The sequence below is a fragment of the Ruegeria sp. G10 genome (assembly GCF_056533645.1).
The window spans coordinates 169585-225350 of sequence record NZ_JBQFOQ010000007.1 but is presented as its reverse complement, the minus strand read 5'-3'; the positions used below and the strand labels follow the sequence as shown (position 1 = coordinate 225350).

57 protein-coding genes (2 of these 57 only partly in view) are annotated in these 55766 nt (G+C 59.9%); 31 read left to right on the top strand and 26 right to left on the bottom strand.

The window, feature by feature from the left end; translation table 11 throughout:
* The 7 genes from ACR0KM_RS13870 to ACR0KM_RS13840 all read right to left on the bottom strand — a co-directional run.
* Positions 1 to 1152: the 5' portion of an aerobic carbon-monoxide dehydrogenase large subunit gene (locus ACR0KM_RS13870; protein ID WP_480858965.1), read on the bottom strand. It extends 1266 nt beyond the left edge of the window; 1152 of the gene's 2418 nt are visible here — the first part of the coding sequence; it begins with the start codon at positions 1150 to 1152; the stop codon falls past the left edge of the window.
* Positions 1149 to 1643, bottom strand: a complete 495-nt coding sequence (locus ACR0KM_RS13865; RefSeq protein WP_480823712.1) for a (2Fe-2S)-binding protein — start codon at positions 1641 to 1643, stop codon at positions 1149 to 1151. The genes ACR0KM_RS13870 and ACR0KM_RS13865 overlap by 4 nt, the downstream gene beginning before the upstream one ends.
* Positions 1644 to 1655: 12 nt before the next feature.
* Complete coding sequence (locus ACR0KM_RS13860; protein WP_480858967.1) at positions 1656 to 2489, bottom strand: FAD binding domain-containing protein; 834 nt, start codon at positions 2487 to 2489, stop codon at positions 1656 to 1658.
* Positions 2490 to 2628: 139 nt separating this feature from the next.
* On the bottom strand, positions 2629 to 3711 hold the full coding sequence (locus ACR0KM_RS13855; protein WP_480858969.1) for an MHYT domain-containing protein: 1083 nt from the start codon (positions 3709 to 3711) through the stop codon (positions 2629 to 2631).
* A gap of 77 nt (positions 3712 to 3788) precedes the next feature.
* Positions 3789 to 4787, bottom strand: coding sequence for an ABC transporter substrate-binding protein (locus tag ACR0KM_RS13850; protein ID WP_480858971.1), 999 nt, complete (start codon positions 4785 to 4787; stop codon positions 3789 to 3791).
* Positions 4766 to 6133, bottom strand: a complete 1368-nt coding sequence (locus ACR0KM_RS13845) for a sensor histidine kinase (RefSeq protein ID WP_480858972.1) — start codon at positions 6131 to 6133, stop codon at positions 4766 to 4768. The genes ACR0KM_RS13850 and ACR0KM_RS13845 overlap by 22 nt, the downstream gene beginning before the upstream one ends.
* Positions 6123 to 6791 (bottom strand): response regulator transcription factor, encoded by a 669-nt coding sequence (locus ACR0KM_RS13840; RefSeq protein WP_480823722.1) that lies wholly within the window; start codon positions 6789 to 6791, stop codon positions 6123 to 6125. The genes ACR0KM_RS13845 and ACR0KM_RS13840 overlap by 11 nt, the downstream gene beginning before the upstream one ends.
* A 109-nt stretch (positions 6792 to 6900) precedes the next feature.
* Here ACR0KM_RS13840 and ACR0KM_RS13835 point away from each other — a divergent pair, with 109 nt between their 5' ends.
* The 5 genes from ACR0KM_RS13835 to ACR0KM_RS13815 all read left to right on the top strand — a co-directional run bounded on the left by ACR0KM_RS13835 (position 6901) and on the right by ACR0KM_RS13815 (position 11891).
* Positions 6901 to 7884: a Bug family tripartite tricarboxylate transporter substrate binding protein gene (locus tag ACR0KM_RS13835; RefSeq protein ID WP_480823724.1), complete on the top strand. Its 984-nt coding sequence runs from the start codon at positions 6901 to 6903 to the stop codon at positions 7882 to 7884.
* A 67-nt stretch (positions 7885 to 7951) separates the two neighbouring features.
* The gene (locus ACR0KM_RS13830; RefSeq protein WP_480823726.1) at positions 7952 to 8434 is read left to right on the top strand and encodes a tripartite tricarboxylate transporter TctB family protein; all 483 of its coding nucleotides are present in this window, start codon (positions 7952 to 7954) and stop codon (positions 8432 to 8434) included.
* 1 nt (position 8435) lies between these two features.
* A complete protein-coding gene (locus ACR0KM_RS13825) occupies positions 8436 to 9947 on the top strand; it encodes a tripartite tricarboxylate transporter permease (protein ID WP_480858974.1) in 1512 nt (503 codons plus the stop codon).
* Positions 9937 to 11124, top strand: a complete 1188-nt coding sequence (locus ACR0KM_RS13820) for a CaiB/BaiF CoA transferase family protein (RefSeq protein ID WP_480858976.1) — start codon at positions 9937 to 9939, stop codon at positions 11122 to 11124. The genes ACR0KM_RS13825 and ACR0KM_RS13820 overlap by 11 nt, the downstream gene beginning before the upstream one ends.
* The gene (locus ACR0KM_RS13815) at positions 11121 to 11891 is read left to right on the top strand and encodes a citryl-CoA lyase (RefSeq protein WP_480858978.1); all 771 of its coding nucleotides are present in this window, start codon (positions 11121 to 11123) and stop codon (positions 11889 to 11891) included. The genes ACR0KM_RS13820 and ACR0KM_RS13815 overlap by 4 nt, the downstream gene beginning before the upstream one ends.
* Before the next feature lie 4 nt (positions 11892 to 11895).
* Here ACR0KM_RS13815 and ACR0KM_RS13810 read toward each other — a convergent pair whose 3' ends face one another.
* The 3 genes from ACR0KM_RS13810 to ACR0KM_RS13800 are packed head-to-tail and all read right to left on the bottom strand — an operon-like array spanning position 11896 to position 15423.
* Positions 11896 to 13383 carry a heme biosynthesis HemY N-terminal domain-containing protein gene (locus ACR0KM_RS13810; protein ID WP_480858980.1) on the bottom strand — a complete coding sequence of 496 codons (1488 nt, stop codon included), beginning with the start codon at positions 13381 to 13383 and terminating at the stop codon, positions 11896 to 11898.
* A 10-nt stretch (positions 13384 to 13393) separates the two neighbouring features.
* Positions 13394 to 14656: a COG4223 family protein gene (locus ACR0KM_RS13805; protein ID WP_480865509.1), complete on the bottom strand. Its 1263-nt coding sequence runs from the start codon at positions 14654 to 14656 to the stop codon at positions 13394 to 13396.
* A gap of 53 nt (positions 14657 to 14709) precedes the next feature.
* Positions 14710 to 15423 (bottom strand): uroporphyrinogen-III synthase, encoded by a 714-nt coding sequence (locus ACR0KM_RS13800; protein WP_480823738.1) that lies wholly within the window; start codon positions 15421 to 15423, stop codon positions 14710 to 14712.
* Between the two features lie 97 nt (positions 15424 to 15520).
* On the opposite strand from ACR0KM_RS13800, the gene tsaD reads away from it, so the two are divergent.
* Genes tsaD through ACR0KM_RS13780 form a run of 4 tightly spaced genes read left to right on the top strand, consistent with a single transcriptional unit; the run spans position 15521 to position 18270 of the window.
* Entirely contained in the window at positions 15521 to 16618 is a 1098-nt protein-coding gene (gene tsaD, locus ACR0KM_RS13795; protein WP_480823740.1) for a tRNA (adenosine(37)-N6)-threonylcarbamoyltransferase complex transferase subunit TsaD, read from the top strand.
* A complete protein-coding gene (locus ACR0KM_RS13790; protein WP_480858984.1) occupies positions 16615 to 17577 on the top strand; it encodes an NAD(P)H-dependent glycerol-3-phosphate dehydrogenase in 963 nt (320 codons plus the stop codon). The genes tsaD and ACR0KM_RS13790 overlap by 4 nt, the downstream gene beginning before the upstream one ends.
* A gap of 1 nt (position 17578) precedes the next feature.
* On the top strand, positions 17579 to 17848 hold the full coding sequence (locus tag ACR0KM_RS13785) for a YciI family protein (RefSeq protein WP_480823744.1): 270 nt from the start codon (positions 17579 to 17581) through the stop codon (positions 17846 to 17848).
* Positions 17848 to 18270 carry an EVE domain-containing protein gene (locus ACR0KM_RS13780; RefSeq protein WP_480859266.1) on the top strand — a complete coding sequence of 141 codons (423 nt, stop codon included), beginning with the start codon at positions 17848 to 17850 and terminating at the stop codon, positions 18268 to 18270. The genes ACR0KM_RS13785 and ACR0KM_RS13780 overlap by 1 nt, the downstream gene beginning before the upstream one ends.
* Before the next feature lie 233 nt (positions 18271 to 18503).
* Here the strand turns inward: ACR0KM_RS13780 and ACR0KM_RS13775 are convergent, their stop codons facing one another.
* Positions 18504 to 18845: a DUF2853 family protein gene (locus ACR0KM_RS13775; protein WP_480823746.1), complete on the bottom strand. Its 342-nt coding sequence runs from the start codon at positions 18843 to 18845 to the stop codon at positions 18504 to 18506.
* A 126-nt stretch (positions 18846 to 18971) separates the two neighbouring features.
* Entirely contained in the window at positions 18972 to 19868 is an 897-nt protein-coding gene (locus tag ACR0KM_RS13770) for a LysR family transcriptional regulator (protein WP_480858987.1), read from the bottom strand.
* A gap of 92 nt (positions 19869 to 19960) precedes the next feature.
* On the opposite strand from ACR0KM_RS13770, the gene ACR0KM_RS13765 reads away from it, so the two are divergent.
* Complete coding sequence (locus tag ACR0KM_RS13765) at positions 19961 to 21037, top strand: L-dopachrome tautomerase-related protein (protein WP_480858989.1); 1077 nt, start codon at positions 19961 to 19963, stop codon at positions 21035 to 21037.
* Between the two features lie 37 nt (positions 21038 to 21074).
* Here the strand turns inward: ACR0KM_RS13765 and ACR0KM_RS13760 are convergent, their stop codons facing one another.
* From ACR0KM_RS13760 to ACR0KM_RS13750, 3 genes are all read right to left on the bottom strand, one after another.
* Entirely contained in the window at positions 21075 to 21821 is a 747-nt protein-coding gene (locus ACR0KM_RS13760; protein WP_480823752.1) for an extensin-like domain-containing protein, read from the bottom strand.
* A gap of 13 nt (positions 21822 to 21834) precedes the next feature.
* A complete protein-coding gene (gene ahcY, locus ACR0KM_RS13755; RefSeq protein WP_480858991.1) occupies positions 21835 to 23223 on the bottom strand; it encodes an adenosylhomocysteinase in 1389 nt (462 codons plus the stop codon).
* A gap of 102 nt (positions 23224 to 23325) precedes the next feature.
* Positions 23326 to 23643, bottom strand: a complete 318-nt coding sequence (locus ACR0KM_RS13750) for a hypothetical protein (protein WP_480823756.1) — start codon at positions 23641 to 23643, stop codon at positions 23326 to 23328.
* 206 nt (positions 23644 to 23849) lie between these two features.
* Here ACR0KM_RS13750 and ACR0KM_RS13745 point away from each other — a divergent pair, with 206 nt between their 5' ends.
* Positions 23850 to 24443 (top strand): HD domain-containing protein, encoded by a 594-nt coding sequence (locus ACR0KM_RS13745; RefSeq protein WP_480858992.1) that lies wholly within the window; start codon positions 23850 to 23852, stop codon positions 24441 to 24443.
* A gap of 104 nt (positions 24444 to 24547) precedes the next feature.
* On the top strand, positions 24548 to 24913 hold the full coding sequence (locus tag ACR0KM_RS13740; RefSeq protein ID WP_480858994.1) for a cupin domain-containing protein: 366 nt from the start codon (positions 24548 to 24550) through the stop codon (positions 24911 to 24913).
* A gap of 135 nt (positions 24914 to 25048) precedes the next feature.
* On the opposite strand, the gene ACR0KM_RS13735 is transcribed toward ACR0KM_RS13740, so the two are convergent.
* Positions 25049 to 25603 (bottom strand): ActR/PrrA/RegA family redox response regulator transcription factor, encoded by a 555-nt coding sequence (locus ACR0KM_RS13735; RefSeq protein WP_050604676.1) that lies wholly within the window; start codon positions 25601 to 25603, stop codon positions 25049 to 25051.
* An 86-nt stretch (positions 25604 to 25689) separates the two neighbouring features.
* Positions 25690 to 26307, bottom strand: a complete 618-nt coding sequence (locus tag ACR0KM_RS13730) for an SCO family protein (RefSeq protein ID WP_480823762.1) — start codon at positions 26305 to 26307, stop codon at positions 25690 to 25692.
* 89 nt (positions 26308 to 26396) lie between these two features.
* Between ACR0KM_RS13730 and regB the strand changes: the two genes are divergently transcribed.
* The 8 genes from regB (at position 26397) to trxA (ending at position 38215) form a co-directional block, all read left to right on the top strand.
* Positions 26397 to 27788: a sensor histidine kinase RegB gene (gene regB / locus ACR0KM_RS13725; protein WP_480823764.1), complete on the top strand. Its 1392-nt coding sequence runs from the start codon at positions 26397 to 26399 to the stop codon at positions 27786 to 27788.
* Between the two features lie 65 nt (positions 27789 to 27853).
* Positions 27854 to 29362: a PAS-domain containing protein gene (locus ACR0KM_RS13720; protein ID WP_480858996.1), complete on the top strand. Its 1509-nt coding sequence runs from the start codon at positions 27854 to 27856 to the stop codon at positions 29360 to 29362.
* Positions 29363 to 29403: 41 nt separating this feature from the next.
* On the top strand, positions 29404 to 29874 hold the full coding sequence (gene tsaE, locus ACR0KM_RS13715; protein WP_480858998.1) for a tRNA (adenosine(37)-N6)-threonylcarbamoyltransferase complex ATPase subunit type 1 TsaE: 471 nt from the start codon (positions 29404 to 29406) through the stop codon (positions 29872 to 29874).
* A complete protein-coding gene (locus ACR0KM_RS13710) occupies positions 29871 to 30875 on the top strand; it encodes an aminoglycoside phosphotransferase family protein (RefSeq protein WP_480859000.1) in 1005 nt (334 codons plus the stop codon). The genes tsaE and ACR0KM_RS13710 overlap by 4 nt, the downstream gene beginning before the upstream one ends.
* Positions 30872 to 31558 carry a nucleotidyltransferase family protein gene (locus tag ACR0KM_RS13705; RefSeq protein WP_480859001.1) on the top strand — a complete coding sequence of 229 codons (687 nt, stop codon included), beginning with the start codon at positions 30872 to 30874 and terminating at the stop codon, positions 31556 to 31558. Before ACR0KM_RS13710 ends, ACR0KM_RS13705 begins: the two co-directional genes overlap by 4 nt.
* Positions 31551 to 34478 (top strand): double-strand break repair protein AddB, encoded by a 2928-nt coding sequence (gene addB / locus ACR0KM_RS13700; RefSeq protein WP_480859003.1) that lies wholly within the window; start codon positions 31551 to 31553, stop codon positions 34476 to 34478. Before ACR0KM_RS13705 ends, addB begins: the two co-directional genes overlap by 8 nt.
* Positions 34475 to 37834 (top strand): double-strand break repair helicase AddA, encoded by a 3360-nt coding sequence (gene addA, locus ACR0KM_RS13695; protein WP_480859005.1) that lies wholly within the window; start codon positions 34475 to 34477, stop codon positions 37832 to 37834. Before addB ends, addA begins: the two co-directional genes overlap by 4 nt.
* 60 nt (positions 37835 to 37894) lie before the next feature.
* Entirely contained in the window at positions 37895 to 38215 is a 321-nt protein-coding gene (gene trxA, locus ACR0KM_RS13690; protein ID WP_170410773.1) for a thioredoxin, read from the top strand.
* Between the two features lie 129 nt (positions 38216 to 38344).
* On the opposite strand, the gene ACR0KM_RS13685 is transcribed toward trxA, so the two are convergent.
* Complete coding sequence (locus ACR0KM_RS13685) at positions 38345 to 38542, bottom strand: DUF1127 domain-containing protein (RefSeq protein ID WP_480823780.1); 198 nt, start codon at positions 38540 to 38542, stop codon at positions 38345 to 38347.
* 196 nt (positions 38543 to 38738) lie between these two features.
* Between ACR0KM_RS13685 and hslV the strand changes: the two genes are divergently transcribed.
* Entirely contained in the window at positions 38739 to 39290 is a 552-nt protein-coding gene (gene hslV, locus ACR0KM_RS13680) for an ATP-dependent protease subunit HslV (protein ID WP_480859007.1), read from the top strand.
* Between the two features lie 95 nt (positions 39291 to 39385).
* Here the strand turns inward: hslV and ACR0KM_RS13675 are convergent, their stop codons facing one another.
* Positions 39386 to 40627: an MFS transporter gene (locus ACR0KM_RS13675; RefSeq protein WP_480859009.1), complete on the bottom strand. Its 1242-nt coding sequence runs from the start codon at positions 40625 to 40627 to the stop codon at positions 39386 to 39388.
* 172 nt (positions 40628 to 40799) lie between these two features.
* Here ACR0KM_RS13675 and hslU point away from each other — a divergent pair, with 172 nt between their 5' ends.
* Both hslU and ACR0KM_RS13665 read left to right on the top strand, forming a co-directional pair.
* Positions 40800 to 42107, top strand: coding sequence for an ATP-dependent protease ATPase subunit HslU (gene hslU, locus ACR0KM_RS13670; protein ID WP_480859011.1), 1308 nt, complete (start codon positions 40800 to 40802; stop codon positions 42105 to 42107).
* A 99-nt stretch (positions 42108 to 42206) separates the two neighbouring features.
* Complete coding sequence (locus tag ACR0KM_RS13665) at positions 42207 to 43304, top strand: alpha/beta hydrolase (protein WP_480859013.1); 1098 nt, start codon at positions 42207 to 42209, stop codon at positions 43302 to 43304.
* 4 nt (positions 43305 to 43308) lie between these two features.
* Here ACR0KM_RS13665 and ACR0KM_RS13660 read toward each other — a convergent pair whose 3' ends face one another.
* Genes ACR0KM_RS13660 through ACR0KM_RS13650 form a run of 3 tightly spaced genes read right to left on the bottom strand, consistent with a single transcriptional unit; the run spans position 43309 to position 45586 of the window.
* Complete coding sequence (locus ACR0KM_RS13660; protein ID WP_480859015.1) at positions 43309 to 43896, bottom strand: Smr/MutS family protein; 588 nt, start codon at positions 43894 to 43896, stop codon at positions 43309 to 43311.
* Positions 43896 to 44930, bottom strand: coding sequence for a murein transglycosylase A (gene mltA, locus ACR0KM_RS13655; RefSeq protein WP_480859016.1), 1035 nt, complete (start codon positions 44928 to 44930; stop codon positions 43896 to 43898). The genes ACR0KM_RS13660 and mltA overlap by 1 nt, the downstream gene beginning before the upstream one ends.
* Positions 44927 to 45586, bottom strand: a complete 660-nt coding sequence (locus ACR0KM_RS13650; protein WP_480823793.1) for a Tim44/TimA family putative adaptor protein — start codon at positions 45584 to 45586, stop codon at positions 44927 to 44929. Before ACR0KM_RS13650 ends, mltA begins: the two co-directional genes overlap by 4 nt.
* A gap of 108 nt (positions 45587 to 45694) precedes the next feature.
* On the opposite strand from ACR0KM_RS13650, the gene ACR0KM_RS13645 reads away from it, so the two are divergent.
* Positions 45695 to 46195, top strand: a complete 501-nt coding sequence (locus tag ACR0KM_RS13645) for an FxsA family protein (protein WP_480859018.1) — start codon at positions 45695 to 45697, stop codon at positions 46193 to 46195.
* Between the two features lie 54 nt (positions 46196 to 46249).
* A complete protein-coding gene (gene secB / locus ACR0KM_RS13640) occupies positions 46250 to 46753 on the top strand; it encodes a protein-export chaperone SecB (protein ID WP_480823797.1) in 504 nt (167 codons plus the stop codon).
* A 27-nt stretch (positions 46754 to 46780) separates the two neighbouring features.
* Here secB and dnaQ read toward each other — a convergent pair whose 3' ends face one another.
* The 4 genes from dnaQ to ACR0KM_RS13620 are packed head-to-tail and all read right to left on the bottom strand — an operon-like array spanning position 46781 to position 49515.
* Positions 46781 to 47503 (bottom strand): DNA polymerase III subunit epsilon, encoded by a 723-nt coding sequence (gene dnaQ, locus ACR0KM_RS13635; protein ID WP_480823799.1) that lies wholly within the window; start codon positions 47501 to 47503, stop codon positions 46781 to 46783.
* A complete protein-coding gene (gene coaE, locus ACR0KM_RS13630; RefSeq protein ID WP_480859019.1) occupies positions 47496 to 48089 on the bottom strand; it encodes a dephospho-CoA kinase in 594 nt (197 codons plus the stop codon). Before coaE ends, dnaQ begins: the two co-directional genes overlap by 8 nt.
* Positions 48086 to 48919: a shikimate dehydrogenase gene (locus ACR0KM_RS13625; RefSeq protein WP_480823803.1), complete on the bottom strand. Its 834-nt coding sequence runs from the start codon at positions 48917 to 48919 to the stop codon at positions 48086 to 48088. Before ACR0KM_RS13625 ends, coaE begins: the two co-directional genes overlap by 4 nt.
* Positions 48916 to 49515, bottom strand: a complete 600-nt coding sequence (locus tag ACR0KM_RS13620; protein ID WP_480859022.1) for a Maf family protein — start codon at positions 49513 to 49515, stop codon at positions 48916 to 48918. The genes ACR0KM_RS13625 and ACR0KM_RS13620 overlap by 4 nt, the downstream gene beginning before the upstream one ends.
* A 406-nt stretch (positions 49516 to 49921) precedes the next feature.
* On the opposite strand from ACR0KM_RS13620, the gene ACR0KM_RS13615 reads away from it, so the two are divergent.
* The 6 genes from ACR0KM_RS13615 to ACR0KM_RS13590 all read left to right on the top strand — a co-directional run.
* Positions 49922 to 50371, top strand: coding sequence for a CopD family protein (locus tag ACR0KM_RS13615; RefSeq protein WP_480859025.1), 450 nt, complete (start codon positions 49922 to 49924; stop codon positions 50369 to 50371).
* 123 nt (positions 50372 to 50494) lie between these two features.
* A complete protein-coding gene (rho, locus tag ACR0KM_RS13610) occupies positions 50495 to 51766 on the top strand; it encodes a transcription termination factor Rho (protein WP_170656900.1) in 1272 nt (423 codons plus the stop codon).
* A 31-nt stretch (positions 51767 to 51797) separates the two neighbouring features.
* Positions 51798 to 53084 carry a tRNA uridine-5-carboxymethylaminomethyl(34) synthesis GTPase MnmE gene (gene mnmE / locus ACR0KM_RS13605; RefSeq protein ID WP_480859027.1) on the top strand — a complete coding sequence of 429 codons (1287 nt, stop codon included), beginning with the start codon at positions 51798 to 51800 and terminating at the stop codon, positions 53082 to 53084.
* A 12-nt stretch (positions 53085 to 53096) separates the two neighbouring features.
* Complete coding sequence (mnmG, locus tag ACR0KM_RS13600) at positions 53097 to 54965, top strand: tRNA uridine-5-carboxymethylaminomethyl(34) synthesis enzyme MnmG (RefSeq protein WP_480859029.1); 1869 nt, start codon at positions 53097 to 53099, stop codon at positions 54963 to 54965.
* The gene (gene rsmG / locus ACR0KM_RS13595) at positions 54962 to 55585 is read left to right on the top strand and encodes a 16S rRNA (guanine(527)-N(7))-methyltransferase RsmG (protein WP_480859031.1); all 624 of its coding nucleotides are present in this window, start codon (positions 54962 to 54964) and stop codon (positions 55583 to 55585) included. The genes mnmG and rsmG overlap by 4 nt, the downstream gene beginning before the upstream one ends.
* Positions 55578 to 55766, top strand: the 5' end (the start) of a protein-coding gene (locus ACR0KM_RS13590) for a ParA family protein (RefSeq protein WP_480823816.1). Its footprint extends 615 nt past the window's final position; the window shows 189 of its 804 coding nt (coding positions 1-189); it begins with the start codon at positions 55578 to 55580; its stop codon lies beyond the right edge, outside the window. The genes rsmG and ACR0KM_RS13590 overlap by 8 nt, the downstream gene beginning before the upstream one ends.

The following is a 55766-nucleotide window of genomic DNA, read 5'->3' as shown; positions in this document are numbered from 1 at the left end:
ACAGCGATAGGCCACCCCGCCCGGAGCCTTGTTGGTATAGGCGCCATCTACGGCCAGATAGGCAGTGGGAATGTCATACGACCCCGTACAGATGTTCATGAACCCCGCCGGGAATTTGGTCGGATCGGCACAGGCGTCAAAGCCGCCATGATCTGCCGTAGTGTGACACCACAGACCAGTGATCTTGCCGTCTTTGGTGGCCGCGATCTTGCCCTGCATCCAGTAGTCGCGGGCAAAGGCGGTGGACATCAGGTTCTCCATCCGGTCCTCGATCCATTTCACCGGCTTGCCGGTGACAATCGAGGCCACGACCGAGCAAACATAGCCCGCATAGGCCCCAACCTTGTTGCCAAAACCGCCACCGATATCGGGGCTAACAACCCGAATGTTGTGCTCGGCGATGCCAGAGATCAGCGACACAACCGTCCGGATCGCATGCGGGGCCTGAAACGTGCCGTAGAGCGTCAGCTTTCCGGTCACCTTGTCCATGCTAGCCACCGAGCCGCAGGTCTCGAGCGGGCACGGATGGGTGCGGTGGTAATAGACCATCTCTTCGGCGACCACGTCAGCTTCTGCCAGAATGGCCTCGGTCGCGTCCTTGTCGCCCTGTTCCCAGGTGAAAATGTGGTTGTGATGCTTACGCGGCCCGTGCGCACCTTCGGTCTGGCCCTCAAGGTCTTCACGCAGGACCACATCGGATTTCAACGCCTCGAACGGATCGGTCAGAACAGGTAGTTCTTCGTATTCGACATCGATCAACTCGACGGCATCGGCTGCGATATAGCGGTCTTCGGCGACGACAAACGCGACCTCTTGGCCCTGGAACAGCACTTTGCCGTCGGCCAGAACCATCTGCTTGTCACCGGCCAGCGTTGGCATCCAATGCAGGCCCAGCGGGGCCAGATCCTCGGCTGTCAGAACAGCGATCACGCCGGGCATCGCCAAGGCGGCCTCTTTGTTCACGCTGACGACGCGGGCATGTGCGTAGGGGGAGCGCACGAAGTCGCCGAACAGCATGCCGTCCAGCTTGATGTCGTCGACATAATTGCCCTTGCCTTGGGTAAAGCGCACATCCTCGACGCGTTTGCGCGAGCTGCCCATGCCTTTGAGGTTGGCGGCGCGTTCTTCGGGGGTCAGTGTCTGGTCGTTCATTCCGCGGCCTCCTTCTGAGCGTTCAGCATGTCAGCCGAGGCCGAGATTGCCTTGACGATGTTCTGGTAGCCGGTGCAGCGGCACAGGTTCCCGGCCATGCCGAAACGAATTTCTTCCTCGGTTGGGTTCGGGTTTTCCTGCAGCAAACGATGCGCACGAGTGATCATGCCCGGTGTGCAGAAGCCGCATTGCAGCCCGTGATGTTCGCGGAACATTTCCTGCAGAACACCAAGGCTGCCATCCTCATTGGTGAGACCTTCGACCGTGGTGATATCGGCCCCATTCACCTGCGCCACGAAGGTGGTGCAGGATTTGACGGATTTACCATCAATATCCACGGTGCAGGCGCCGCAATGGCTGGTTTCACAGCCAATATGAGGGCCGGTGATTTTCAGGTCTTCCCGAAGGAAGTGGATCAGCAACGTGCGCGGCTCGGCCAGACCTTCGACCTCCTTGCCGTTCACGGTGAGTTTGACGTGCATTTTTGACATTGTTTCCTCCCCTCAACGCGCGCGGCTTTGGGCGCGGTCGATGGCGCGGCGCAGCATCACGGCGGCCACGTGTTTCTTGAATTCGACAGGCCCACGGTTGTCGGCGACGGGCTCGATGGCGTCCAACATCGCTGCAACGCAGCCATCCACATCGCCAGCGGCCAGCGCAGCACTGGCCCCTTCGGACCACACAGGCGTATCGGCCAGATTAGTCATCGCGACCGAGGCGGTGCCGTTGCCCACCATCACGGCAGCGGCGGCGGTGGCATAATCGCCGATCTTGCGTTTTTGCTTTTCATAGGCCTGCCCAACGCCCGCACCCGGCACAGGGATCGAAATCCGGGTCAGGATTTCTTCGTCCTCGCGGGCGGTGAAATACGCAGCCTCGTAAAACTCACGAGCGGACACGCTGCGGTTGCCATCGGGACCAGACAGGTCAAATGTTGCGTTGAGGCATTGCATCAGCCCCGGCATGTCGTTGCCCGGGTCTCCATTGGCCACGTTGCCGCCAACCGTGCCGACATAGCGCACCTGCGGATCTGCGATCTGCAACGCCGCCTCGCGGATCAGCGGAATGGCCGAGGCGAGGCCATCATGTGTGATCAGCTCATGCTGTGTGACCATCGCGCCAAGGGTCACGGTATCGGACCCGACCTCAATGCCCTTGAGTTCGTCTATGGCCTGAAGATCGATCAGGTGGCCCATCTCGGCCATGCGCAGCTTCATCATTGGGATCAAGCTGTGCCCGCCCGCGATCACGCGCGCTTCGTCTCCGTGTTCCTGCAAAATGCCGATGGCCGAGGCGATATCGCCTGGCCGGTGATACTCAAAACCGGCTGGTATCATATTTTTCCTCCCTGGGTCCGAGCGGTATGCCTTGGGGGACCTGCGGAAAGGAAAAGACGCCAGGATCAACGGTTCCAGCCAATGGGAACCGGCCGCGCAGCTTGTTTCACGAAATGCGAATAGGCTGCACCAGTTGCGATCAGAGACCCAGCGCCTCGCGGATGTCATTCAGGCGGGATCGGCTGACCGGCACTTTCGCCAAGGCATCGACACCATCGAAGTAGCAGGTGCCATTGTCCTTGTGCCGCTCAAAGCCTGAGACATGCCTTGGGTTCACCAGATAGCTGCGATGGGAGCGCAGAAAGCCGTCGGGAATAAGCCGTGTCTCGGCTTCGGTTATCGACCAGGGGCAGAACAGTTTTTCAGCCCCCATATAAAGCACCGTGTAATGCCCTTCGGCCCGTATGGCGGCGATGCTGGAGGGTTCGGTGAAAAAGGTTTGCCCCTCGCGCTCAAAGGGCACCCCAGCGCGCAGCGTTGCGGGTTCCGGCGCGGGCACTTCAACGGGCTGCTCTTTTGGTTCGATGAATGAGATTCCGGTCAGCAGAAAGGCGCCGCAAATCAGAAAGACCGAAACGGTGACCCCCATTGCCAGAACCTGATTGTCCAGCGCGGGCCCTGCACCGGCGGCACTGTCGCTGGCCACAAAATCCGTCAGGCCGGTCGCGACGAAATGCATGGTGAACACGGCCAGCCCGAAACAGACCGTCCCAAGCAGGATGTTGCGCTGTGTCCGGTTGCCATAGGCAACCCAAATGGCCGCCACAGACAGCATCACCGAGGCCAGCGTCGCCAGAACAACGTCCAGCGCGTTATAGACCGGGCGGCACAGCTGCATTCCGGCCATGCCGATATAGTGCATCACCACAATCCCCAGCCCGACGATCACGCCGGACCCGATCATGATCTGAGGCGTGCGCGGACGGAAATGCAGCAGCAGCAGCGCCAGCCCCACCATCAGGATCGCCACCAGTGCTGAAATCAGTGTGATCAGAGCGTCATAGTAGAACAGGATCGGCAGTTGCAGCCCCAGCATCGCGACAAAATGCATCGACCAGATGCCGCCACCCAGAATGACCGCCGCCAGCGCCACCACCAGCTTGCGCCGCTGGGTATCCAGCCGCGACGCGCCGTGGGTCAGATACAGACCAGTAAAGCCCGCCATCAGTGCCACGGCCAATGACGCTGCGACCAGCCAGGCGTTATGGGAATAGTCCAGCATTCGGGTTATGGCGCCCTCCCCCGGCGCGAGGGCGACGTTAGCAAACGCTATCGCTTACCACAATCGGCGCGACCCCCTTACTGGATAACAGCGTTTTCCCAGGCCGAGATAAACTTTCTGCGTTTCAATACATCCAGATAGGTCAGCAAAGCCGGGTTCAATCCGATGGCTTCCTGCGCTCCGTCAACGGATGCCGACAAAACGGGCAGGGGCGCATTTTTAGAAGAATGTGCGGCACCCGCGATCAGGTAGCGCACAAAGGCCTCGGCAGCCTCGGGCCTTTGCGTTGCGTCCGAGACCATGACCGTTCTCATCATTGTCGTCTGGAAATCGGACGGCAGTACAATCTCAAGCGCATCCTTGCCTTCGGTCTGGACCGCCGCGTAGCTGCCCAGCACGTTGTAGGCGACCAGAATCTTGCCATTCGCCAGATCACGGATCATGTCACCGGAGCAGCAATACAGGCGCACATCCAGACCGCCCATGACCTCCATCAGGCGCCAAAAGGTTTCTGACGCGCGCGCGTCCTGCGTGGCGAACAGGTAGCCCAGCCCGGATTGCCGCACATCATACGTTCCGACCTTGCCCCGGAAGGTTTCAGGCCGTTCCCGCATCGCTTCGATCAGACCCTGTCGGGTGTCCGGGATGGGCTGACCGGCAAAGGCCGCACGGTTGACCACGATGGTCGCGGGCTCGGAGGTGAAGGCAAACAGGCTGTCGTGCCACTGAGCCCAGTCGGGCCCCGGCATATCGTCCAAAGGCAGCGCAAAACCGTCATTGGCCAGCTTCAGCTGCAGGTCCATCGCACTGGAAATGACGACATCGAATGCGTCGGGCGTTGACCGCACGCGGTCATAGATATCAGCCGTGCCAGAAACCAGATATTCGACACTAATCTCTGGATATTCGGCGACAAATTCTTCGATGAAGGGTGCAAACAGAACCGTATCGGTGCTTGATATGACTCGCAGAGGCGCGCCCGTCGCCCCGTCGTTGAAAAGCTGCCTGTCTTCCCAGTCCTCGGCCATGCCGACACAGGGCAGCAGCAACAGGCTCAGAGCGATAAGGTAACGCATGCGCCGCCCTCTGGTTGGTTGGTCAGGACAAGCTTGCCGCCATGCGCGGTTGCCACGTCCTGGACAATGGTCAGACCCAGCCCCGAGCCGATCGTGCCGGTGGCGTTCTGGCCCCGCTCGAACCGGCGGGTCAGCGTGCCGATCTCATCAGGAGGGAACCCGGGGCCCCAATCCCTGACGCTGATCTGCGGTTGAGGCGATGCGGTCACGTTGATCTCAACCGTGCTGTCTGGGGGTGCGTATTTCAGCGCATTGTCCACCATGTTACGTACCGCGTTCTGCAACAGGATCGGATCACCTGAATACGCGACAGCGCTGTCACCCGTCAGAGACAACGACAGGTCTTTCATTTCGGCAATGGGTGTCAGCCGCTGCACAAGCTCTTGCGTCAGGGCGACAAGATCAAGATCCTCGCGCTCCAGATGATCGGCCCGGAAGGTGATCATGGCATGATCCAAAAGCTGCCCCGCCGCCCGAGAGCTTTCGTCAATCGCCCGAACCATTGCGCGCAGCGCTTCGCGGTTTTCCTTGCGTTCGACACGGTGCAGGGTCGCCTCGGCATAGGATCGGACGGTGGCAAGCGGCGTGCGCACCCGATGTGCCGCCTCGGCGATGAAGTCTTCGGATTGGGTCAGGGACTGGTCCAGACGCCCCATCAGCGAATTCAGGGATGTCACCAGTGGTGCCATTTCCTTGGGCACCGATTTTCTGAACGGGCTCAGGTCCTGCGGCCCGCGACGGGTCACGGATGTCGTCAGCTTGTTCAGTTGCCCGATGGTCGCGGACGTCACCCAAAAGGACAGGGCCGCCGTCAGCACAAAGAACCCAAGCCCCAGAAACGCGGCATTGCGCGAGATCTGATCCAGCGTTTCGGACAGGGCATCCTGCGTCTGGGCAAGCACAACGTCAATCTCGGTCTGTCGACCAAGACCCACCAGAGTGCGGCTGGCATTCACCTGCCTTATGCGCTCGCCGCGAATTTCGCCTTCATCGAAGGACCACGTTCCATCATCCGTATTCTGGGCGACCTGAAGATCCTCATAACCCGTTAAGAATGCGCCATCCTGAAAGATCGCATAAAACACCCGATCATCCGATGGCGTCGCCAGCATCGAGAACGCGGCGTAGGGGATATCGATCTCAAGCTGACCATCGCGCAGCGCGGCTGCATCAAGGATGGAAGAAACTGATGCACCAAGGATGTTGTCCTGCCCCTGTTGCGCCACCTGCACGGCGTAGCTTCGAACGGCGAAGAACAACAAGATGGCCAACAGGGCCGCACCGCTGATCAACGTCAGCACCAGCCGATTTCTGAGCGATCCTGAAACAGCCGGGCTAACCGTCATGATCCAGCCTATAGCCCAATCCGCGCAACGTGGTGATCTTCAATTCGGACTTCTCTAGGTGCTTGCGCAACCGGCCCACATAAACCTCGATCGCGTTGTCCGAGACATTGTCGTCGTAGGAAAACAGCCGGTCAGCCAGCTTTTGTTTCGAGAATACCTGACCCGGTGCGTTGATGAACAGTTCCATCATCCGCAATTCGCGGTTGCGCAGGGATATGGTCTCACCCTGGACGCTCAGATGGCCGGCGACCGGGTCAAAAACGATCCCGCCGACCTCGATCCGTGATTTGGCGATCCCGGATTTGCGCCGCAGAACGGCGCGGCAACGGGCCTCAAGCTCGGCATGGTCAAAGGGCTTGGTCATGTAGTCGTCAGCGCCCAGATCAAGCGACCCGATTCGATCCGAAACCTGGCTGCGGGCGGTCAGAACGATGACGGGCGTGTCAGGATCACGGGCCCGGTGGCGTTGCAGAAAGTCCCGGCCATCGCCGTCGGGCAACATGATATCCAGCAGGATCAGGTCGTATTCCTCGACCTCGGCATAGGCGGTCGCATCATCCAATTTCGCTGCATGATCAACAACATGGCCATCCAGACGCATTCGGGCGCACATCGCGTTTGCGAGATCAAGATTATCTTCGACCAGTAGGAATTTCATCAGGGATCGGGCGTATCCTAACGCGTGACAGGTTGATGTCAGGTTCGTGTGTTTAAACTTCCCGATAATCTGAGCCGCACCGCGGCCGGTTGTCAAATGGGAGGACATCATGACAACATTCACACTGGGCCGTCGGGCCCTGATCGCAGCTGTGGCCGCCGTGGGCCTGACCGGGCCCGCATTGGCCGATGGTCATCAGGTTGTGGACAGCATCCACTTTCTGATCCCCGGGGGTGCCGGTGGTGGCTGGGACGGGACCGCGCGCGGAACCGGCGAAGCACTGACAAACGCAGGTCTGGTCGGCACAGCATCTTACGAGAATATGTCCGGCGGCGGCGGTGGTAAGGCCATCGGCTTCCTGATCGAAAACGCCGACAGCAACCATGGCACGCTGATGGTCAATTCGACGCCCATCGTCATCCGTTCGCTGACCGGAGTGTTCCCGCACAATTTCCGCGATCTGACGCTGGTGTCGGGCACGATCGGTGACTATGCCGCAATCGTCGTCGGTAAGGACAGCCCGATCAACTCGATGGATGATCTGCTGGCGGCCTTCGACGCTGATCCGGGCGCCACGGCCATTGGCGGCGGCTCGGTTCCGGGTGGCATGGACCATCTGGTGGCGGCAATGGTGATGGAAGCGGCAGGCAAAGATGCGCTGAGCGTCAAGTACATCCCGTATGACGCAGGCGGCAAAGCCATGGCGGCACTTTTGTCCGGTGAGATTGCAGCCCTGTCGACCGGCTTCTCGGAAGCCGTTGATCTGGCCAATCAGGGCGAAGTGAAGATCATCGGCGTGACCGCCGAGGAACGCGTGGATGCAGCGCCGGATGCGCAGACCATGAAAGAGCAGGGCATCGACACCACTTTCGTCAACTGGCGCGGGTTCTTTGGTGCACCCGGATTGCCCGAAGACAAGCTGGTCGCTTATCAGGAAGCCATCACCAAGATGTACGACACGCCTGAATGGGAAGAAGTACGCGCGCGCAATGGTTGGGTGAACATCCACAACTCGGGCGATGACTTCAAAGCGTTCCTGGAAGAGCAGGAACAGCAGATCAGCGATCTGATGAAGAAACTGGGCTTCCTCTAAAGGCAGCTTCGGCAGAGCGGACAGCCGCTCTGCCCCACCAAACAACACCACAATGGGAGGGGACACCATGGCGCTGGATCGCTGGATCGCGCTTGTATTGTTGGGGATTTGTCTGACCTATGGCTATGCGGCCTGGTTCACAATGGACGGCAGCCTACCCCCTTTCATGCAAAGAAACCCCATCTGGCCCAGCACCTTCCCCAAGGTTCTGTCGGTACTGGGGATCATCGCCTCGACAATCATCCTGCTTGGGTTTGAAAAGAGCGAGATCAAAGAGGCCGATATCGATTACCGCCGGTTGGGCGAATACCATCTGGATCAGGCGATCGCGCTGCTGGTACTCATGGTTATCTACGCACTGTGTCTGCGCCCGGTTGGGTTCCTGATTGCAACCTCGGCCTTTCTGATCATCGGATCGTACATTCTCGGCGAACGCAGATGGCACATCATGATCCCCGTCGCCCTGATTGCCGCCGGATTCGTCTGGTATCTGGTTCAGGAAGTCCTTGGAATTTACATGCGCCCCCTGCCGGGCGTGTTCGGAGGCTGACATGCTCGAAGGACTTCTGATTGGCCTGCAAACGGCGTTTTCCATCCAAAACCTTCTGATGGTCGTTGCGGGCTGTTTGATTGGCACATTCATTGGCATGCTGCCCGGTCTGGGCCCGATGTCGATCATCGCCATCATGATCCCCGTTGCCATCTCGATGGGCGACCCCTCGGCCGCTCTGATCCTGCTGGCGGGTGTCTATTACGGCGCCATCTTCGGCGGCTCGACCTCATCCATCCTGCTGAACGCGCCGGGGGTCGCGGGCACCGTGGCCTCCAGCTTTGATGGCTACCCGCTGGCGCGGCAAGGCAAGGCCGGTAAGGCGCTGACCATCGCCGCGATCGCCAGCTTCGCGGGCGGTACGCTGGGTGCGGTCCTGTTGATGGTGTTCGCCCCGGCCCTGTCATCGGTCGCGCTGCTGTTCCACTCTGCCGAATACTTCGCACTGATGGTCGTGGGCCTTTCCGCGATCGCAGCCTTTGCCGGCTCCGGGCAAGTGGCCAAGGCACTGATCATGACGATCCTGGGCCTGATCATGGCCACCGTTGGCGAAGGTGCGCTGTTCAACCTGCCGCGTTTCACCATGGGCATCATGGACCTGCAATCGGGCTTTGGCTTCATCACGCTGGCCATGGCGATGTTCGCCCTGCCCGAGGCGCTGTTCCTTGTCCTCAAACCCAAAGACCTGAAAGGCGATGACGGCGACATCAAGGACCTGCGCATCACCAAGGAAGAGGCAAAAGCCATCGCACCGGTTGTAGGGCGTCAGTCGGCACAGGGTTTCTTTATCGGGGTACTGCCCGGGGCTGGGGCGACGATCGCCAGCTTCCTCGGCTATGCGGTTGAGCGCAACATCGCCCCGAAAGAGGAACAAGAAGAGTTCGGCAAAGGCTCGATCAAAGGTCTTGCCGCGCCAGAGGCTGCAAACAACGCGGCCTGTACAGGATCTTTCGTGCCGCTGCTGACGCTGGGTATCCCCGGCTCGGGCACCACCGCGATCCTGCTGGGCGCGTTGATCGCCTTGAACGTCACTCCGGGTCCGCGCCTGATGATTGACGAGCCTCAGATCTTCTGGGCCGTCATCATGTCGATGTTCATCGGCAATCTGGTTCTGCTGATCCTGAACCTGCCGCTGATCCCTTATATTGCCAAAGTGCTGGCGGTTCCGCGCAACTACCTGATCCCGTTCATCCTGTTCTTCACCTTGATGGGGGCCTATATCGGCCAGAACAACGCCACCGAGTTGTTGATACTGGTTGGCTTCGGCGTCTGCGCGACAGCGCTGAAATTTGCGGACTATCCGCTCGCGCCGCTGCTGATCGGCTTTATCCTTGGCGGGATGATGGAGGATAACTTCGCACGCTCCATGCAGCTTTACGATGGTATCGCCTTTATCTGGGAGCGCCCGATGACCTTGGGCCTGCTGGTGATCGCGGTGCTGCTGGTCCTGCTGCCAAGCTATCGCGCCCGCCGGGCCAAAGCCCGCGCAGCCGGGATTGCGGATGGCGACTGAGCCGCTATCGGGGGTCCGGGTTCTTGACCTGACCAACGTCTTGGCTGGCCCCTATTGCTGCTACCAGCTGGCATTGATGGGGGCCGAAGTCATCAAGGTCGAACGCCCGGGCAGCGGTGATCTGGCCCGTGTGCTGGGCGCGGACCCTGACCGCAACAAGGCCGGCATGGGCATCAGCTTTCTGGCGCAGAATGCCGACAAGAAATCCGTCACGCTGGATATGAAAGCCGAGCAGGGCAAAGCGTTGCTTAGACGACTGGTCCAAAGCGCCGATGTTCTGGTAGAGAATTTTCGCCCCGGCGTAATGGACCGGCTGGGGCTGGGGTATCAGGTCTTACGCGCCGAGAATCCCAACCTGATCTATTGCGGAATCAGCGGCTTTGGCCAGTCGGGACCGCGTCGCGACGACCCGGCTTATGACCAGATTGTGCAGGGCCTCAGCGGTGTTATGTCGATCACCGGCGCACCTGATACCGCACCTTACCGGGTTGGATACCCTTTGGCGGATACGGTTGGCGGATTGACCGCTGCCTTCGCCATCAGCGCCGCCCTGAACGCCAAGCCACGCGGGGCGTTTCTGGACGTTGCCATGACCGAAGCCGTCGTCTCGACCATGGGGTGGGTCGTATCGAACTACCTTCTGGGTGGCGTCCTGCCGGGGGCCCATGGCAACGAAAACACCACCTCGGCGCCGTCGGGAACTTTCGCCACATCCGATGGGCCGATAAACATCGCGGCCAATCGGGATGAACAATGGCAAGCGCTGGCCGGACATCTGGGCCGAGACGACTTGCTGACCCATCCCGACTATAAAACCCGCGAAGATCGCAAACAGAACCGACAAGCACTGCGACAGGAACTGGAGCGCGTGTTGACCACCCGCCCGGCTGCGGATTGGGTCCGCGAATTGAACGCACGCGGCGTGCCCACGGGGCAGGTTCTGACCGTGCCCGAAGCTTTGTCGGACGAACAGATGGCGGGTCGGGGTCTGATCGGAACCCTCTCAGCGCAGGGCGAGAACATGCGTCTGGCAGGCAGCCCAGTGGTCATGGACGGCGAACGCAAGATGCCGCAAACCGCCCCACCCGCGCTGGGCGCCGACAACGCAGCGATCTGGACTGAACTGGGTTTGTCGAACGCCGAAATCGACGCGCTAAGGCAAGAGGGAATCATATGAGTGACGTCGCCGATTGGTGGCAGACAGCCATCATTGATATGGAGCCCGGACGGATCGCACTACGGGGCCAACCGATCGTGCAATTGATCGGAAACATCAGCTTCGCCGAGATGATCTGGCTGATGGTGCGCGGGGATCGCCCCACACCCGCGCAGGCCCGCTTGTTCGAAGCGGCACTGGTCGCAGCCGTCGATCACGGCCCACAAGCCCCCTCAATCGCGACCGCCCGGATGGCCGTGACCTGCGGCTTGCCCCTGAACAACGCGATGGCGAGTGCGGTCAACATGCTGGGCGACGTCCACGGCGGGGCCGGAGAGCAAGCGGTCACGCTGTATCATTTCATAGAAAACAGCCCCAGAGATCTGGATGCCGCGTTAGAGGACTGGACCACGATCAACGGCAGGATTCTGCCCGGCTTTGGCCACAGGTTTCACACGCCAACCGACCCGCGCGCGCCGCGTCTGATGGCGCTGGTCGAAGAGGCCGTCGGGGCGGGCGCTTGCGAGGGACGGTACATGAAAATCGGCCGGGACGTCGAAAGCGCGCTTTGCCGCCAAAAGGGCAAACCGGTTCCGATGAACATCGATGGCGCTACGGCGGTGATCTATGCCGAGCTGGGCTTTGCCCCACCGCTTGCACGTGGTCTGTTCTGCCTGTCACGGTCGGTCGGGATACTGGCCCACGCGTGGGAGCAGATGCAACAGGGCGGGCGCAACAAAGGGCCCACGCCACCTGCATATCGCTGGACTTATACTGGCCCGTCCTGAACGGCTAGGCCCGCTTCTCTTCCTCGGGCTCAACCGGCTCGGCGCTGACGTCGATTACCTCTTCCGCGTCAGCCTCTTCGACCTCTGGTTCCGGCTCGGGTTCAGACTGATCCTCAAGCGCGCCCACGATCAGCGGCAGCATATGCACACCGGTTGCGCTTGCGATTTCGGGTGTCTGGGGCGTTTGCCAGCTGAGCGTATCGAAGCTGCCGCAGTTCTGGCAGACCGGCCCCCATTCGGGCTGAATGTCATGGCAGTTGTCGCACACCCATTGCGGCCCGCGCGGCGCGTTCAGCGCCTTCGCCAGCCAGCCCTGTACCACTGCGTCCGAGGCCCCCTCGCCCCGCTCAATCGCCGCCATCAGAGTATAAGCCCGCGCGTCGCCCTGCTTTTCGACCACATCGCCCAGCGCACGACGGGCTTCTGGGAAATCTTCGGCGACGATGTTCAACTCGGCCAGAATCAGCCGGGTTTCCATGTTCTCAGGGTGAATGCGCGTCAACGCAGTGAACCGCTTGATGCGCTGGCCGGGGGTTTCCTCGGGGGCGATCTCGGCAAAGGCATGCGCCAGATCGGGGTGCGGCTGCACCTCCCACGCCTTTTTCAGAATCTTCGTCGCAGCCCGCGCCTTGCCCTTTTCGATGTAGGCCCGCGCCGCCATAGCAGCGGCGGGCACCAGATCTGGCGACAGGCGGTTGGCCTCGATCGCGTGTTCCTGTTGTTCGACGGTGGCCCCGTCCGCCAGAATCTCTTTGGCCTCGGACAACGCCAGAACCGCATCGCGCCGTTTGAACACATCCCGCGGCAGATGCCCGGCTTTCAGTTTTGAAGTCAGCGTAGACCGTGCCCCGGCCCAATCCTGCGCCTTGGTCTGAAGACTTAGAAGAACATCCTGTGTTTCTTCGTGGCGCGGTTTCAGCGCCAGTGCCTTCTCGGCCAGTTTACGGGCGGTTTCATCATCACCCTCGGCCAGCTTCTGCTTCATGATACCGCGCACACCGACAAATCGCGTGGCAGAGTCGGTCACCAGCTTTTTATAGGTCTCTTCCGCCTTCTTCGTATCGCCTGTCATCTCGGCGGCCTGCGCAACCAGCAGATTGGTCAACTCGGGTTTGTTCAACAACTTCTCGGCCTTGCTGGCCTTGGTCATCGCCACGCGCCCCTCGCCCGAAGCCAGCGCCATCAACCCGTCCGCCAGCGCCTGATACCCGCGCTGTTCGCGGCTGCGATCGAAATACCGTGACAGGGCGGTCTCATCCCCATTCAGGAACTTCAGCGTCGCGATCAGAAGCGTCAGCAGCTTGAAGAACAGCCAGACCGCAAAAACCAGCACGCCCAGCGCGATCACCGATTGCAGCGGCCCCAGCGTGTATTCGGTGCCCGCAACGGTGATCTGCACCCCGCCGCTGGTTTCCATCAGATACCCGGCGCCTATGGCCAGCAGACCGATAATCGCAACAAAAACAAGGATCTTTAACAATGACCACAGCATGGCAGGTCCTTCAGTTCGAGTTCAGGCTTGAAGCCAGCGTATTGGCGGCCTCAACAGCCGAAAGCCGCGTTTGTGCCGCCTGCGCCCAATCCGCCAATGGGGTCTGCGCCGCATCGGGCAGGGATTTCAGTTCGTTCAGCGCCGTGGACAGATCCCCATCCGACAAAGCTGCCTGCGCACGCGACAGGATGGCATCCGGGTCGTCCCCATCCTGAGGAGTCACCGACCGCGCACCGGTTTGACGCTGCAAAAACGCGATCAGGCCGGTGCCCTTGTCCGCGTCCCGCGCATCCGCCAAGGCCGTCCGCGCCGCCGGAGCAAACGCGCTGCGCAACGCCGAAAGCGTCTCGACACCTTTGTCGGCAGGTGCCGTCAAAGCGTCGGGCACATCGACACCACCGGCTTTCAACTCGCTGACCAGATCGGAATAGGGCTGGCCTGCATCCAACTGACCATGCAGCCGCGACAGGATCGCCGCGTTGGTGGCCGCGCGCGCCTCGGCCGAGGCCTTCGCCTCAAGCGCCTGGGCATCCGATACCATCTTTTCGACTTCGCTGCGTTGGGCTGTCAACGAATCCTGCAGCTTTTTCAACTCTGCCTCGAAGGCAGCCATCGCCTCGGGCGACGCATTTGCTTCGATCGGCTTTTTCTCAAGCTCTGTCAGCCGGTCACCCAACGGTGCAACCTGTCCGGCCAAGGCATCAACGCTGGATTTCACCGCGCCCAAATCGCTTTCGACCGGCGCGAGCTTGTCCGACAGCGCGGTAATCTGAGCCGACAAACCCGACACATCCGGGCTGTCACTCAGGGATTGGGTCAGCTTGGCGATCTGATCCGACTGGTCGGCCAGCTTGGCCTCGAGCGCGGCAATGGCATCGGAGCCATCCGCGCCCTGAGAGGTAAAGCCGCCATTGCCCACAACAAACCCGATCCCTGCGGCAACGGCCCCGCCCAGCAGGGCCGGTATAAAGCCGCCGCGTTTGTCGTCGGTGCGTTCGATCGCCTTCTCTTCCGCAGCGGCCGGTTCTTCTACACGTTCGGCTTCGGCTTCGGCTTCGGCTTCGGCTTCGGCTTCGGCTTCGGCTTCGGCTTCGGCTTCGGCTTCGGCTTCGGCTTCGGCTTCGGCTTCGGAATTTATCTCGCCCTGCGGCTCAGCCGCGTCAACCGCCGTGTCATCAGACAGGCCTTCGTTTTCAGTTTCGGTGGTTTCTTTCGCCTCTTCGACGCTGGGGTCTTCGACCGGTTCCTGATCTGGTTTTTTCTTATCAGCCACCGCCTTATCCCCTTATCGATTCCAAAAACACATGAACTACAGACCCACCCAAGTTAATCCGCACCCGGCTTGCCCTCAACCCGCATCGCATGTTTCACAAGCTTTTTAACGGCTTTCTGCATTTTGTCCGGATTTGGCTCGCTCGCGATCCTGAGGTTTTCAAACGTCAAGGATTTAAGGGGTTCCGCCGCTGCCTCGCTGATCGCGGCCAGCCACAACGGGGCGGGGCCCGCCCAGACCTCGGCAAAATGTCGCGCCGACCGCGGAGAGAAAAGCGGCGCGATGACCGGGTCACTGCCTTCAGCCGCCAATGAGGCCTCGTCGCTCAGCGGGAGCAGATGTTGCTGATAGATTGCCTGCTCGCGCGTGGTTAACCCTGAACCGGTCAAGCGTTCGGCGATGTGACCGCGGCTATGTTCGCCACGCAGGTGCAACAATGGGCTCGGCGGCCTGAGACGCAGCAGACCGGCGACCAGCTCTTCGGCAGTGGCGCCGACCATCTGCGCCGACCAGCCAGCCGATTGCGCCGTCTGCGTGGTTGCCGGCCCCACGCACCAAGCGGGCAGATCGCGATCCACACCCAGCGCCGCTGCGGCAGTGACCCCATTGGCCGAGGTGAATATCAACCCGCCAAGACCTTCACTCTCAACCGGTACGGCCATCGGCCGGATCTCAAGCAGCGGCGAAATGAGGATTGTGACCTGCGCTCTGACGCGGTCCGGCAATTGCGCGACGAACCTGTCCGAGGCGGCGCGAGGGCGGGTCATCAACAAATACAACGTTCGGCGCCTTCGGCCTTGGGATTGTTTGCATCCGCGCGGGGTGATACCCCGCTTGCCAATCATGATGCAACGGATCAGGCCAATGGTGCAAACACTTACAGTCCTCGGGCTGGAAAGCAGCTGCGACGATACTGCCGCCGCCGTAGTGCGCCATCGCGCGGGCGCACTGCCCGAGATCCTGTCTTCGGTCGTTCACGGGCAAACCGATCTGCACAGCGCCTATGGCGGCGTCGTGCCTGAAATCGCCGCGCGCGCACATGCTGAAAAGCTGGATATCTGCGTCAAAGAGGCTCTAACACAGGGCAATATCGGGTTGGATGCCCTGGACGCGATCGCGGTTACGGCAGGTCCCGGCCTAATCGGAGGGGTTATGTCCGGCGTCATGTGCGCCAAAGGACTCAGCGCGGCGACCGGCTTGCCGCTGGTGGGGGTAAACCATCTGGCCGGTCACGCGCTGACCCCACGCCTGACCGATGGGATCGCGTTCCCCTATCTGATGCTTCTGGTCTCGGGCGGGCACTGCCAATATCTGATCGCCCATGGACCAAACCAGTTCACGCGATTGGGCGGCACTATCGACGATGCCCCGGGCGAGGCTTTCGACAAAACCGCGCGTCTGCTGGGCTTGCCCCAACCCGGCGGACCATCCGTCGAGGCCGAGGCGCGCGGCGGAGATCCAAAGCGGTTCCGCTTTCCGCGCCCTTTGCTGGATCGCCCCGGATGCGATCTGTCTTTTTCCGGACTTAAGACCGCGCTGATGCGGATGCGAGATCAGATCGTGGCCGAAAAGGGTGGCCTGACCCGGCAAGATCGCGCTGATCTTTGTGCCGGGTTCCAGCAGGCGATTGTGGACACGCTGGCCGAAAAAACACGGCGCGCGATTTCGCGCTATCTTGAATCCTACCCCTCGGAACCGACCATCGCAGTGGCGGGTGGAGTGGCGGCAAATAGCGCCATTCGCGCTGCGTTAGAGACTGTTGCAACGGAAGAAGGTACGCGCTTTACCGCGCCACCGCTGGCGTTGTGTACCGACAATGCCGCGATGATCGCGTATGCAGGTCTGGAACGCTTCCGCACCGGTGCGCGCGACGGATTAGACCTGATCGCACGCCCCAGATGGCCGCTGGACCAAACCAGTCCTGCGATGCTGGGTAGCGGTAAGAAAGGGGCCAAAGCATGAGCGTCGCGGTATTGGGCTCGGGTGCGTTCGGGACCGCGCTGGCGATCTCGTTGGCGAAGAATGGTCCAGTGACACTGTGGGCCCGCGACCCCGAACACGCGCGCGCGATGGCCGTGACCCGCCAGAACGCGGCGCGGTTGCCGGACGTCACCCTACCCGCTGCAATCCGGGTGACCGCCGAGATACGCGATGTCGCGCAAAGCAATGTGGTGCTGGTCGCCGTCCCGACCCAAAAGTTGCGCGAGGCATTGCACGATCATGCAGCCAGCTTGGCGGGCAAGGCCCTCGTGGCCTGTTGCAAGGGAATCGAACAATCCTCGGGGCTGGGGCCGGTCTCGGTGATCAAGCAGACGATCCCGGACGCATATCCGGCGCTGTTGACAGGCCCAAGCTTTGCCGACGACATAGCCCGCGGGCTGCCGACCGCGTTGACGCTTGCCTGCGCAGACGCTGAACTGGGCGCATCGCTTCAGCAACAGCTGACGACATCCAATCTGCGCCTTTATCGCACATCCGATACAGTCGGGGCCGAGTTGGGCGGCGCCCTCAAGAACGTCATGGCAATCGGCTGCGGGGCGGCGATCGGCGCCGGGCTGGGGGACAGCGCACGGGCCGCATTGATAACGCGGGGGTTCGCCGAGATGCAGCGCTTTGCCACGCTGCGCGGCGCAGCACCCGAGACGCTGATGGGCCTGTCCGGACTGGGTGATCTGGTCCTGACCTGTTCATCAGAATTGTCCAGAAACTATCGTTTTGGCCTGTCTTTGGGTCTGAAACAGCCCTTCGATGATGCGACCACAGTGGAGGGCGTCGCCACGGCCCAAGCCATGTCGAGCATTGCCGCGTCCGAAGGGCTGGACATGCCCATCAGCACGACGGTGGCGAAACTCAGCGGCGGAGCCTACAGTGTGGCCGACGCGATTCGGACTCTGCTGGGTCGTCCACTCAAGGAGGAATAATATGCTCATCGCCCTGATCGCCCGTGACAAACCGGGCGCTCTGCAAACCCGGTTGGACAATCGCCCCGCGCACTTGGCTTACCTCGAAGAAACTGGTGTTGTGACCCAGGCCGGTCCCCTGCTGGACGGAGAGGCCATGATCGGTTCGCTGATCATCCTCGAGGTCGAAGACATGGCAGCCGCGCAGGAGTGGGCGCGCAATGATCCCTACGCACTGGCGGGGCTGTTCGATTCGGTCGAGCTGATCCAATGGAAGCGCGTGATCGGCTGATGGCGTATTGGCTGTTCAAATCCGAACCCTCGACCTGGAGCTGGGATCAACAGGTCGCCAAAGGCGACGCGGGTGAGGAATGGGATGGCGTCCGCAACTATCAGGCACGCAACTTCATGCGGCAGATGCAGATCGGTGATCGCGGGTTCTTTTACCATTCGCAGAAAGACAAGGCGATTGTCGGTATTGTCGAGGTCTGCGCCGAAGCGCATCCCGACAGCACAACCGATGACGAGCGCTGGGAATGCGTCGATATCAAGGCTGTCCGCCCATTCAATACACCTGTCACGCTGGATCAGATAAAGGCCGACGGGCGCCTGGACGACATGGTTCTGGTCAGAAACTCGCGCCTTTCCGTGCAGCCAGTCAGCGATTCCGAATGGGCCGCAATCTGCGCCATGGGTGAGACGAAAGCGGACTGAGCGAAACAGCAAATTGCAATAAAGGGAAGGTTCCGACGGTGCAGAACCTTCCCTACCCCACGTGCTCCCTACTCACCACACGTGTATGGAATTTGCTGGTTCTGACCATCCTGGTCACAAGCTCAACCTAACCCAAGCTGGGTCTCAGGTTCAAACACCAAGTCTTTAAACTATGTCTCAAATACAAAACGCCCGTCTGTGTTCGACGGGCGCTGCAGGTTAAATGGCCGGGATCAACCGTAGACCGACTCTTTGCCGAAATGCTTGGTCAGCATATAGTAAACGACGGCCCGGTATTTGTTACGCTCGGACATGCCATAGGTTTCCATGGCCTTGTTGATCGCTTCCATCAGCTCGGGTCCATCAGACAGGCCAAGCTTTTTGATCAGGAAGTTGTTCTTGACTGTCTCAAGCTCACTTTCCTGACTGGCCGCCACAGTCGCCGCATCGGCATCATAGATGGCCGGACCGCAGCCGATGGTGACCTTGGTCAGCAGGTCCATATCAGCGTCCATGCCGCATTTGGATTTCAGATCCTCGGCATATTTGGCGATCAGTTCGTCGCGTTTTCCCATTAAGCACTCTCCCGTAATTCAGATGTTGCGGCGTTATATTCATATCCTTGAAACACGTGCAGGCAGCGTAGCCAGAAGCACAGCACGCTCAAAGGGAAAAATCACGCACTTTCCCCGTAAGCGGGTTTACTCTGCCAACGCCGTGTTCTGAAACGCCTGACCTGCCAGATCGGAGAATGCCCGCACTTTGCGACCCGGCGTGGCATTGCCTGCATGAACGAACGAAATCGGGGCATCCGGGTGCTTCAGGGCACCCGGCATGATCTCGCGCAGCGCGCCGCTGTCCAGCTCACGTTGCACGGCCAGTCGGGATTTTACGGCAAGACCCAGACCCTGCACCGCTGCTTCGGTCAACATATCCGAGTTCGAAACAGCAATCCTGCGCCCCACCGACAGTTGCGTGCTGCGCTGGGGACCATCGCGGATCTCGAACCGGGTTTGCCACGGCAGACAGGCCCAGCGCATCTGTCGCAGCTCCTCAACGCTGGCTGGAACGCCATACCGGTCACAAAAGCCGGGAGCGGCGCAGATAATGCGGTCGTTGTCACTCAGCTTTCGTGCCTTCAGCGTGCTGTCAGCCATCCGGCCCACCCGGATGGCGCAGTCAATGCCCTCATCCACCAGAGAAACATAACGATCCACAGCCAGAAACTCGACCGACAGATCGGGGTTCTCGTTTTGGAACGCGTCCATCAGCGGCATGATGAAGCGCGACAAAATCCAAGGCGACAGCGTCACCCGCAGATGCCCACGCAACGCACCGGTCCCGCTGCCTGCATCCAGCTCAGCCTCGCGCAGCTCGGCCAGCAGCGGCTCGATCCGGTCCAGAAAGATGTGCCCTTCATTGGTCAATTGCACCTTGCGGCTGTTGCGATGAAACAGCTTGAGGTTCAGCACCTCCTCCAGCTTGGTAATGCGATGACTGACCGTCGCGACCGAGAGGCCCTGCGCCTTGGCCGCCGATCCCATGCCCCCGGTCTTGGCCACGGAGACAAAGGTCAGAAGGTCATTCACGTGGTACATTCGAAAAATCCTAACACTGGTTTCAGTATCAAGGCAGTTATCGTGAATTTTTTCAAATGGTATCTGCTTTGGGATCACCAGAGGAGGACCCGATGAAATCCCTTTACGCAGCCACATGCGCGCTTGCGCTGGCCCTGCCCGCCGCAGCGGCCGAGTTGGAAACCTATCTTGAGTTCGAAAAGGCGATGCCCCCGGGCAATCTGGCCATTGGCCCAGATGGGCGCATGTTCATGTCCGTGCATGAATTCTACGGCCCCGAACTGCGCGTGGTCGAGGTGATGCCGGACGGGTCCACCAAACCCTATCCGACCGAAGACTGGGCCCGCGCCCCGAACGATGATGCGGACGGGCTGAACGGTGTTCTTGGCCTGCGCGCAGATCGCGATGGCATCCTGTGGATGCTGGATGGTCAGGGCGAGAACCAGACCGGGCGCGTTGTCGGTTGGGATACCAAAACCGAGACGTTGCATGCGATCCATTATATCGGCGCACCTGTCGCACGCCCGACATCGTTCCTGAACGATCTGGCCGTGGACCGCGATCATGGGGCCATCTACATCTCGGACACGGGTGACGGTCAGAACTCGGCCATTATCGTGGTTGATCTGGAAACAGGGCGCGCGCGGCGGGTTCTGGAAGGCTCTAAATATACGATTCCCGAAGATACCCCCATGGTCATCGACGGGCGCGAGATCACGCTGGGCGGCAATCCGGCCAAGATCGGCATCAACCCGATCACAGTCGATCCGACCAACACATGGGTCTATTTCGCCCCAATGACGGCCAGCGCGATGTACCGCATCCCGACCGCCGCACTGCTGGACGAAAGCCTGTCAGATGCTGATCTTGAGGCGAAGGTTGAACGCTATGGCGACAAGCCGATCTCGGATGGTTCGACCGTCGATACCGGCGGCAATGTCTATATCACCGCGATGACGGACAATGCGCTGGGTGTCACCAAGCCGGATGGCACCTATGAGGTTCTGTTTCAGTCAGATGATGAATTGCCGTGGCCAGACGGGTTCTCGATCGGTGCGGATGGGTATGTCTATGCCACGATTAACGAGTTGCACCGCTCGCCCGTTCTGAACAATGGCGAGGATGCATCAAAAGGCATCTACAAGATCATCCGGTTCAAGTCACTGTCTGACGCGGTCAGCGGGCGCTAAGCAAAAACCCGGCCCTGCTGATGCGGGGCCGGGACACCTATCGGCAGTAGCCCCAACCGGGGCCTTGCAGATGGAAATGATCCGCGTGCAGGCGATTGAAGTTCGGGCCCAGCACCACGCGGAACCAATCGCAGGCCCCTTTCCCGATCCGGTGCAGAAAGTCAGCCTCGGGGCCCGGTTTCGTCCAGTCCTGTAGCAGGCTGAGAGTCCTGCCATCCGCGAGTTCAACGCCCACAATATCGATGGAATCCGCCGTCGCGTGACTGCTCCATCCGTTGTTTTCGCCCTGCGCAGTGCGCATGCGGCGGCAATTATAGCTGCCCAGATGCCGCAAGGTGCGCACCTCGGTCCCCAGCAAATCGCGCGCGGCGGGTTGCACCACATGATGTTCCCACATCGCCAAACGCAGGGCGGTCGTACAGCGAGTCTCGACCCCGTTGACCCGGGCACGGACCAACTGTGACAGCGACCCCCGACCGGCAATGCCGCAGTTCTGATCGACCACCAGATCCTCCATCTCCGAGAATGCTGCACCAGCTTGTGACAGCACCGCCCGGCACTGTGCCTCATCTGCCAGCGCGCGGTTCAACTGGAATTTGGTGGCAGGTGTGACCGGGGCCGTCAGCGTCAGGTCCCGAAGGGGGTTCCAATGCGAGGGAAGCGGGGTCTTGGGATGCGCCAACAGCAGATACCCGGCACATCCAACAAGGAATAGAAATATGATGATCGAAAAGAAAGACGCCGCCAGTTGCATGAACCGGCGGCGTCCTGAAGGTTCGGTCATACCTGATCCGCGATCAGTAGCGGTAGTGTTCGGGCTTATAGGGGCCTTCGGGTTTTACGCCGATATAGGCCGCCTGTTCCGCATCCATCTGCGTCAGCTTCACGCCGATACGGTCCAGATGCAGACGCGCGACTTTCTCATCCAGATGCTTGGGCAGGATGTAGACCTTGTTTTCGTACTGATCGCCCTTGGTGAACAGTTCGATCTGCGCCAGAACCTGGTTGGTGAACGACGCCGACATCACGAACGAAGGATGACCGGTCGCGTTGCCGAGGTTCAGCAGACGGCCCTCGGAAAGCAGGATCAGACGATTGCCCGAAGGCATCTCGATCATGTCCACCTGTTCCTTGATGTTGGTCCATTTGTGGTTCTTCAGGCTGGCCACCTGAATTTCGTTGTCGAAATGGCCGATATTGCCAACGATGGCCATGTCTTTCATCTCGCGCATATGCTCGATGCGGATCACGTCCTTGTTGCCGGTGGTGGTGATGAAGATGTCCGCCGATGCAACTTCGTCTTCCAGCAGAGTGACCTCGAACCCGTCCATCGCAGCCTGCAGCGCGCAGATCGGATCGACTTCAGTCACTTTCACTCGGGCCCCCGCACCACGCAGCGAAGCGGCCGAGCCTTTGCCCACGTCGCCATAGCCACACACAACGGCAACCTTACCGGCCATCATGGTGTCGGTGGCGCGGCGGATACCGTCGACCAGCGATTCCTTACAGCCATATTTGTTGTCAAACTTCGACTTGGTGACTGAGTCGTTCACGTTGATCGCCGGGAACGGCAGGTGGCCGTCTTTCACCAGCTGATACAGTCGGTTCACACCAGTGGTGGTTTCCTCGGACACGCCCTGAATCTGGTCGCGCATCTTGGTGAACCAGCCGGGGCTTGCTGCCATACGCTTGGCGATCTGCTTCTTGATCACCTCTTCCTCTTCCGAACCCGGAACGGGAATGATGTCCTCGCCGGCCTCGGCGCGGGCACCCAGCAGGATGTAAAGCGTCGCGTCACCGCCATCGTCGAGGATCATGTTGGGGCCTTCGTCGAACAGGAAGGATTTGTCGAGATAGTCCCAATGCTCTTCCAGAGTCTGGCCCTTGATGGCGAAGACCGGAACGCCCGCCTCGGCAATCGCCGCCGCCGCGTGATCTTGGGTTGAGAAGATGTTGCACGAAGCCCAGCGCACATCCGCGCCCAGCGCAACCAGTGTTTCGATCAGTACCCCTGTCTGGATGGTCATGTGCAGCGAACCCACGATACGGGCACCCTTCAAGGGCTTGCTTTCGCCGTATTCCGCGCGCAGAGCCATCAGCCCCGGCATTTCGGTTTCCGCGATATCCAGTTCCTTGCGGCCAAAGCCCGCCAGTGAAATGTCCTTAACGATATAGTCCCCGGCCATCAGGTTCTCCACTCCGGTAAATCTTGGTCCGGGCTGCCCCTAGCATTCCTTGGGACAGGTGGCAATGTGGATGGCCGGAAACGGGAATTTACGCCTTAAAAATCAGCTCGGCGTCCCCTCGACCTTGATCTTCGGGATTGCTTCGAAGAAATCCGTGCCAACGGCAACGATACAACTGATGCCATTGGGTTGCGTGACCAGAACGGTGTAACTTCCCGTCTCCTTTGAGGTCCAGACCTCCATCACAGACTGTGCGCCACGGGTTTTCTGCAAACCGCCAAAGGCCAGTTCCTCGGCGTAGTTTTCCTGCAGCTTCGAAATCAGTTGATCGCGGACGGCACAGTTATTCTTGGCGAACGCTGGCGGCGCGGTGGCAGCCATTCCGAAGGTCAGGGCGATTGCAAACAAACGCTTGAACATAGCAAGCTCCTTTCGATACGAGTTTCGTTTCGAGAGGGCGCAACTGACGGGAGTCAGCGCCCCCCTCAGTCCTTGATGTCGGGATCACCTGGCGCGGATTCAAAGCACGAAAGCTCAAGAAACCGTTGGCAGCTGGTGAACCTGACAGGTACATCATAGCAGAAAAATAAGATTTTAATGTGTCCCAATTCACAAGGCATGGCAGAATGGCAACACAACCCCGCGCATGGCAAAGGATGTTATCGGGCCGCAGGCTGGACCTGCTGGATCCCACCCCGGTGGATATCGAGATCGAGGATATCGCCCATGGCCTGGCCTTTGTAGCGCGCTGGAACGGCCAGACAGCAGGAGATTTCGCCTACTCCGTGGCTGAGCATTCGCTGCTGGTCGAGGAGTTGTTCGGGCGGATTGCGCCAAAAGCACCTGTGAAATGGCGGCTGGCGGCCCTGTTACATGATGCCCCCGAATATGTGATCGGAGACATGATCTCGCCCGTCAAATCCGCCGTCGGCCCGGATTACGGCGCGCTGGATGATCGTCTGGCCGCGGCGATACACATCCGGTTCGGGTTACCGGCCGAGGTGCCGAAGACGGTGAAACGGCAGATCAAGAAGGCCGACAAAATCAGCGCGTGGATGGAGGCCACGCAAATCGCGGGGTTTTCCGAGGCTGAGGCGACGAAGTTTTTTGGTCGACCGGATAAGGCGGTGATGGAAGGGTTGCAGATCAGGTTAAGACCACCTGTAGAAGTGCGGTGGGCATATACAGAGCGACACAGTCAGTTAATGGCGCGCTTATAAGATATGCAGCTGATCGAATGGCGACATTGAGCCCAACTTGCGTTTTTCTGCATTGCGGCCCAATGTCCGTTATAGGCAGCGGCTGGCACGCGTGGGGCACTAAAATGAAATTCAAGAAGCTGTATTCGGATGCTCAAGGCGAAAGCCACTGGGAAGACATTGAAGTTGACCTTGAAGAGCAAACGTTCGCACCGCCTGCTAAGGCAATCGAGATTTCAAAGCCAGAAGTCGTCAAGCAAACCATGTTCTTGAGGCTCAAGAAGGGCTGGGATGAGCCAATACACCCCACACCAGTCGCTCAGAAGCTCATTTGTCTTTCAGGCTCTGTACGTGTGACTGCCAGCGATGGTGACTTCAGAGACATTGGGCCGGGCGACGTCTGGCATATGGAGGACAAGCAGGGCAAGGGTCACCACACGGTCGTAACAAGCGACGAGGATTTTCTGTCCGTCATCGTACAGTACGAGTAACGGAGACCGCACTAGCTTCGCAGGAAAGCTGACGCTCATCATGGCGCTACAAAGGTCCGCTCCAGTCCGCTAAGCAGACCTTGCCGCGTCGTTTTTACAGATGCAAAATACTAGCCACGGCCCACAGGCAGTTTCCTACCGCGGACTGCGCTTCGCCAATATCCGCTGCAACGTCCGGCGGTGCATGTTCAGCCGCCGCGCGGTTTCCGATACGTTCCGGTCACACAGCTCATAGACCCGCTGGATATGCTCCCAGCGTACGCGGTCCGCGCTCATGGGGTTTTCGGGCGGCGGGGGCAGTTCGTCGCCCTTGGCCAGCAGCGCGTTGGTGATGTCGGTAGCGTCGGCGGGTTTGGACAGGTAGTCGGTTGCGCCGATCTTGACGGCGGCGACGGCGGTTGCGATGGCTCCATAGCCGGTCAGCACCACAACCCGGCTGTCGGGGCGTTTTTCGCGCAGCACTTCGACCACATCCAGACCGTTGCCATCCTCAAGCCGCAGGTCGACCACCGCATAGGCGGGCGGGCGCGCGGTCGAGATGGCGCGGCCTGCGGCGACGGAACCGGCGGTCTCAACTTCGAAGCCGCGCTTTTCCATGGCCTTGGCCAGGCGTCTCAGAAACGGCTCGTCATCATCGACCAGAAGCAGGGATTTATCGGGGCCGATGTCAAGCTGGGAACTGTCTGCCATATGTGGGTCTTTCCGCTATTTCATGCCTTTGGCTTAAACATGAGTAATAGCAGCGCCATTTCAAAGGTCAAACCACCCGTGACCGATCAGACCTGATTGAGGAAGCAGCCCACCTTGTCCGCCATCTGTTCCGCCGTGTCGTCGCGCTTGAAGAATTCAAGGAATCCATCTTCGGGGGTGACCAGATAGGTAAAGGTGGAGTGGTCGACCAGATAGTACTCGTCGCTTTTGTCATGGGCCTTGTAGTAGGTCTTGTAGGCCTTGCTGGCGGCCTTGACCTGTTCGGGCGAACCGGTCAGCGCGATCATGCGTTCGTGCAGGTTGAAGGCATAGTCACTGACAACCTCGGGCGTGTCGCGATCCGGGTCAACCGAGATGAAAAGCGGTGTCACGGACTGGCCACGCTCGGCCAGAATATCGATCGCCTCGGCGTTGCGGGACATATCGAAGGGGCAGACGTCGGGACAGAAGGTATAGCCGAAATAGATCAGCGTCGGCTCGGTGATCACATCCGTATCCGTCACCGTCTCGCCCTTGCCATTCACCAGCTCGAATGGGCCGCCGATTGCCGCCGTCCCGCCTGCAATCTGGCTGGACCGGCACTGGGCGAACTTGTCGTCGGTTCCCCCACGCGTCAGCAGCCACATGGCCCCCAGACCAATAGCCAGAACGACGGTCGCAAGGACGGCATAAAGACGGATCATGATGGCTCTCCGGGCACGAAGGTTGTTGATCGGTTCAGCCTGCACTCCTATCAACGTAGGGGGCCGATGCAATAGGACATAATCGACAGATGACGGATTCCAATACCAGCCTCTGGCGCGGGCAAGAGCGCAGCACATGGATCAGGCTTCGGACGCTGATTCTGCTGCGTTGGGTTGCGATCATGGGCCAGTTCACCGCGATCACGGTGGCGCAGCAATATTATGACGTACAGCTGCAACTCGGCCTGTGCTACTTCGCGATCGGCGTGTCGGTCATGGGCAACATGACGGCTATCCTGTTGTTCCCCGAAAACAAGCGCCTGTCCGAGTTCGAGAACTTCCTGATGGTGCTGTTCGACCTGATGCAGCTGTCGGTTTTGCTGTATCTGACAGGCGGGCTGAACAACCCGTTCGCGCTGCTTCTGGTCGGGCCCGTAACGATTTCGGCCAGTGTGATGAGCACGCGTTCGACCGTGATAATCGGTGGGGTTGCGGTGGTCCTGACCACGCTTCTGGCGCAGTTCCACCTTCCCCTGCGAACCGGTCTGGGTCTGGTGCTGGATATCCCCGATATCCTGCTGTTCGGCAATTGGGCCGCGATCATCATCGCCATCGTCTTCATCGGCGCTTATTCCCACCGCATCAGCTCTGAGGTGCAGTCGATGTCCGAGGCGCTCTCGGCTACGCATATGGCGCTGGCGCGAGAACAGAAACTGACCGATCTGGGCGGGGTGGTGGCCGCCGCCGCCCATGAACTTGGCACACCGCTGGCCACGATCAAACTGGCCAGCTCCGAGCTGATTGAAGAGCTTGATGACCGGCCCGAACTGAAAGAAGACGCCGCACTGATCCGCGAACAGGCCGACCGCTGCCGCGATATTCTGCGCGACATGGGCCGGGCGGGCAAAGACGACCTGCATCTGCGTCAGGCCCCGTTGTCAACGGTGATCCACGAATCCGCCGAACCCCATATCAACCGCGGCAAAGAAGTGCATTTTGCCGAAGGCCCGGTGAAAGACGGCGATGTGCAGCAACCGTCGATCCTGCGCAAGCCCGAGATCATCCACGGGCTGCGCAACCTGATCCAGAACGCGGTGGATTTCGCGCGGGACACCGTATGGGTCGAGGCCGAGTGGACCTCGGATCAGATCATGGTTTGCATCATGGATGACGGGCGTGGATATCCGCCTCATATCCTGGGTCGGATCGGTGACCCGTTCATGCGGCGTCGGCGCACGGATCGCAGCAGTCGACCGGAATACGAAGGTATGGGCCTTGGCCTGTTCATCGCCAAGACCCTGCTCGAACGCAGCGGCGCCGAACTCTATTTTGCCAACGGCGCAGATCCATATCAGAACCTCACCGAACAGCCCGAGCGGCGTGGCGCGGTGGTCAAGGTCGTATGGCCGCGCAAACTGATCGACGCGCAACTCGGGGTGACTCCGGTACCGTCGGGTGCCAACCAGCCATTCCAGATCTGAGTTAAGAGACCATTAACACTTGCGCGCCATACAGGTCCGGATAAGGCAACTGGGGTGTTCTATTCATGATCGATTGGATCGTGCTGACAGCGATCAGCCTGGGCTCGGCAGGTTTTGCAATGCGCTGGCTGTCGCCGCGCCGACTGGCCCGGAGCGAGGATTACGGCTTGTGTTGCCCCGGCACCCTATCCGATGCGGTTTTTCTATTTGATGATACGCGTCTTATCAGTCACTCGGACATCGCATTGAACGGGTTTGAGACCGTCGATACCTGGGCCGAACTCAAACGCTTGCTGAAACGCGATTTTCCGTCCTTTCCCGAAACTCCCGACATGGTGCGGACCAAGGGCACGCTGGTGGTTTCAGCCATTGATTGCACGGTCGATCGCGAGGTCCGGTGCGACTGGATTGATGGTGTCGTACGGGTCGAACTGCGTGATCTGACGGGACAGGTCCCGGCGCGGCACCGGGATGTGAACGACCCGATCCGGCTGGCGATGGATCAAGCCCCCTACCCGGTCTGGCTGCTGGATGCCGAGAACACTGTCAGCTGGTGCAATGCGGCCTATGTCGCCTTGGTTCGCAAGGTCGGCGGCCCGGATGCCGATTTGACCGAACCTTTGTTTCCGGCACAGGTGGACGATACGATACTGAGCCGCAAAACTCGCGTTTCGATCACGGTAAGGAATAGCGAAACGCGCCTTTGGTTCGACCTGACGCGGGTGATCCGCGATGAAGGACAGCTTTGCTATGCCGTTGATATAAACGCCATTGTCGAGGCGGAAACCGCCCAGCGCAAATTTGTCCAGACCATGACCAAAACCTTCGCTCAGCTGTCGATCGGTCTGGCGATCTTTGATCGCAACAGGCAACTGGCCCTGTTCAACCCGGCGCTGATAGACCTGACCACTCTGCCGCCTGATTTCCTAAGTTGCCGCCCCAGCCTGTCCAGCTTCTTCGACCGGCTGCGGGATCAGCACATGATGCCTGAACCAAAGAACTACCTGAGCTGGCGCCGGCAGATGAACGACCTGATCGAAGCGGCGGAAGACGGGAATTATCAGGAAACCTGGTCCTTACCTTCAGGTTCAGTCTATTCGGTCAGCGGTCGTCCGCATCCCGACGGCGCGGTGGCATTTCTGTTCGAAGACATCACGGCCGAGATCACTCTGACCCGGCGCTTCCGATCCGAGATGGACTTGATGCAATCCATTCTCGACAAGCTCGCCGATGCTATCGCGGTGTTTGCCGATGATGGTACGCTGGCCTTGACCAACTACGCCTATCAGGAACTTTGGGGGGATACAGGCGAAATCGGACTGGATCAGGCCACCGTTCTGGACGTGACCCGCCAATGGCAGGACCGCTGTACCGCCACCCCGGTTCTGGGTGAGATCCGGGATTTTGTGAACTCGCGCGAAAACCGGGTCGAGTGGTCGGCCGAGCTGATCCTGAAAACCGGACCCAGAATGACATGCATGGTCAATCCCATGCAGAACGGGGCAACAATCGTGCGATTCACCTCGGCCGATCTGACCGAAAACAAAACAGAGCCGGAAAAGATCAGCGCCTGAACCGGGTTGCAGCCGACCGGGCACGGGTTCATTGTGGCGCCATGATTGCGCCACTGAAAATGACCATGAATTCCCCCGAAGAAACTGCCTCGTTTGCTGCCCGTTTGGCGCGCAAGTTGCAGCAGGGGGATACCATCTTGCTGGACGGCGCGATCGGTACTGGAAAGACCCATTTCGCTCGCGCTTTGATACAATCCGTTCTGGCGGTGCCCGAGGACGTTCCCTCGCCCACTTTCACGCTCGTGCAGGTTTATGACACCCAGATTGGCGAGGTCTGGCATTCCGATCTCTATCGTCTTTCCTCGGTCGAAGAGATCGAAGAGCTGGGCTTGCTGGAAGCATTTGATACCAGTATCTGCCTGATCGAGTGGCCAGAAAAGCTGGACTCACTGCAACCGGACACGGCCCTGATGATCCGCTTTTCAACGGACCCCGACATGCAGGATGCAAGACAGCTCGCGCTGAGCTGGACAGACCCGAAATGGGCAACCAGACTGGAGACAATGCCATGACCAATCGGGCGATTTTGGCCGAAGCTCTGGTTGCTCGGACTCAATGGCGTGGCGCACAACATGCACCGCTGGCCGGTGATGCGTCGAACCGCCGGTATGAACGCCTGACAGATCCCGCCACCGGCCGCACTGCGGTTTTGATGGACGCCCCGCCCGACAAGGGCGAGGACGTCAAACCCTTTGTGCGCATGGCCAACCACCTGCGGTCTCTGGGGCTGAGCGCACCGGAAATCTACGCCGAAGACTCCGAATACGGGTTCTTGTTACTCGAAGATCTGGGTGATGCGCTGTTTGCCCGCGTCTTACGCGATGATCCGTCGCTTGAACGCACACTCTATGCGGCGGCCACGGATGTTCTGGTGCATTTGCATGCAGGCCCGACCTTGACACTGGACAGCTATGACCCGGCCCTGATGACCGAATACGCAGCGCTGTCCTTTACCAAATACGCCCACGGTATTCTCGGATCGCATGACGCCGAGGTCCGTACCCGTTTCGAACAGCGGTTTGCCGATATACTTCACCGCGAAACTGGTGGTACGCGCGTGGTCGTTCAGCGCGACTATCACGCCGAGAATCTGATCTGGCTGCCCGAACGGGACGGGCTGGCCCGCGTCGGCCTGCTGGATTTTCAAAGCGCGATGCTGGGCCATCCCGCCTATGATCTGATGTCGCTACTGCAAGATGTGCGCCGCACCGTGCCCGCAGGCATCGAGATGCGGATGATCGACCGCTATATCTCGGCGACCGGCGTTGATGGTCATGATTTCCGGACCGCCTATGCGGTGCTGGGTGCCCAACGTAGCCTGCGTATTCTAGGCGGGTTCGCGCGGTTGGCGACCGACTACGGTAAACCGCATTACATCGATCTGATCCCGGCGACATGGGCCCATCTGATGCGCGATCTGGAACACCCGGCGCTGGTTTCGGTGGCCGACCTGCTGCGCGAGGCACTGCCCCCGCCCAACCCCGAAAACCTTGCAAAGCTGAGGCCGCAATGACCGAAATGCCGCAAGCTGCGATGCTGTTTGCCGCCGGGTTCGGCACGCGTATGGGTGCGCTGACCAAGGACCGGCCCAAACCGCTGATCGAGGTGGCCGGGCGGCCCCTGATCGACCACGCGCTTGACCTGTTCGCGCCGCTACAGCAGGTGCGCGTGGTGGCCAACACCCACTATCACGCCGATCAGATGGCCCGCCACCTGACCCCGAAAGGCGTGCTGCTGTCACATGAGGCCCCGCAGATTCTGGAAACCGGCGGCGGACTGCGGGCTGCGCTGCCGATGCTGGGGCCGGGTCCGGTGTTCACCCTGAACAGCGATGCAATCTGGGCCGGGCCCAACCCGCTGCAAATGCTGAAGGACCATTGGGACCCAACCCGGATGGACGCGCTGCTGATGTGCATTCCCACCGGCCAGACGATTGGCCACACCGGTGCCGGAGACTTCACCCAGGACGCAGCCGGGCGGATCACCCGTGGTAAAGATCTGATCTATGGCGGCGCGCAGATCCTGAAGACCGATGGTTTGCGCGATATTGCCGAGGATGCTTTCTCGCTGAACCTCCTGTGGGACCGGATGCTGCAGGATCGCCGCCTGTTTGCGCTGTCCTACCCCGGTCGTTGGTGCGATGTCGGCCGCCCCGAGGGAATCGCGCTGGCCGAAGGTCTGCTTGCCGATGTTTGAGCCCGGCACCCTGCCCCGGGTCTTTGCCGTCCCACCCGGCGCGGACTTCCCGCGCGTTCTGGTCGACGGGCTGCGCAACCGGTTCGCATCACACCCGCCCGAGGCGCTGGCCCGGGTTCAACTGGTGGTCAACACCCGCCGCATGGCCCGGCGCGTGCGCGAGCTGTTCGATCAGGGGCCGCCCTGTTTGCTGCCGCGGTTGTCTCTGGTCACCGATCTGGGCGACGGCGCTGATCTGGCGCATGTACCGCCCGCAATTCCGCCGCTGCGGCGACGGCTGGAGCTGACGCAGCTGATCGCGAAACTGCTGGATCAGCAACCCGATCTGGCCGCGCGGTCGTCGCTATTTGATCTGTCCGACAGTCTGGCGGCGCTGATCGATGAGATGCAGGGGGAAGGCGTCTCTCCCGATACGATCCGGGCGCTGGATGTCAGCGATATGTCCGGCCACTGGGCCCGGGCGCAGGCCTTTATCGGGATCGCCGATCATTTCATGCAGACCGGACCTGACGCGCTGGACCCGCAGGCGCGGCAAAGGCGCGTTGTGGAAGGTTTGATCGCGCGTTGGCATGAAACCCCGCCGCAGCATCCGATCATCCTCGCCGGGTCCACTGGATCACGCGGAACGACGATGCTGCTGATGCAAGCCATCGCGCGCCTACCGCAGGGCGCGCTGGTGTTGCCGGGCTATGATTTCGATCAGCCTGCGCAGGTCTGGAACAGCCTCGATGACGCGCTAACCTCGGAAGATCACCCGCAATACCGCTTTCGTAAACTGATGCGCGATCTTGATCTGACGCCCGACCAGATTCAGCCCTGGGTCAAGGTGCAGCCGCCCTCACCCGCACGTAACAAATTGATTTCACTTGCCTTGCGCCCTGCCCCGGTCACCGATGCGTGGATGGCCGAGGGGCCGTCCCTGACCGACCTGCAGGGCGCAACGCAGGACGTGACGCTGATCGAGGCCGCCTCACCCCGGGCCGAGGCTTTGGCGATTGCGCTGCGTCTGCGTCAGGCGGCCGAGATCGGTCAGACCGCCGCGTTGATCACCCCCGACCGGATGCTGACCCGTCAGGTCAGCGCCGCGCTGGATCGCTGGAACATCCTGCCCGATGACAGCGCGGGCCTGCCGCTTCAACTGTCACCACCGGGCCGGTTCCTGCGCCATGTGGCGGGGCTGTTTGCCCACCGTCTGGATGGTGAGGCGCTGCTGACCCTGCTCAAACACCCGCTCTGCCACGATGGCGCAGAGCGCGGCGCGCACCTGCTGCACACCCGCGATCTTGAGCTTGACCTGCGTCGCCACGGCCCGCCCTTCCCCGACAGCGCCAGCCTGACCGCCTTTGCCATCCGCGCCGAAGCACCCGACGATTGGACTCGCTGGGTGATCCAATCCTTCTGCGATCAATACAGCCCGGTTGAGCGCCCGCTGGCCGATTGGGTGGCACGGCTGCGAGGGCTGGCCGAAGCAATTTCTGCCGGGTCAACGGACGCACCCGGCACGCTTTGGGACAAGAACGCCGGTCAAAAAGCGCTGACGGTCATGACCACGCTGGAAGCCGAGGCGCAGCACGGCGGAGCAATGACCGCACATGATTTCGCCGACCTTCTAGGCGCGCTACTTGCCGGAGAGGAAGTGCGCGACCGCGACGCCCCACATCCGCATCTGATGATCTGGGGCACGCTCGAAGCGCGGGTTCAGGGGGCCGATCTGCTGATCCTCGGCGGGCTGAACGAGGGCAGCTGGCCCGAGGCCCCGGCGCCCGACCCGTGGCTGAACCGGCAGATGCGCAACGCCGCCGGGTTGTTGCTGCCCGAACGCCGCATCGGCCTGTCCGCTCATGATTTTCAGCAGGCGGTCGGCGCGCCCGAGGTGGTTTTGTCGCGCGCCACCCGCTCAGACGACGCGGAAACCGTGCCGTCGCGCTGGCTGAACCGGATGACCAACCTGTTGCAGGGCCTATCCGAACAAGGCGGCGCGGATGCTTTGGCCGCGATGCGCGCACGGGGGCGGCAATGGCTGGGCTGGGCCGAAGCACTGGAACAAGCCCCCCGGATCAACGCCGCGCATCGCCCTTCACCCCGGCCCCCGGTTGCTGCCCGACCCCGGCGTCTGTCGGTCACCGAAATCAAGCGCCTGATCCGCGACCCTTATGCCATCTACGCCCGCCACGTTCTGCGCCTGAAACCGCTGGACCCGCTGGTCCGCGCGCCCGACGCCCTGCTGCGCGGGATCGTGATCCACGAGGTTCTGGAACAATTCGTCCGCGACAGCGTGCTGGACCCGGCCCTGCTGACCCGCGAGAATTTCCTGAAACGTGCCGAAGCGTTGCTGAGCGAGCAAGTCGCGTGGCCCACGGCGCAAAAACTGTGGCTGGCGCGGCTGGACCGGATCACTGACAGTTTTCTATCCGCCGAAATCCAGCGTCGCGGTGACGGTGGGCCTGTGGCCTTTGAGGTCGCCATGAATCTGGCGCTGGAGCCGTTGGATTTCACCATCGCAGGACGCGCCGACCGGATCGATCTGAACAGCCGCGGCGCGATGCGGATCATCGACTACAAAACCGGCGTGCCGCCGACCGAGAGCCAACAGGCCAAGTTTGACAAACAGCTTCTGATCGAAGCCGCGATTGCCGAACAGGGCGGGATCGAGGGGTTCGATCCGCTGCCCGTGGCGCAGGCCGTCTTCATCGGCATGGGCGGCACCTATAAAGAGGTCGACGCGCCGCTGGAGAAAGAGCCGGCTGACAAGGTTCTGGCCGACCTCAAACAGCTCATTTCGGCCTATTTAGAGTCTGATCAGGGCTTTTCCTCGCGCCGAATGCTGCACAAAGACACCGATATCGGCGACTACGATCATCTCGCCCGGTTCGGTGAATGGGACCGGTCCACCGAGACCAAGCCAGAGGACCTGAGATGAGCGCGCGCAATGATGCCACCGAACGCCAGGTGCAAGCCGCGCGCCCGGATGCCTCGACATGGCTGGCGGCAAATGCGGGTTCGGGAAAGACGCGCGTTCTGACCGACCGCGTGGCGCGGCTGCTGCTGGACGGGGTGCAGCCGCAACATATCCTGTGCCTGACCTACACCAAGGCCGCCGCCAGCGAGATGCAGAACCGGTTGTTCAAACGACTGGGCGAATGGGCGATGCTGGGCGACACGCTGCTGCTGGCACAACTCACTGATCTGGGTGTTGAAGGTGCGATCAGCGGCGACCGGTTGGCGCAGGCCCGCACCCTGTTCGCCCGCGCCATCGAGACGCCGGGCGGGCTGAAAATCCAGACGATCCACTCGTTCTGCGCCTCACTGCTGCGGCGGTTTCCGCTGGAGGCCGGGGTCAGCCCTCAATTTGTCGAGATGGAGGACCGCGCCGCCGCCCTGTTGCGCGAAGAGATTGTTGAGGATTTTGCCGAGGGCCCGCAGGCTGCGCTGATCGAGGACGTGGCCCGGTTTGTCACCGATACGGGTTTTGACAAGCTGACCGCCGCCATCGCGCAGAAACGCAGCCAATTTGCGCATCCGCTTGCTTGGCCCGACCTGCTGCGACGCTTTGATCTGCCATCAGATTTCGACGAAGAGACCCTACTGGACCTCGTTTACATGGGCGGAGAGGTTGAACTGATCCAGTCCCTGATGCCCCCGCTGACCGATAGCGGCGGCAACAATGCCAAAGCCGCGGTCAAGCTGGCGGGTTTCACCGAACCAACGCTCGGGAATTTGCCGCTGTTGGAAGGCGTTCTTTTGACCGGCAAATCCGCAAAGGAACCCTTCACTGCCAAAATCAACAGCTTTCCCACCAAAGCGCTGCGCGAGGGTGCGCTGGCCGACCGGATGCCACAGCTTGAGGCGCTGATGCTGCGGGTCGAGGCGGCACGGGAACAGCGGCTCGCACTGGTGGCGGCCCGAAAAACCCATGTATTACATCGCTTTGCTGCTGCTTTCCTACCGGAATACGAACGCCGCAAGCAACTGCGCGGCTGGCTCGATTTCGACGATCTGATCCTGCGCGCGCGGCAGGTTCTGAACGACCCCGCGGTCGCGGAATGGGTTCTGTATCGGCTCGACGGTGGCATCGATCATATTCTGGTGGACGAAGCGCAAGATACCAGCCCGGACCAATGGGACGTGATCGAGAAACTGGCGCAGGAGTTCACCAGCGGGGAAGGGGCCCGGTCCGGGGTTGAGCGCACGATCTTTGTGGTCGGTGACAAGAAACAGTCGATCTATTCCTTCCAGGGCGCTGACCCGCAAGCCTTTGATCGGATGCAGGTTGAGTTCGGACGGAAACTGCAGGAATCAGGCTCTAATCTGTGGGATTCGACGTTGGAATATTCGTTCCGATCCTCCAGCGCGATCCTTGGATTGGTTGATATTCTGTTTGAAAACCGCACTGAGGCCGGGTTTCACAAGGACGCGTTGCACCGCGCGTTTAAAGCTGATCTTCCCGGTCGCGTCGATCTTTGGCCCGTGGTCGAGAAGGTCGAAGAAGACGACGAAGGCGACTGGACCGACCCCGTCGACCGGCCCGGCGCGCGGCACCATACCGTTGTTCTGGCCGAGCAGGTGGCGCGGTCGATCAAGGACATGATCGCACGCGGCGAGACCATCCCCGAAGACAGCGACGCGCCCGGCAGCTTTGTGCGGCGCAAGGTGCAGCCGGGGGATTTTCTGATCCTCGTCCAGCGCCGCTCGGACCTGTTCGCCGAGATCATTCGTGCCTGCAAGGCTGCGGATCTGACCATCGCAGGCGCGGACCGTCTGAAGGTGGGTGCTGAACTTGCGGTCAAGGACCTCGCCGCGTTGCTGAATTTTCTGGCCACGCCCGAAGACAACCTGTCGCTGGCAACGGTGTTGAAATCGCCTCTGTTCGGCTGGTCGGAACAGCAGCTGTTCGATCTGGCGCATCGGCGCGACGAGAGCTTTTTGTGGGCCGCGTTGCGCAAGCGTGCTGAAGACTTCCCCGAGACGCTTGAAACTCTCAATGACCTGCGCGGGCAAACTGACTTTTTGCGTCCCTACGACCTGATCGAGCGCATCCTGACGCGGCATGACGGGCGGCGGAAGCTGCTGGGCCGGCTGGGGGCCGAGGCCGAGGACGGGATCAACGCGCTGCTGTCGCAGGCGCTGGCCTATGAACGCACCGATATACCCAGCCTGACCGGATTTCTGGTCTGGATGCAGACCGACGATCTGGAAATCAAGCGGCAGATGAGCGGTGTCGGCAACATGATCCGGGTGATGACGGTGCATGGCTCCAAGGGCTTGGAAGCGCCGATTGTGATCCTGCCGGATACGGGCAAACGGCAGCCTCCGCGCGATGCTGAGATCATGATGGCCGGAGAGACTCCGCTGTGGAAAGTGCCCGCCGACGCATCGCCCGCGCTGGTCGCCACCGCACGGGACGAGGCGCGCAAGCGGGAAGAGAATGAGCGGTTGAGGCTGCTCTATGTGGCTCTAACACGGGCTGAAAAGTGGTTGATCGTGGCTGCGGCGGGCGATTTGGGCCGCGATGGAACCAGTTGGTACCAGATGGTCGAGGCCGCAATGGCCCGCGCCGGGGCGACGCAATTGCCCGGAACGCAGACGCAGCGGCTGGCGCATGGCGATTGGGATGCGCTGCCCTTGATCGACCACCACGCGGACACGTCGCGGCAACAGGACCTGCCTGAGATGTTTCGGCAGACGGCAAAGGAACCGCCCGCGCCGGCGGACATCATCAGCCCATCGGATCTGGGCGGGGCCAAGGCGCTGCCGGGGGATGCCGGGCAGGATGAAGAAGCCGCCAAACTGCGCGGCACCCGGCTGCATCTGCTGCTGGAACATTTGCCCGCCACCAGCAGGGACCGATGGCCCCAGCTATGCGCCCGTTTGCTGCCAGATATGCACGACCCCGACAGGCAAGAGCTGCTGCACGAGGCCGAAGCGGTGCTGACCGCAGATCACCTGAAGCCGATTTTTGCCCCCGAGGCGCTGGCCGAGGTCCCCGTCTCTGCCGATCTGAACGGCACCCGGATGCACGGCGCCATCGACCGGCTGATCGTCACAGATACCGAGGTGCATGTGATTGATTTCAAGTCAAATGCCACCGTCCCAGACACACCTGAAACCTGCCCAGTCGGGTTGCTGCGGCAGATGGGAGCCTATGCGCACGCACTGGCGCAGATCTATCCTGATCATCAAATCCGAACGGCAATCCTCTGGACGCGCACGGCACAGTTGATGTGGCTGCCACACGATCTTGTGACAGATAGCCTGACCACCCACCCGATATCTTGACCTCCCACGATGCGGCACCTAGGTTCTGTGCCCAAGCATTCCCCATTCAGGAGACAGAATATGTCGACCGTTGCCGTTACCGACGATACCTTTGATGCCGAGGTCAAGAACTCGGACGTTCCCGTTGTTGTGGATTTCTGGGCCGAGTGGTGCGGGCCCTGTAAACAGATCGGCCCCGCGCTGGAAGAACTGGCCAATGAATACGGCGGCAAGGTGAAAATCGCCAAGGTGGACGTGGACAGCAACCCGAACTCGGCCGCAGCCATGGGCGTGCGCGGCATTCCGGCGCTGTTCATCTTCAAGGACGGTCAGGTTGTGTCGAACCGCGCAGGCGCGGCCCCCAAAGCGGCGCTGCAAAGCTGGATTGACGAGTCGATCTGATCCCGCTTCAGAATCTGGGAAAAGGGCGCCTCGTTCGGGGCGCCTTTTTTCGTGGGCTTTTGCCTTGTCCCAAAAAGAAAAGCCGCCTGAGGATCAGACGGCCATCTTGCTTTGATCAGTAAGTCGAGCTTAGAACTTGGCGATATCGCCGCGGCTCAGACCGATGTCGTCCAGTTGGGCGTCGGTCAAAAGAGACAACTCTTTGCGGGTTTTCCGCGACAGATGCCATTCGACAACGCTTTCAAAGCGATGGAGGATTGCGTCCACTACGTGCAGAATGGTGACTGCTCCGAGCGGCGCGTGGGTTTTTGCGATTGCGTTAGCCATGTGCGCGTTCCTTCAAACAGAAACAGCCGACCCGTTGTCGGTTGTGAGGACCGTTTAGACCTAAGCCCCGAGTCCCACAAATGCTGACTCGACAGCCCCGGTCTGCGTCTGTTGCATATCTTTTAGGCAGTTTAAGAACGGTTGCACCGCCCACGCCCTCGGCCCATATAGAACGCCAGAGAAAACGGAGGCTTCAATGGCAGAGAGCGATTTTCCCGGTTGGCACGGCACAACGATCATTGGCGTCAAGAAAGACGGCAAGGTGGTGATAGCCGGGGACGGGCAGGTCAGCTTGGGCCAGACCGTGATCAAGGGCACCGCCCGCAAGGTCCGCCGCCTTTCTCCGGGCGGGTTTGAGGTGGTCGCCGGGTTCGCCGGATCCACAGCGGATGCCTTCACGCTGCTGGAACGACTGGAAGCCAAGCTTGAAGCGACGCCGGGCCAACTGGCCCGCGCCTCGGTCGAGCTGGCCAAGGACTGGCGCACGGACAAGTATCTGCAAAAGCTTGAGGCGATGCTGATCGTCACCGACGGCAAGGACCTGCTGGTGATCACCGGGGCAGGGGACGTGCTGGAGCCCGAGCATAACGTGGCCGCCATCGGATCGGGTGGCAACTTTGCGTTGGCCGCCGCGCGCGCGATGATGGATAGCGACAAACCAGCCGAAACGGTTGCGCGTGAGGCTATGGCAATTGCCGCCGATATTTGTGTCTATACCAACGGCAATCTGACGGTTGAGACGATCTAAGACGTTCTGCGTTTAGCCGAGGAAAATACATCGAAATGCGCGTTCGACCGAAGGGAGAGGCAGCGTATTTCGATTCAAATAAAACGCAAACGACATCAAGCTAACAACGCCTTGATTTCTTTACCCTTCCAGCGCCGGTGCATGCCGATCAGGCCGAATATCGCGGCAATGATCACGATGTAGTAGGGCACGCGGATATCGATGCTCATCAGTCCACCGCCGATCAGGGACATGATACCTCCGGCCAGACAGAAGACAGCCGTGGTCACCCCCATGACCCAACCTTGATCGGCTTCGCTGACGGCGGATGAAAACAGGCCCAGCATCGTCGGATAGGCCACGCCGAACAGAAAATAGAACAGGAACACGGGGACATAGATCAGAATCCTGTTTGGAATGAAGGCAAACGCCACGCCGCAGATCACCATCACGATCAGCGCGGTATAGATGATCTGATGCTTGCTGAACCTTTCTTGCGCGGGTTTCACAAGGAAGGTGCTGGAGAACGCAAGCGCAAAGCCGATGACAACCATCGCGACGCTGCCGCCGATCACCCCGTAGCCGAATTTGCTGGTAAGGAAGTTATCGACGAACACATAAAAGGTGACATTGGCGATCATGAACAATGAATAGACCGGCAGGATTTTCAAAACCATCGGATGGCCGCGCACTGCGATCAGACTGTCGGTGATGTCGCGGGGGCGGAAAACAAAGGGTGCCCGCTCGGTCCGTGTATCCTTGAAGAATGTGGCCACCATGAAAATGGCGATCAGGACCAGAACAAAGGCACCGTAGAACGGGGTTTTCAGCGTCGCCGCGCTGCCAAGCAAGGCCGAGTCGGACAGGACTGCCCCGATGATGGGCCCTCCGACCAGACCAAAGCTGACGCCGGTGACGATATAACCCATGTTGCGGTCCCGGTCGGCCGCATCGGTGCTGCCATCGATCATCGCCGCCTGCGCGATGGGCTGGTTGCCAGCGGTGAATCCGGTGATCGAGCGCCCGATGATCAGCATCAGCAGGCTGTTCATGTAAAGCGCGGCGATGGTCAGCGCATAGCCCACCAGCGCCCCGCCCAGACAGATCAGCAGGGCATTCTTGCGCCCGATGGAATCCGAGACCTTGGACACATAGACCACCCCCAGAAACCACGACAAGAAGAAGCATCCGATCACCAGCCCGTAATAGAAATGCCGCCGTCCCATGGGTGTATTTTCCGGCAGGAAGCCCGATTTCGTCTCCATGATCAAAGAGTTGATGATGGGAAAGACAAGCCCCTGTCCGATCAGGTCCACAAACACCACAAACAGCAGGGTGATCTTGGCAATTTTCGTCATCTGCGCGCTCCGGACCCTCAACACCTTGAAATCACTGTATCAGAGGGCGCGCCGAACACCTAAGGAAAGCATTTGCAAAGCGGAAAGGGCATTGCTAAGCAACGCCGCCGATGTTGTTTTCGCCTGTGCGGTGACTACGTAAGCCAAACCGCTGATCGAAAGGACTGCCCCCGTGACCGACCTGACCCCGCGCGAGATTGTCTCGGAACTGGATCGTTTTATCATCGGGCAGAAGGATGCCAAACGCGCCGTGGCCGTGGCGCTGCGCAACCGCTGGCGGCGCAAGCAGTTGGCGGATGATATCCGGGACGAGGTTTATCCCAAGAACATCCTGATGATCGGCCCCACCGGCGTCGGCAAAACCGAGATCAGCCGCCGCTTAGCGAAACTCGCCCGCGCGCCCTTCATCAAGGTCGAGGCCACCAAGTTCACCGAGGTTGGTTACGTGGGCCGCGACGTCGAACAGATTGTGCGCGATCTGGCAGATGCGGCGATCCTCCAGACCCGTGAATACATGCGCGAGGATGTAAAGGCCCGCGCCTATCAGGCCGCCGAGGATCGCGTGATCGAAGCCATCGCGGGAACGGACGCCCGCGAAGCCACGCGCGAGATGTTCCGCAAAAAGCTGAAAGCTGGGGAACTGGACGATACCGAAATCGAACTGGAACTGTCCGACAGCTCAAACCCGATGCCGATGTTCGACATTCCCGGCCAGCCCGGCGGGCAGATGGGGATGATGAATCTGGGCGATATCTTCGGCAAGGCCTTTGGCGGGCGCACCGTCAAGAAACGCATGACCGTCGCCGACAGCTATGACGCACTGATCGGGGAAGAGGCCGACAAGCTGCTGGATGATGAAACCGTCAACCGCGTGGCCTTGGAGTCGGTGGAACAGAACGGCATCGTGTTTCTCGACGAGATCGACAAAGTCTGCGCCCGCGCAGAAGCGCGCGGCGGCGATGTCAGCCGGGAAGGGGTGCAGCGCGACCTGCTGCCCCTGATCGAAGGCACCACCGTTTCCACGAAGCACGGCCCGGTGAAAACCGACCATATCCTGTTCATCGCCTCTGGTGCGTTCCACATCGCCAAACCCTCGGACCTGTTGCCGGAATTGCAGGGACGTCTGCCGATCCGCGTGGAACTGCGCGCGCTCACCGAAGAAGATTTCGTGCGCATCCTGACCGAAACCGACAACGCTCTGACCCGCCAATACACCGCGCTGATGGGCACCGAAGAGGTTACCGTCAGCTTTACCGATGACGGCATTGCCGCGCTGGCCAAGATCGCGGCGGATGTGAACCAGAGTGTCGAAAACATCGGCGCGCGGCGGCTATATACAGTGATGGAGCGCGTTTTCGAGGAACTCTCGTTCACCGCGCCCGATCAGGCCGGGGCCGAGATCACCGTGAATGCGCAGTTTGTCGAGGATAATCTGGGCGAGTTGACCAAATCCACCGATCTCAGCCGTTACGTTCTGTAACACGGACAGGCCGGTTTTTGCCGCTGTTGCGACCCTGCGCCGCTGGACGTCGGGTCAGGATTTATTAGCATTGGGCACAATCTAGCTGAGGGCCGCCTTGTGCTTCGTTACATCTTGATTGCATCCGTCGCGGTGACTCTGACCGCATGTGTTGATCGCACCATTTCGGAAGTCGTGCCTTCAGCGCTGAACGTCGGCACGCCGGAAACCATCTATGCCACGACAACCCGCGCACGCGAGCCCGATGGCTCTTACGGGTTTCGGCGGGCTGACAAGTTGCAGTTCCTTGAGATGACCGTCTCGATCCCGCCAAGCCATACGCCGGGAACACTGGATTTTTCATATGCCAACCCCAACCCCAACAAGCAGTTCGTCATGGCCGGGGTGGAAGAACTGCAGGGTCCCACGGACCTGAAATCCAGACTGCGCGGCGTGGATGAGGTGTCAATCTTTGTCCATGGCTACAACACGACACAATCGGAAACCGCCTTTCGTGCCGCGCAGCTGCGCCACGACCTTGAAATTCCCGGCGCCACGATGGTCTATTCCTGGCCCAGCCAGGCAACGGGCTATGGCTACGCCTATGATCTGGACAGCATGTTGTTTGCCCGCGACGGGTTAGAGCAGACCATTCGCCAACTGAAATCCATGGGGGTTCGGCGCGTTCTTCTGGTCGCACATTCGATGGGCACCGCTTTGACAATGGAAATGATGCGACAGGCCGAATTGCGCGAACCCGGTTGGTCAAACCGCAATCTTGAGGGCGTTATTCTGATTGCACCCGATCTGGATATCGACCTGTTCCGCTCGCAAATGGATACCATCAAAACACCACCGGATCCGTTCATCGTGATGGTTTCGCAGAAAGACAAATTGCTAAACATTTCGGCGCGTTTGCGGGGCACGACAAGGGGCGAGCGGCTGGGCAATATCAGTTCGGCCGAAGCGTTGTCCGAGTATAAGATCAATATCATCGACACGACAGCGTTCAACAGCGATGCGGAATCTTCGCACTTCATCGCTGCGACCTCTCCGGCTTTGCTTGCCATCATCGGGTCAGCCCGGCGGGTCAGTAACACTTTCGGAACCGAGCAACGCGGATTTGATGTCATAGCGCCTGCGAGCGTTCGAAATCCAACCGGTGCGACCGAGATCGTTCTGACCGAAACCGGGCAGGCCCGGGTGACGTCACCCTAGCCCCTCAGCGTACACGCCTGAGATAGACGTAATAGGCCCCGTCGCCCCCGTGGCTGATATGGGCCGGGGTAACCTGCAGCACCGCCTGCGCCAGCGGCGGAATCGACAACCAATGCGGCACCTGATTTCGCAGCACACCGCGCGGCGTCGGGATCGGGCCGGGTTCATCACGGTCTTTGCCCTTGCCCGTGACCACCAGCACCAGCCGCTTTCCCTGCGCCTGCGCGGTCAGGACAAACCGGATCAGCGCCGGATGAGCCGTAGCCATCCGCATCCCGTGCAGGTCCAGCTTGCCCTCGGGCTTCAGCTTGCCGCGCTTCATGCGGCCAAAAGCTTTGGTGTCCATCTGCACGGGCGCGGCGCGCAGCCCTTCGGTCACCGAGGGTTTCAGACTGTGCCGCGCAGGTTTCGACGGCGCGGTCTGGCCCAGCTCAAACGCATCAATTCGCGGCTTGGGCGTCTTAGTCGGCTTCGGCTTGGGTAGAGTGGTCGGGTGCACGGTCTGCGGCAGTTCGGGGTGCAATCTTTCGGCCTGTTTGGCGACCTTGCGCCACAGCTCGATCTCATCCGAGGTCAGTTTGCGCCGTGTCATCAGAACTCATCCGGCAGCAGGGCATAGGCCCGCTGGATCGGCAGCAGCAGCACCATCCGGCCGGGGTCTTTCAAACGGCCCGCAGCCTGACCGGCGTCATCGCCGGTGCCAAAGAAGATATCGGCCCGCTGCGCGCCCTTGATGGCCGACCCGGTATCCTGTGCGATCATCAAGCGTCGCAAGGGGTTTTTGCCGTCCTTCTCAACCCAGACCGGCGCGCCCAGCGGCGTATAGGCCGGGTCAGCGGCAATACTGCGCATGGCGGTGACCGAACGGTTCATCGCGCCCAGCGGTCCAAACTCGGGCGCAACGCGCGTGACTTCGCGGAAGAACACATAAGATGGGTTGTGAAACAGCAGCTCCGCCCCGGCTTCGGGGTTTTTGCGCACCCAGGCGCGGATCATCTGGGCGCTGACTTGATGGGCGCCCAGCGCACCACGTCGGACCAGCTCGGCCCCGATTGAGCGGTAGGGGTGCCCATTCGCGCCACCATAGCCGACCCGCATCGCACTGCCGTCCGGCAGGCGTATCCGGCCCGAGCCCTGAATTTGCAGAAAGAACAGCTCAACCGGGTCATCGACCCACGCGATCTCAAGCCCTCGACCCGACATCACATCGCCGGTCAGCAGATCGCGACGGCTGAGCCATTGGTCCGCGCCGCGCGCCTCGGGCGGCATGCGATACAGCGGATAGCGGTATTTGTCCGTGCGCGTTTTCGACCCGTCCAGTTCGGGCTCGAAATAGCCGGTGAACAGGGCGTCGTCACCGTCTTCCACCAGAACAGGACGAAAGAACAATTCAAAAAAGGCCCGCGCGGCGTCGGGCTCATAGGTCTGCGCCACGCCGCACAGCGCCTGCCAGTCCGGATCATCCAAATCGCCGCATGTGTTCAGGAAAACCGACAGGGCCGCCCCGTGATCATCGGCGGCCCAGCCATCAAGGTCATCGAAGGACAGGATCGACCGCGTCGCCTCGGCGCTGGCCGAGGTGGTCATGAGGCCCACCAGAACAAGCGACCGAAGCGCGGCAATCATGCGTCCGTGGCAACAAGCAGCCAGTTCGGATCGTCCGAGCCCATCACACGGGCAAAGGTCCAGCTGTCCTTTTGACGTTTCACGGTGTTGGGGTTGCCTTCGATGATGTCGCCACCGCGATCGCGCACGACCGAGGTCAGCTCACCCACAAAGCGCATGGTGATTTCGGCCTCATTGGTGTCCTTGTCGAATTTCGCATCGGCCAGCGTGGTCTCGCGCACGCCGATAAACTCGGCCTCGATGGTCAATCCCTTGTCTTCGCGATCGGCAACCACGGATACGAAGGTGTCGAAAACCTCTTCGGACAGGAAAGGCTGAATCTCATCCAGATTGCCCTTTTCGAACCCCATCACGATCATCTCGTATGCGCCGCGTGCGCCCTGCACGAATTCGCTGACCGAGAAGCTGGGCTCAATCCGTTTCATTGCGGTCAGGGTCTGCGCCTGTTCGCTGTCTTCCGCCACATGGTCGGTGATGTCATGATCCGGCCCGCCTTCAATCACCTCAAAGTCGCGACGCGCACCATTGGTATCAGGTTGCTGCTGAACAGGCGGTTTCTCAAAACCTTCCCGCGTCCCCAGAACGCTTTTCAAACGCAGGATCAGGAAAACGGCAATTCCGGCCAGCACCAGAAGCTGGATCAGGGGTGAGTTCATTTCGTCCTCATTTCAGAACCCGGGCTTTGTATACGCAGCCCTCTGCCACTATGTAGGTGACTGTCGGGGCCAAGTCCACAGCCCGGCACATGCTAAAGGATACCGCAAATGTACTTGTTCCTGGCTTTTTTATTGGTTCCGATCATCGAGATCGCCCTGTTCATTCAGGTTGGCGGCCTGATCGGCCTGTGGCCAACGCTTGCGATTGTGGTTCTGACAGCGGTGCTGGGCACTGTTCTGGTGCGGACACAAGGCCGCATGGCGCTGGCCAATCTGCAGCGGTCCTTTGCCGAATTGGACGATCCGACTGAACCTTTGGCCCATGGGGCGATGATCCTGCTGTCGGGCGTTTTGTTGCTGACTCCGGGGTTTTTCACCGATGCGGTTGGTTTTGCTCTGCTTGTTCCGGGGATCCGCGTGGCGGTATTCCGCTATCTCAGGTCCAAGGCCACTATCACCCATTTCCAGATGGGCACCGGCGCTCAGTTCCGATCCGGCGCGAACCCGTTTGAACAAGACGATGTGATTGACGGAGAGTTTACCGAGGTGCGACCCCGTCAGGACCCTGCAAAGCCCTCGAAATGGGTGGAAGGCCCCCACCAGCATTGAGCTACCCGGCCCAACTTGTTAAGCAGTGGCGAATTTTAGTTTCGGAGTAGATCGATGGCCGACGAAGACGCCACAGAAAACACCGCGGCTCAGGCCGCCCCGCAAATCCAGATGCGTGTTCTGGGACAGTTCATTCGCGACATGTCCTTTGAAAACGTGATGGCGCAGAAAGGCGTCTCGGGCGATGTACAGCCCGAGATTTCGGTTCAGGTCAATCTGGACGCCAAAAAACGCCCGGCGGACCACCAGTTTGAGGTTTCCATCAAGCTGAAACTGACCTCGAAGGCGAAAGGCATGGAGGACGTTCTGTTCCTGTGCGAGCTTGACTATTGCGGTCTGTTCCACGTCGAAGGCGTGCCCGAGGATCAGCTGCACCCGTTCCTGATGATCGAATGCCCACGGATGCTGTTCCCGTTCCTGCGCCGCATCGTCAGCGACATCACCCGCGACGGGGGTTATCCGCCGGTCAATTTGGACAACATTGATTTTGTCGCCCTGTATCGCAATGAACTGGCGCGCCGTCAGGCCGCGGCACAGGCGCAGCAGACCGACGCCTAAACATCCTGACCCGCGCCATGGCTTGGGTCAGGCGCGGGTCCACAGGGCGTTATCGCCCAGTTTTTCGACAAATTCCTCATGCGCGGCGCGTTCATCCTCGGTGATCCGGGATGGCAAAGCGGTCGGGCGCGCAGTGGGCCGCCATGCATCGGCCCCACCCGCAGCATTCGAAGTGGCGGTGGACAAGCCGAAATCCGGCTGCCGTCCACCAATCAGTTCCAAATATACCTCAGCCAGAATTTCCGAGTCGAGCAGAGCGCCATGCAGCACACGGTTCGAGTTGTCGATACCAAACCGCCGACAGAGCGCATCCAGCGAGGCGGGCGAGCCTGGAAACCGTTTGCGCGCGATGGCCAGTGTATCGATGGCCTGATCCATTGGGATCAGCGACGCACCCATCCATTTGAGTTCCGCATTCAGGAACTTCATATCGAACGAGGCGTTGTGGATCACCAGCTTGGCGTCACCGACAAAGTCCCGAAACCCCTGACCGACTTTGGCAAAGACAGGTTTGTCCTTCAGCGTCACCTCGCCCTTTTCCGGCGGGCGCGGGTTTTCCAGCAGGTCGGGGCCGATGCCATGCACGCCGAACGCCTCATCCGGCATCCCGCGTTCGGGGTTTATGTAGACGTGATAAGTCTCGCCCGTGGCCACATGGTTCCACAGCTCGACCGCGCCGATCTCGACAATGCGGTCGCCGGTCTCGGGGTCAAAGCCCGTAGTTTCGGTGTCCAGTACAATCTCACGCATCTGCGATCCCCGCCCGTATCTGCCTGACCACATCCTGCACCTGCGCGCGGGCGTGGTCCAGCGTATCTGTCACGATCACAAAATCCGACCGCGCACATTTCTCGTCATTCGGCATCTGCTTGGCGCGGATCTGTTCGAACTGCGCCTCGGTCATAGTACCGCGTTCCATCACCCGGCGTTTTTGTTCGTCCGCCGGGATCGAAACACATGCGACAGCATCCATTGCTGCGTCACCTCCGGTTTCGAACAGCAGCGGAATATCAAAAACCAGAATATCGGCATCAGAACTGGCCCGAAAGGCCGCCCGATCCGCAGCAACAAGCGGATGCACAATCGCCTCAATCCGTTTCAGTGCCGAGGCGTCCGCAGCAATGATCCGCTTCAGCGCGTCGCGACTGACTGCACCTTCAATTATTGCGTCGGGGAAAACCTCTCGCATCGGCGCAACCGCTGCGCCGTCGGGCGCATACAGCCGATGCACCGCCGCATCCGCATCCCAGACAGCGCAGCCTTCGACTGCGAACAGCTGCGCCGTGGTGCTTTTGCCCATCCCGATCGAACCGGTCAGACCCAGCGCGAAACTCATGCCAGGACTGCCGCGCGTAGGTGATCATCCACCTCGGGACGAATACCAAACCAGCGCTCAAAACCGGGCACCGCTTGATGCAGCAACATACCGAGGCCATCGACCGTGGTGCATCCGGCCTCTTCCGCCGTTTGCAGCAGCCGGGTTCTTAACGGCGCGTAGACCAGATCGGTGACAACTGCGCCCGGTTGCAGCCCGTCCAAAGGCACGCGCAGTTCCGGCTGGCCCTGCATGCCCAACGAGGTTGTGTTCACCACAAGTTCAGCGTTTTCGATCACGTTCCCGGCCTGTACCCAGTCGACCACTGTGATCCGCTGGCCGAATTCCTCTTTCAAGTGTTCCGCACGGGCGCGCGTCCGGTTGGTCAGCAATATTTCTGGCACACCTGCTTCGGCCAAAGCCTGCAGCACCGCGCGCGCAGCGCCACCAGCTCCGAACACAACCGCAGGGCCGTCACCCGGAACCCAATCAGGCGCACCGCCGCGCAGGTTTTGCATGAAGCCATAGCCATCGGTGTTGTCCGCATGGATCGATCCATCCTCGCGGAACACCAGCGTGTTCGCTGCGCCAATCACTGATGCCCGGTCCGAGACGTGATCCGCCAACCTCAGCGCGGCCTCTTTATGCGGTACGGTGATATTGGCCCCGACAAAACCCGCCTTTGGCAACGTGCGCAGGACCTGTTCCAGATCCGCCGGTGCCACATCCATCGGAATATAATGCCCGGCCAGCCCATAAGACTTTAGCCAATGCCCATGCAAGGTCGGAGACTTGGAATGCGCAATAGGGTGTCCGATCACCCCGGCCAGAGGAATTCGGGTCTTGGTCATTGATCAATCACACCTTTGATGGCCAGAAAATTCAGCAGCTCAAGCAGAGGCATACCCAAGACGTTAAAATAGTCTCCGTCAATGGTGGCAAACAAACGCACGCCTTCTTCCTCAAGCTTATACGCGCCGACCGCGTGGCGAATACTGTCCCAGTTCCGGTCGATATAGTCGCGCAGGTAAGCGTCCGAGCTCATCCGCATGCGCAATCTGACCTGCCCGACATGCCGCCAGATCGGCTCGGACCCCTGATAGATCACCGCCGCCGACAACAGCATATGCCGCTTGCCCCGCATCGCCTTGAGCTGCGCCAGCGCATCCTCGGGGCTTTGCGGTTTCGACAAAAGCTGACCGTCGAAATCCAGCACCTGATCACAGCCCAGCACCATCGCGCCGGGGTTCTTGTCGCTGACCTTGCGCGCCTTCATCTCGGCCAGCGTATCGGCGATATCGCGCGGTGCCGCTCCCTCGGCCGACAGCGCCCTCTTGGCGGTTTCTTCATCCACGCGCGCGGTCTGCACATCGAAAGGGACCCCGGCGTTGCGCAGCATTTGCGCCCGAATGGACGACCCCGAGGCCAGCAGTATGGGGACAGACATGTGGAAAACCCCCTGTGTAAATCGTTGAGTGTTCCTGAATGGTTTGTATGGTTTTCCGGTTGACACGCAAGCCCGGGATTTTGGCGCGAAACTTCCCCGAGTCGTTCGAACGCCATCCAATCTGGGTAAGGATAACTGGGGCACACAGGATAACTGGAATATCCTGATTTACCCTGAGAGTTATCCCCATACGCGATGACGTTAATAGAACTCAAGTATTTGATAAATATAGATTTATATCTTTCACCAACAGAATCATTGCCGGCCTTTGGAATTCCATCCACCTGGGGAAAACCCATGGGCAAAAAAGTAATCCACGGATTTTACGCTCCCTACAAAACCATCATCCTTTTTCTTTTCTTATTTTTTTATTAGGGAGGATCCCGAACAACGCTCGGAGCCGGCGATGACCGATCTTCTTTTCACGATATACCCGTGGGTGAAGTCACTGCATATCATGGCCGTGATTTCGTGGATGGCCGGTCTGTTCTATTTGCCCAGACTATTTGTCTATCACGTCGAAAAGGCACAAGTCGTCGACGGCGCAGAACAGATTTTCTTTGAAATGGAAGAAAAGCTGCTGCGCGTTATCATGCGTCCTGCGATGATCGTATCATGGGGTTGCGGCCTGATTATGGTCTTCACACCGGGTATTGTCGGCTGGGACTGGAGCTGGCCCTGGATCAAAGGTGCGGCGGTGATTGCCATGACCTGGTTCCATCATTGGCTGATGGCGCGGCGCAAGGATTTCCTTGAAGGGCGAAATACGCTCACTGGGCGGCAATACCGCATGATGAACGAGGTTCCGACCCTTTTGATGGTTGCCATCGTTCTGGCCGTCGTTGTGAAGTTCTGAGGCGCCATTTGACTCCGCCCGTCGGGACACATATGTAGAGTTCAACACGCCCGTCCGGGCGGCGTATCTTCCGTGCTGAAATTTCAATCCGTGCCGCGAACTCAAGCGGTGAAGGTATCTATCATGACAACTGAATCCCTGAATCTGGCCGATCTGAAAGCCAAAAGCCCCAAAGACCTTCTGGCGATGGCCGAAGAGCTGGAGATCGAAAACGCCTCGACCATGCGGAAGGGCGAGATGATGTTCCAGATCCTGCGCGAACGCGCGGATGAGGGCTGGACCGTCGGCGGCGATGGCGTACTTGAGGTTCTGCAGGATGGCTTCGGCTTTCTGCGCTCGCCTGAGGCGAACTATCTGCCGGGTCCGGATGACATCTATGTCTCGCCCGACATGATCCGCCTGCATTCGTTGCGTACCGGAGACACGGTTGAAGGTGAGATCAAAGCGCCGGATGACAATGAGCGTTATTTTGCGTTGACCAAGGTCACCAAGATCAACTTTGAAGACCCCGAAAAGGCCAAGCATAAAATCCTGTTCGACAACCTGACGCCTCTGTACCCGGATGAACGTCTGAAGATGGAGATCGAGGACCCGACCATCAAGGACAAGTCGGCCCGTGTGATCGACCTGGTCTCGCCCATCGGTAAAGGACAGCGGTCGCTGATCGTGGCGCCGCCGCGGACCGGTAAAACCGTGATCCTGCAGAACATCGCGCATTCGATCGAACAGAACCACCCCGAATGCTACCTGATCGTCCTGCTGATCGACGAACGCCCAGAAGAGGTGACCGACATGCAGCGTTCGGTGAAGGGTGAGGTTGTGTCCTCGACCTTCGACGAACCGGCAACGCGCCATGTGGCCGTGTCGGAGATGGTGATCGAAAAAGCTAAGCGTTTGGTCGAACACAAACGAGATGTTGTTATTCTTCTCGATTCGATCACAAGACTTGGTAGGGCGTTTAACACCGTTGTCCCATCCTCGGGTAAGGTTCTGACCGGTGGTGTGGATGCGAATGCGCTGCAACGGCCCAAGCGGTTCTTTGGTGCGGCGCGGAACATTGAAGAGGGTGGCTCGCTGACCATCATCGCCACCGCGCTGATCGATACCGGCAGCCGGATGGACGAGGTGATTTTTGAGGAATTCAAAGGCACTGGCAACTCGGAGATTGTTCTGGATCGTAAGATCGCAGACAAGCGCGTGTTCCCGGCCATCGACATCCTCAAGTCCGGCACCCGGAAAGAGGACCTGCTGGTCGACAAGGGCGATCTGGCCAAGACTTTCGTTCTGCGCCGTATCCTCAACCCGATGGGCACGACTGACGCGATCGAGTTCCTGTTGTCCAAGTTGAAACAGACCAAAACCAACGGCGAGTTCTTCGATTCGATGAACACCTGAGGCCGAACCGGCACTGTCGCGGGGGCTATCCATGGATACGATATTCGCCCTGGCCAGCGCCCAGGGCAAAGCGGGCGTCGCGGTCATCCGTCTTTCTGGGCCACAAGCCCACAAGACGGCGAACGCACTGGCAGGGGGTGGCCTTCCGCCGCGTGGGATGCATCTGCGCACGCTCCGCACGCCTGATGGTGCTCGGCTGGATGATGGTCTTGTGCTGAGTTTTCAGGCCCCCGCCAGCTTTACGGGCGAGGATGTGGCCGAGTTGCAAATCCACGGCAGCACCGCCTCGGTCAATGCAGTTTTGCGTTGCCTGTCGGACATGGAAGACCTGCGTCTGGCCGAGCCCGGAGAGTTCACGCGTCGTGCGCTGGAGAATGGCAAGATGGATCTGGCGCAAGTCGAAGGTCTTGCCGATCTGATCGATGCCGAAACCGAAGCACAACGCAAACAGGCGCAGACCATACTGGCTGGGGCGTTGGGAACACTAGCTGAAGGTTGGCGGCGTGATCTGATCCGAGCCGCGTCTTTGCTTGAGGCCGTGATTGATTTCGCGGACGAGGAAGTTCCGACCGATGTTACACCTGAGGTTCGCACGCTGATCTCTGGTGTGAAAAACGATCTGACGCGTGAAGCCAGCGGTGTTCAGATCGCTGAACGCATACGGTCTGGCTTTGAGGTGGCGATTGTCGGCCTTCCGAACGCTGGAAAGTCCACACTGTTGAATGCGCTTGCTGGTCGCGAGGCGGCGATTACATCCGAATACGCGGGCACCACGCGTGACGTGATAGAAGTGCGGATGGATCTGGCTGGCCTGCCGGTCACTCTGCTGGATACGGCCGGTTTGCGGGAAACCGAGGATCACGTCGAAAACCTTGGCATTGAATTGGCACGTCACCGAGCTGAAACGGCCGACCTGCGTGTATTTCTAACCGATACGCCGAAGGCCTTGGGCATAGCCATGCAAGCCGGTGATATTCATGTTCTGCCGAAATCTGACCTTCGCCAAGAACCCTCGTCTGGAATTTCAGGCAAAACGGGTCAGGGTATTGATCAGTTAATTGACAAGATATCGCGTGAGCTTAGTGGTCGAACTACTAGCTATGGTATCGCAACACGAGAAAGGCACCGGGTCGCTATGCTGCGGGCAAGTGAGGCACTGACAGCCGCACAGGAGGTTCTGGAATCAGGCCCCGATATGTATGATATAGCGGCAGAAGAGCTGCGCACCGCCATCCGTGCGCTTGAATCTCTGGTAGGCAGAATAGATGTTGAGACACTTCTGGACGAGATTTTCGCCAGCTTCTGTCTGGGTAAGTAAGGAGTGTTTCACGTGAAACATCCAGATTTTGATGTTGTCGTCATAGGTGCAGGTCACGCAGGCGCCGAAGCCGCCCATGCAGCGGCCCGAATGGGTGCGTCTGTTGCTTTGGTAACGCTTTCCGATAAAGACCTTGGCGTAATGTCCTGTAATCCCGCGATCGGAGGGCTTGGCAAGGGTCACCTTGTCAGAGAGATTGACGCCCTGGATGGAGTAATGGGGCGAGTGGCAGACCAGGCTGGTATCCAGTTTCGTTTGCTGAATCGTCGCAAGGGCCCAGCAGTTCAAGGACCGCGGGCGCAGGCTGATCGGTCCTTGTATCGCGCTGCAATGGTCCGGGAGACGCAGAAGCAACAGAATCTGACAATTGTCACAGGTGAGGTGACTGATTTCCGAATGGACGGAGATCGCATCACCGGTGTTGTCCTGGCGGATGGCTCAGAGATCGTGTCAACAACAACGATCCTGACCTCGGGTACGTTTCTGCGCGGTGTGATTCATATTGGCGATGTCTCCAAACCTGGGGGGCGGATGGGTGACCGACCGTCCGTCAGACTTGCGCAACGTTTGGATGGGTTTTCGCTTCCGATGGCGCGTCTCAAAACCGGTACGCCACCGCGGCTGGATGGACGAACGATCAACTGGGATTGCCTCGAACGGCAAGATGGCGATGAGGAGCCGTCCCTGTTCTCGTTTTTGTCCCGCGCGACGGTCGCGCCTCAAATTGCGTGTGGTATCACGCACACGAACGCTCAAACACATGACATCATTCAACGAAATCTCTCAAAATCGGCTATGTATGGTGGCCGCATAGATGGCGTCGGCCCACGCTATTGCCCATCGATCGAAGACAAAATCGTGAGATTCGCTGACAAGGACTCGCATCAGATATTCCTTGAGCCAGAGGGCATTCAAGACCACACCGTGTATCCCAATGGCATCTCGACATCGCTTCCGCAGGATGTGCAGGTTGACTATGTAAGATCGATCAAAGGTCTTGAGCACGCTGAAATACTGCAACCGGGTTACGCAATAGAATATGACTATGTGGACCCAAGGGCATTGAACGCTTCTTTGTCTCTTCCGGAGGCTCCGGGGTTATATCTTGCGGGTCAAATAAATGGCACCACCGGATATGAAGAGGCCGCCGCGCAGGGTTTGGTCGCTGGCCTGAACGCAGCCAGAGAGGTGCGAGGCTTGCCACCGGTGCAATTTACCCGTTCGGATAGTTATATCGGGGTGATGATCGATGATCTCACAACACGCGGAGTCGCCGAGCCTTATCGCATGTTTACGTCTCGTGCCGAATTCCGCCTTTCTTTACGTGCCGACAACGCGGATCAACGTCTGACACCGCTTGGCATAGAGTTGGGGTGCGTAGGAGAACCGCGTCGTGCTGCTTTCTCGAAGAAAGTGGATAAGTTAAATGCGGTGAAATCTAAACTGACTGATCGAACCTACACACCGAAGGAAATCAAAGCCTCAGGCATACATGTCAATCAGGATGGAAACCGGCGGGATGGAATGGCCGTTTTGGCGTTTCCAGATGTTTCTTTCGAAGATCTATTCAACCTTGAACCAACGCTGAGCGATACCGACATCGAGACGCGCCGTCAGATTGAGAGGGATGCGTTATACGCAAACTATATTCTGCGACAGCAGCGCGATGTCGAAGCCATGAAGCGGGATGAATCCCATGTAATTCCAAATGGTTTTGACTACTTCGCGCTTGATGGTCTGTCGGCCGAGATGAAGCAGAAACTTTCTCAGGCGAAACCAGCCAATATTGCTCAGGCGGGGCGCGTAGAAGGGGTCACGCCAGCCGCTTTGACCTTGGTACTGGCCAAGCTCCGGCGCGACATGAAAGTGCGCAAGGCATGAGTCTGGCGCAGAGCGCGGTCCCAGGTGACTTGGATGTTTCACGTGAAACATTGGATCGGTTGCGTAAATATGTTGATCTGGTAGAGCGCTGGAATCCCAGGATCAATCTGGTCTCGAAGAACAGCCTTAAGGATATCTGGATTCGGCACATTCAAGATTCTGTCCAGGTTTTCCGAAGCGCTGACGCAGCGACTCATTGGGTCGATCTGGGAAGCGGAGGGGGCTTCCCCGGCATGGTTTGCGCGATCATGGCGATTGAGAATGCTCCGAATACGCGGTTCACATTGGTCGAGAGTGACCAGCGGAAATCGGCGTTTTTGCGCAATGTGGCACGTGAATGCGAAGCCAATTGCAAGGTCATTTCAAAGCGAATCGAAAGTGTGGAACCGTTGTCTGCCGACGTGCTCTCCGCTCGGGCGCTCGCGGACCTGCGCAGCCTCTTGTCCTTTTGTGATCGACATTTAAGCCCCCGTGGCACTGCTCTGTTGCCAAAGGGCGCAAGCTGGAAAAAAGAACTGGAAGATGCGCGCAAGGAATGGAGTTTCGACGCCACGCCGATTACAAGTTTAACCGAACCTCAAGCTGTTATCCTGAAGATCAAAGGAGTCACTCGTGATTGATCTGTCTCGCCCGGACGGCCCCCGGATTATCGCGGTCGCCAACCAAAAGGGCGGGGTGGGAAAGACAACGACGGCGATTAACCTTGCTGCAGGACTGGCAGAGGCAGGTTGTAAGGTCCTTGTCGTGGATCTAGATCCGCAAGGGAATGCGTCGACAGGTTTGGGTGTCGAGGATCGAGAC

What these genes read in the sequence shown, in the direction of transcription:
- mnmE (WP_480859027.1), top strand. Translation starts at nt 51,798, where the DNA reads ATGGATACGATATTCGCCCTGGCCAGCGCCCAGGGCAAAGCGGGCGTC.
- ACR0KM_RS13800 (WP_480823738.1), bottom strand. Translation starts at nt 15,423, where the DNA reads ATGACCCGCCCTCGCGCCGCCTCGGACAGGTTCGTCGCGCAATTGCCG.
- ACR0KM_RS13765 (WP_480858989.1), top strand. Translation starts at nt 19,961, where the DNA reads ATGAAATCCCTTTACGCAGCCACATGCGCGCTTGCGCTGGCCCTGCCC.
- ACR0KM_RS13625 (WP_480823803.1), bottom strand. Translation starts at nt 48,919, where the DNA reads ATGACCAAGACCCGAATTCCTCTGGCCGGGGTGATCGGACACCCTATT.
- ACR0KM_RS13685 (WP_480823780.1), bottom strand. Translation starts at nt 38,542, where the DNA reads ATGGCTAACGCAATCGCAAAAACCCACGCGCCGCTCGGAGCAGTCACC.
- ACR0KM_RS13740 (WP_480858994.1), top strand. Translation starts at nt 24,548, where the DNA reads ATGAAATTCAAGAAGCTGTATTCGGATGCTCAAGGCGAAAGCCACTGG.
- ahcY (WP_480858991.1), bottom strand. Translation starts at nt 23,223, where the DNA reads ATGGCCGGGGACTATATCGTTAAGGACATTTCACTGGCGGGCTTTGGC.
- coaE (WP_480859019.1), bottom strand. Translation starts at nt 48,089, where the DNA reads ATGAGTTTCGCGCTGGGTCTGACCGGTTCGATCGGGATGGGCAAAAGC.
- trxA (WP_170410773.1), top strand. Translation starts at nt 37,895, where the DNA reads ATGTCGACCGTTGCCGTTACCGACGATACCTTTGATGCCGAGGTCAAG.
- ACR0KM_RS13735 (WP_050604676.1), bottom strand. Translation starts at nt 25,603, where the DNA reads ATGGCAGACAGTTCCCAGCTTGACATCGGCCCCGATAAATCCCTGCTT.
- ACR0KM_RS13845 (WP_480858972.1), bottom strand. Translation starts at nt 6,133, where the DNA reads ATGACGGTTAGCCCGGCTGTTTCAGGATCGCTCAGAAATCGGCTGGTG.
- ACR0KM_RS13855 (WP_480858969.1), bottom strand. Translation starts at nt 3,711, where the DNA reads ATGCTGGACTATTCCCATAACGCCTGGCTGGTCGCAGCGTCATTGGCC.
- ACR0KM_RS13760 (WP_480823752.1), bottom strand. Translation starts at nt 21,821, where the DNA reads ATGACCGAACCTTCAGGACGCCGCCGGTTCATGCAACTGGCGGCGTCT.
- ACR0KM_RS13750 (WP_480823756.1), bottom strand. Translation starts at nt 23,643, where the DNA reads ATGTTCAAGCGTTTGTTTGCAATCGCCCTGACCTTCGGAATGGCTGCC.
- ACR0KM_RS13660 (WP_480859015.1), bottom strand. Translation starts at nt 43,896, where the DNA reads ATGACACGGCGCAAACTGACCTCGGATGAGATCGAGCTGTGGCGCAAG.
- dnaQ (WP_480823799.1), bottom strand. Translation starts at nt 47,503, where the DNA reads ATGCGTGAGATTGTACTGGACACCGAAACTACGGGCTTTGACCCCGAG.
- ACR0KM_RS13705 (WP_480859001.1), top strand. Translation starts at nt 30,872, where the DNA reads ATGACCGAAATGCCGCAAGCTGCGATGCTGTTTGCCGCCGGGTTCGGC.
- ACR0KM_RS13835 (WP_480823724.1), top strand. Translation starts at nt 6,901, where the DNA reads ATGACAACATTCACACTGGGCCGTCGGGCCCTGATCGCAGCTGTGGCC.
- ACR0KM_RS13810 (WP_480858980.1), bottom strand. Translation starts at nt 13,383, where the DNA reads ATGCTGTGGTCATTGTTAAAGATCCTTGTTTTTGTTGCGATTATCGGT.
- ACR0KM_RS13840 (WP_480823722.1), bottom strand. Translation starts at nt 6,791, where the DNA reads ATGAAATTCCTACTGGTCGAAGATAATCTTGATCTCGCAAACGCGATG.
- addB (WP_480859003.1), top strand. Translation starts at nt 31,551, where the DNA reads ATGTTTGAGCCCGGCACCCTGCCCCGGGTCTTTGCCGTCCCACCCGGC.
- ACR0KM_RS13785 (WP_480823744.1), top strand. Translation starts at nt 17,579, where the DNA reads ATGCTCATCGCCCTGATCGCCCGTGACAAACCGGGCGCTCTGCAAACC.
- ACR0KM_RS13825 (WP_480858974.1), top strand. Translation starts at nt 8,436, where the DNA reads ATGCTCGAAGGACTTCTGATTGGCCTGCAAACGGCGTTTTCCATCCAA.
- mltA (WP_480859016.1), bottom strand. Translation starts at nt 44,930, where the DNA reads ATGATTGCCGCGCTTCGGTCGCTTGTTCTGGTGGGCCTCATGACCACC.
- ACR0KM_RS13850 (WP_480858971.1), bottom strand. Translation starts at nt 4,787, where the DNA reads ATGCGTTACCTTATCGCTCTGAGCCTGTTGCTGCTGCCCTGTGTCGGC.
- ACR0KM_RS13830 (WP_480823726.1), top strand. Translation starts at nt 7,952, where the DNA reads ATGGCGCTGGATCGCTGGATCGCGCTTGTATTGTTGGGGATTTGTCTG.
- ACR0KM_RS13710 (WP_480859000.1), top strand. Translation starts at nt 29,871, where the DNA reads ATGACCAATCGGGCGATTTTGGCCGAAGCTCTGGTTGCTCGGACTCAA.
- ACR0KM_RS13865 (WP_480823712.1), bottom strand. Translation starts at nt 1,643, where the DNA reads ATGTCAAAAATGCACGTCAAACTCACCGTGAACGGCAAGGAGGTCGAA.
- ACR0KM_RS13815 (WP_480858978.1), top strand. Translation starts at nt 11,121, where the DNA reads ATGAGTGACGTCGCCGATTGGTGGCAGACAGCCATCATTGATATGGAG.
- tsaE (WP_480858998.1), top strand. Translation starts at nt 29,404, where the DNA reads ATGATTGCGCCACTGAAAATGACCATGAATTCCCCCGAAGAAACTGCC.
- ACR0KM_RS13780 (WP_480859266.1), top strand. Translation starts at nt 17,848, where the DNA reads ATGGCGTATTGGCTGTTCAAATCCGAACCCTCGACCTGGAGCTGGGAT.
- secB (WP_480823797.1), top strand. Translation starts at nt 46,250, where the DNA reads ATGGCCGACGAAGACGCCACAGAAAACACCGCGGCTCAGGCCGCCCCG.
- ACR0KM_RS13620 (WP_480859022.1), bottom strand. Translation starts at nt 49,515, where the DNA reads ATGTCTGTCCCCATACTGCTGGCCTCGGGGTCGTCCATTCGGGCGCAA.
- ACR0KM_RS13720 (WP_480858996.1), top strand. Translation starts at nt 27,854, where the DNA reads ATGATCGATTGGATCGTGCTGACAGCGATCAGCCTGGGCTCGGCAGGT.
- ACR0KM_RS13730 (WP_480823762.1), bottom strand. Translation starts at nt 26,307, where the DNA reads ATGATCCGTCTTTATGCCGTCCTTGCGACCGTCGTTCTGGCTATTGGT.
- tsaD (WP_480823740.1), top strand. Translation starts at nt 15,521, where the DNA reads ATGGTGCAAACACTTACAGTCCTCGGGCTGGAAAGCAGCTGCGACGAT.
- ACR0KM_RS13790 (WP_480858984.1), top strand. Translation starts at nt 16,615, where the DNA reads ATGAGCGTCGCGGTATTGGGCTCGGGTGCGTTCGGGACCGCGCTGGCG.
- rsmG (WP_480859031.1), top strand. Translation starts at nt 54,962, where the DNA reads ATGAGTCTGGCGCAGAGCGCGGTCCCAGGTGACTTGGATGTTTCACGT.
- ACR0KM_RS13745 (WP_480858992.1), top strand. Translation starts at nt 23,850, where the DNA reads ATGGCAACACAACCCCGCGCATGGCAAAGGATGTTATCGGGCCGCAGG.
- rho (WP_170656900.1), top strand. Translation starts at nt 50,495, where the DNA reads ATGACAACTGAATCCCTGAATCTGGCCGATCTGAAAGCCAAAAGCCCC.
- ACR0KM_RS13775 (WP_480823746.1), bottom strand. Translation starts at nt 18,845, where the DNA reads ATGGGAAAACGCGACGAACTGATCGCCAAATATGCCGAGGATCTGAAA.
- ACR0KM_RS13770 (WP_480858987.1), bottom strand. Translation starts at nt 19,868, where the DNA reads ATGTACCACGTGAATGACCTTCTGACCTTTGTCTCCGTGGCCAAGACC.
- ACR0KM_RS13615 (WP_480859025.1), top strand. Translation starts at nt 49,922, where the DNA reads ATGACCGATCTTCTTTTCACGATATACCCGTGGGTGAAGTCACTGCAT.
- ACR0KM_RS13820 (WP_480858976.1), top strand. Translation starts at nt 9,937, where the DNA reads ATGGCGACTGAGCCGCTATCGGGGGTCCGGGTTCTTGACCTGACCAAC.
- addA (WP_480859005.1), top strand. Translation starts at nt 34,475, where the DNA reads ATGAGCGCGCGCAATGATGCCACCGAACGCCAGGTGCAAGCCGCGCGC.
- hslV (WP_480859007.1), top strand. Translation starts at nt 38,739, where the DNA reads ATGGCAGAGAGCGATTTTCCCGGTTGGCACGGCACAACGATCATTGGC.
- regB (WP_480823764.1), top strand. Translation starts at nt 26,397, where the DNA reads ATGACGGATTCCAATACCAGCCTCTGGCGCGGGCAAGAGCGCAGCACA.
- ACR0KM_RS13645 (WP_480859018.1), top strand. Translation starts at nt 45,695, where the DNA reads ATGTACTTGTTCCTGGCTTTTTTATTGGTTCCGATCATCGAGATCGCC.
- ACR0KM_RS13860 (WP_480858967.1), bottom strand. Translation starts at nt 2,489, where the DNA reads ATGATACCAGCCGGTTTTGAGTATCACCGGCCAGGCGATATCGCCTCG.
- ACR0KM_RS13675 (WP_480859009.1), bottom strand. Translation starts at nt 40,627, where the DNA reads ATGACGAAAATTGCCAAGATCACCCTGCTGTTTGTGGTGTTTGTGGAC.
- ACR0KM_RS13650 (WP_480823793.1), bottom strand. Translation starts at nt 45,586, where the DNA reads ATGAACTCACCCCTGATCCAGCTTCTGGTGCTGGCCGGAATTGCCGTT.